Genomic DNA, 56,302 nt, shown 5'->3' with positions numbered 1-56,302 from the left:
TCCCAGCTGCCCGGCTGCGAAGACGCGACCATCGATACCGTGGAAGCGGTGCTGGAAGAAAACGCAAAATTCTGCGGCGAAGTCATCGCCCCGCTGAACCACCCGAGCGACAAGGAACCGAGCTTCTGGCACGACGGCCAGGTGACCACGTCCGCCGGCTTCAAGGTGGCTTTCCAGGCATTCGCCGAATCCGGCTGGCAGGGCGTGCAGCACCCGACCGAATTCGGCGGCCAGGGCTTGCCGAAGCTCGTCGCCACGCCGTGCACCGAAATGCTGAATGCGGCCTCGATCTCGTTCGCGCTGGTGGCCCTGCTGTCGGACGGCGCCATCGAGGCATTGCTCACCGCCGGCTCCGAAGAGCAGAAGGCGCGCTTCCTCGAGCCACTGGTCACCGGCAAGTGGACCGGCACCATGAACCTGACCGAGCCGCAGGCCGGTTCGGACCTGGCCGCCGTGCGCACCCGCGCCGTGCCCCAGGGCGACGGCACCTATAAAATCTTCGGCACCAAGATCTTCATCACCTACGGTGAGCACGACATGGCCGAGAACATCATCCATCTGGTCCTGGCGCGCACGCCGGACGCGCCACCGGGCGTGAAGGGGATTTCGCTGTTCATCGTGCCCAAGTTCATGATCAACGAAGACGGCAGCCTGGGCGAGCGCAACGACGCCCACTGCGTGTCGATCGAGCACAAGCTCGGCATCAAGGCCAGCCCGACCGCCGTGCTGCAGTTCGGCGACAACGGCGGCGCCATCGGCACCCTGGTCGGCGAGGAAAACCGCGGCCTGGAATACATGTTCATCATGATGAACGCGGCCCGCTTCGGCGTCGGCATGCAGGGCATCGGCCTGGCCGAGCGCGCCTACCAGCAGGCCGTGGCCTTTGCCAGGGAGCGTGTGCAGTCGCGCGACCTGGCTGGCTCCGCCGGCCCGGTGGCCATCATCCACCACCCGGATGTGCGCCGCATGCTGATGTCGATGCGCGCCCAGACCGAAGCCGCGCGTGCGCTGGCGTACGTGGGCGCCGGCATCTCGGACGTGGCCCACTACCACGCCGACGAGACCACGCGCCGCGCTAACCTGGCCGTCTACGAATACCTGGTCCCGATCATCAAGGGCTGGTCGACCGAGATGAGCGAGAACGTGGCGCGCGACGGCGTGCAGGTGCACGGCGGCATGGGCTTCATCGAGGAAACCGGCGCCGCCCAGCATTACCGCGACGCCAAGATCCTGACCATCTACGAGGGCACGACCGCGATCCAGGCCAACGACCTGGTCGGCCGCAAGACCGCGCGCGACGGTGGCGCCGTGGCCAAGGCCATCATCGACCAGGTGCGCGAAGTCGAGGCGGCGCTGGGCGAGGTGCAGGGCGAGGATTTCGCGGCCATCCGCAAGCAGCTCGGCCTGGGTGCGGCGGCACTGGAAGAGGTGGTCGACTTCGTGGTCGCCAACGTCAAACCGAACATCAAGGGCGTGTTCGCCGGTTCCGTGCTCTACCTGAAGCTGGCCGGCATCGTGCTGGGCGGCTGGCAGATGGCGCGTGCGGCGCTGGTTGCGCAGAAGAAGCTGGAGGCGGGCGAAGGCGATGCTGCTTTCCTGCGTGCCAAGATCGCCACGGCGCGCTTCTTTGCGGACCACATCCTGTCGGGTGCGCAGGGCCTGCGTTCGGCGATTGTCGAGGGTAGCGCCGGCGTGCTGGCGCTGGATGTCGAGCAGTTCTGACCGTTAGTATCAGTATGACCAGAAGCGGCCTGCGGGCCGCTTTTTTTATGACTTTGCAGGGTGGACCCCTCCCGCCGAGCTTGATCTGGCTTAAACGAAGCACTACAGCCGCGTCCGTACCATCGACTCATCCACCAACCACGCTCGCCATGTAGCGGGCTCATCTGGGAGCCGATATGCGATTCGCGACTGTCCGATCCGGCCTGTGCCTGGCACTGGCCTTGTTCTTCTCCCTGCTGTCCGCCTGTGGCGGCGGAGGCGGCCACGACGACCCGCCACCCACCACGACCCAGCCGCCACCGCCACCCGCGCCGCTGCCGCCGCCGGTGTCCCTGGCCGCCACCTACACCGACCTGGTGGCCGGCACCATCAACAGCCCGCAAGGCTGGCCCGCCTGGACCGGCACCGGCCAGCCGGTCGCCGGCGTCGGCTGCCTGGTCAACGAGGATTACCACATCCACGCGCTGGTCTCGATCTACAAGGATGGCGTGCGCCAGGGCCTGCCCGACAACATCGGCCGCAGCGGCTGCGCCTACGAACTGCATACCCACGACGTGACCGGCACCATCCATATCGAAACGGACGTACCGAAGAAGTTCACCCTGGGGCAATTGTTCGCGCTGTGGCGCCAGCCGCTGCTGGCGAGCGGCACGGCCGGGCTGGCGGGGCCGATCCGCTTCTATGTGATCGACAAGGAAGTGTTGACACCCTACACCGGAGACCCCGGCGCCATCGAGCTGACGGCGCACCGCGAAATCGTGATCGTCAGCGGCACGCCGCCGGCAACGTTGCCGAAGTACCGCTGGCCGAGCGGCATCTAGGAGAGTGGAGGGTGGTGCGGCTCAGCCGTAGGCGCCGCCGGTGTACATCAGGTCGAACAGGCGTGAAATCGTCGCGATCAGCACCGTCGCGCCGACCATCAGCGTCGCCACCAGCAAGACGGCGAGGATCCAGTTCGACTGCGTGCGCCGGCCCGCTTCGGCATTGAAGCGCGCATCCCATTTCTCGTCCGGGGTCAGTCCGATGGCCAAGGCCGCGATAAAGGCAACGATGTACGAGACCAGCAGCGGCAGCAGGGCATAGAACACATTGACGCCAGCGTCGGTCTGGCTGTACACCAGGCCGGCCACCGGCAGGCTGCAGGCATGCAGCAAGCCGAGCCGGTCGACGCCGCCGTGCAGGTAAAAGCGGTGCGCGCCCAGCCCGCCGAGGGCCAGCGCCAAAACAGTCGCCAGCGTCTTGTTCTTGTAAGGCATGCCATCGGAATTTGTTAAACGAAGGCACAAGTATGGTGCAAAAATGTTTTAAAAGCATCACATTTTATGTAAATGCCATGTATCGAGTCGTATATGTCACTACAACAAGAGAGTGGGGTGGGTAGCGGCCCGGCGCAAAATCAGCCATAATGCGCAATTCGGCCGGGACCGCGCGCCCTGTTGTTCAAAGTACTTGCCCATAAATAAATGTGTTTTTGGCTTATATAACCGGCGCGTTGCTGCGTTGGCTCCCGCTTGCAGTGCTCGCACTGCGGCGCACTCGCCGCCTTGCACCGCATCCGGTTCTGCGTGCCAAAATTCACATTGATTTATGGTCAAGTACTTAACGCTTGCCGCCGTGCGGCATTGCGCGCTATAATCGTCGGCTTTCTCCGTCCAGTACAACTTTTTGGAATTATTATGGTCGTTATCCGTTTGGCTCGTGGCGGCGCAAAAAAGCGCCCGTTCTTCAACATCGTTGCAACCGACTCGCGTAACCGTCGCGACGGTCGTTTCATCGAGCGCATCGGCTTCTACAACCCGATGGCTTCGGGCGCCGAAGTCGGCCTGAAGATCACCGCGGACCGTCTGGCCTACTGGCAAGGCGTTGGCGCACAACTGTCGCCAACCGTTGCTCGCCTGGTCGCTCAGCAGACCCCGGCTGCCTAAGTAAGGCAAGCCTGGTTTGACCGCTTCAGCAGCAAGCGGGGCGCAAGCCCCCGACGACCTGACCCAGGTCGGGTATGTTTCCGGCGCCTATGGCATTGCCGGCGCCATCCGCGTCACGCCGTTCTCGACGGACGCCGATGCGCTGCTGAGCGTGAAAACCTGGTGGCTCGACAAGTCGGCTGACAAGTCGGCCCCGCAGTCCGTTACCGTGCGGACCGCAAAGATGCATGGCGGCGACGTGGTCGCCACCCTGGTCGGGATGAGCGACCGCAACCTGGCGGAGGCGCTGAAAGGCGCAGCCGTCCATGTGTCGCGTAGCGCATTTCCCGAACTCGAGGAAGACGAGTATTACTGGTCCGACCTGATCGGCATGGATGCGGTCAACCTGCAGGGCGAAGCCCTCGGCAAGGTAACCGACATGATGAGCAACGGTGCGCAATCCATTTTGCGCATCGAGCCTGTGCAAGACCCGGCCAGCACCGAAAAAACGCCTGAACGCCTGGTGCCCTTCGTGGACCAGTTCGTGAAGACCGTCGACCTCAAGGCAAAGCAGATTACCCTGGACTGGGGTCTTGATTTCTGATCCCGCCAATTCGAAGCGAGGTCCCGATGCAATTTGACGTCGTGAGCTTGTTTCCCGAGATGTTTGCCGCATTGACGCAGTCGGGCGTGACCCGGCGCGCTTTCGAGCAGGAACGCTGGGGCCTGACCTTGTGGAATCCGCGCGATTTCACGACCGATCGCCACCGCACCGTGGATGACCGACCGTATGGCGGCGGCCCCGGGATGGTGATGCTGGCCAAGCCGCTCGAGGCAACGATCAATGCGGCCAAGGCGCGCCAGGTCGAACGTGGCCTGCCCCCGCCGCGCGTGGTGTTCATGTCGCCGCAAGGCAAACCGCTGACGCATGCGCGCGTGACGGCATTGAAGGACGAGCCCGGTCTCGTCATCCTGTGCGGCCGCTACGAAGCCGTGGACCAGCGTCTGCTGGACCGTGTCGTCGATGAGGAAATTTCTCTCGGCGACTTCGTGCTGTCGGGCGGCGAGTTGCCGGCGATGGCCTTGATGGATGCGGTGGTGCGGCTCTTGCCCGGCGTGCTGGGCGACGATGCCTCGGCGGTCGAAGACAGCTTCGTCAACGGCCTGCTCGATTCACCGCATTACACGCGTCCGGAAGTGTATGAAGACGTGGCCGTGCCGCCGGTACTGATGGGCGGCAACCATGCAGAGATCACCAAGTGGCGCCGCCAGCGCATGCTGGAAGCGACACGAAAAAAGCGGCCCGAATTGCTCGACGCCGCCAGGAAGGCAGGGCGCTTGACCCCCGCCGACGAAAAATTTTTGGCCACGCTTTCGCAAGAGGGCTAGGCTGGAAAAATGCACCGATACCGGTGCGCAGCACCCGGGCATGTTGCCCGTGTGTTCAACCCCATCCTCTACTGGGCAACAAGTACAGCGCCAGCAAGATGGTTTTTGGAGTCATAAGAATGAATCTGATTCAGCAACTCGAACAGGAAGAAATCGCGCGCCTCGGCCGTGCCATTCCTGATTTCGCACCTGGCGACACCGTGATCGTCAACGTCAACGTCGTCGAAGGCAACCGCAAGCGCGCCCAGGCATACGAAGGCGTCGTCATCTCGCGTCGTAACCGTGGCCTGAACTCGAACTTCATCGTTCGCAAGATCTCGTCGGGCGAAGGCGTGGAACGTACGTTCCAGCTGTACTCCCCACTGATCGCATCGATCGAAGTCAAGCGCCGCGGCGACGTTCGTCGTGCGAAGCTGTACTACCTGCGCGAGCGTTCGGGCAAATCGGCACGTATCAAAGAGAAACTGCCGCAGCGCCGCGTCGCTACCACCACCGCCGCTCAGTAATCGCGTCTGTGGAACGAAAAAGGCATCCTCCGGGATGCCTTTTTCTTTATCCGCCCCTCGTTTTGGCTGGAGGAAATCCTTTTGGTAAAGCTGCATCTCGATCCCACCTGCCTGCCGGTGGACGCCATCGCCGGCGAAGCGCCCGTCGATCCGGCACTGCTGACCGCCGCCCGCCTGCGTGCGCGCTTTGCCGAAACCCTGCGCGCCTGGGACCCCGAAACCGCCGAGGAAATGCCGTTCCAGCCCGGCTTCAAGCTGCGCCGCGCCTCGGTGCTGGTGCCCTTGGTCGACCGTCCCGACGGCTTGACGGTGCTGCTGACCCAGCGCACCGACCACCTCAGCAGCCATGCCGGCCAGATCAGCTTTCCCGGCGGCCGCGCCGAGGAATTCGATTCCTCTCCCATCGAAACGGCACTGCGCGAATCCGAGGAAGAAATCGGCCTGCATCGCCGCCACGTGCAGATCGTCGGCGTGCTGCCGGAATACATCACCGCCAGCGCCTACCGCGTGCGCCCGGTGGTGGCGCTGGTGACGCCGCCGTTCGAACTGACCGCCGATCCTGGCGAGGTGGCCGAGATCTTCGAAGTGCCGCTTGCCTTCCTGATGAACGGCGCCCACCACCAGCGCATGTCCTTCGAATTGCCGGAAGGGGCAGGGCGGCGCAGCTTCTATGCCATGCCCTACGAACGTTTCTTCATCTGGGGCGCCACGGCCGGCATGCTGCGCAATCTCTTTCATTTCCTGCGCGCCTGATGCGCCCGCCGGCTTAAGCCGGTATGAAAGCGGCATCCCCGGATTTGATTATGGCGGGCGTCTGCGCTATCGTAGCGGGCAGCGTGGTATTGCCATAACAAAAGAAGGATTTGCATGACATTTTTTTCCATCCTGTGCGCCCTGCTGATCGAGCAACTGAAGCCCCTGCGCGCGGATAACCAGGTCTACGGCGGCATCAAGACGCTTGCGATGCGCATCGAAGGCTGGTTCAACGCCGGCGAGCCGAAGAATGGCCGCATGGGATGGATCCTGATGATGCTGGTCCTGGTCGTGCCGGTCGCCATCGTCTACTGGGTGCTGGAATATTTTCACCTGACCTTCCTGGCCTTTGCCTGGAACGTGGCGATCGTCTACCTGACCCTGGGTTTCCGTCACTACAGCCATTACTTCACGTCGATCCAGCTGGCCCTGAACCAGGGCGACGAAGCCACGGCGCGCGTGCTGCTGGCCGAATGGGCGCGCATCGACACGGTCGGCATGGATGCCCAGGAAATCGCCCGCATCGCCGTCGAGAAATCGCTGATCACCACCCACCGCAGCGTATTCGGCGTGTTCTTCTGGTTCCTGATGCCGGGCGGGCCGGCCTGCGCCGTGCTGTACCGTGTCTCCGAATACCTGGCGCGTGCCTGGAACGAACCCGAGCACATGCGCAACGAAGCCTTCGGCCAGTTCGCCGCCAAGGCCTTCTACTGGATCGACTGGATTCCGGTGCGTCTGACGGCGATCGCCTTTGCCGTGGTCGGGAACTTCGAGGATGCCATCTATGCCTGGCGCAATTTTGCGAATCGCTGGGCCGACGAATCGCGCGGCATCATCCTGGCCGCCGGCGGCGGCGCCATGGGCGTGCGCCTGGGCACCCCTTACGAGAATGCCCCGCAGCTGCTGCCGGCCGATGCCGCCATGGTCGACCTGGGCGATGCCGAGAGCGACGTCCTGCCGGGCGAGGAGCCGAACCTGCGCGCACTGCAAAGCACGGTAGGCCTGGTCTGGCGCGCTCTGATACTATGGATGATCCTCTTGCTCCTGCTGTCCAGCGTGGTCTGGCTGGGATAAGGGAAGCGTAGTGAAGGACGGGGAAGGGCGCGACTTGTGCGCAGATCCTGTCTGATGGGCTGTATTTCCCGTGCTTTGCGGGCGAGGAGGCTAAAGTTGTCCAGACAAGACTCGTCCGCAGGTCTTCTATAAGATATAATACTGCCGTTGTCTCCTCCACGCAGTATTCTTGTATCAGCAAGCAGCACTATGGCAGAGTTACCGCATACCGGGAGCGAAGGCGCCAACGGCGAATTCTTCATCCTGGGACTTACGAACAAAGGCAAGCAGTTCCGCCCCAGCGACTGGGCGGAGCGCCTGTGCGGCGTGATGTCCTGCTTCCGTCCCGAAGGCAGCGGCGGCCGCCACGCCCACCTCCAGTTTTCCCCCTACGTCCACCCGACCGTGGTGAACGGCGTCAAGGCCGTTGTGGTCGACAACAAGCTCCAGAAAATCGAGCCGCTGGCTTACCACTTCGTCATCAATTTCGCCAAGGACAACGATTTGCAGGTGGTCGACGCCTGCTTCGTCGAGCTCCCAGGCGATCCAAAGTCCAAATAAGTTCCGCTGGCGGTTTGACCGAGATCAAACCGCGCCCACTCTCCTGCATTAGCGTGGACCGCAGAAGGAGGGCACAGTCATGAACATCGGCGAAATCTGCACCATCCAGACCGTCACCTGCACGCGCGACGAAACCGTACAAGGCGCGGCCATGTTGATGCGCAAGCACCACGTCGGCGACCTGATCGTTATCGACGGCGTCGACGGCGAGGCGGTGCCGGTCGGCATCGTCACCGACCGCGACATCGTCGTCTCCGTGATTGCCCTCGGCCTCGATCCGGCCGGGCTGCAGGTCGACGACATCATGAGCGACGACCTGCTCACCTGCCGCGAGGTCGACGACGTCTACGAAACCATCGAGCATATGCGCCTGCGCGGTATCCGCCGGGTGCCGGTGGTGAACGGCGCGGGCGGCCTGAGCGGCATCGTCAGCGCCGACGACCTGCTCGCGTTCCTGGCCGAGGAAATGGGCGACCTGTCGCGCATCAGCGCCAGCGGCCAGGCCCACGAGAAGCGGGCGCGGCACTGATCCATCCACGGGCAGGGCGCGCCGGGCGCCGCGTTCCAATGCTGTCTGCGCGCACTGCAATAGTGCGTGCAGGCATCTATTCATCCTGCCATCTGTTACCATCGTCGCAGGCGCGCCGCCGGGTGCGGCGCATGCGCGTTCGCGACGGACGCACCCATTTGACGGGACCACATGAATTTGACGAGTTACCAGCGCAGCTTGCCCGCGCACCTGATCGCCGGCGCCTTTGCCTTCCTCGCCGCCGGCGCGGCCTACGCTGCCCCTGCCAAGCCGCTGCCCAAGGGCATCACGCTCGGCCCCTCGGTCGAAGGCATTACCGAATACCGCCTGCCAAATGGCCTGAAGGTCCTGCTGTTCCCGGACGCCTCGCGTCCCACCGTCACCGTGAACGTCACTTACCTGGTCGGTTCGCGCCACGAAAACTACGGCGAGACCGGCATGGCCCACCTGCTCGAACACCTGATGTTCAAGGGTGCGCGCAAGAACAAGGACATCACGCGCCAGTTCGCCGACCGCGGCATGGAATTCAACGGCACCACCTCGCTCGACCGCACCAATTACTACGAAGTGTTCCAGGCCTCGAACGAGAACCTGGACTGGGCGCTGCAGATGGAAGCCGACCGCATGACCGGTTCCTTCATCGCGCAGAAGGACCTGGATTCGGAAATGACCGTGGTGCGCAACGAGTACGAGAGCGGCGAGAACTCGCCGGCCGGCGTGCTGATCAAGCGCCTGCAGAGCGTCGCCTACGACTGGCACAGCTATGGCCGCTCGACCATCGGCAACCGCAGCGACATCGAGAACGTGCGCATCGGCAACCTGCAAGCCTTCTACCGCACCTATTACCAGCCGGATAATGCCGTGCTGCTGGTGGCGGGCCGCTTCGATCCGGATGCGACCCTGGCCAAGATCGGCCGCCTGTTCGGCGCGATGCCGAAACCGAAGCGCACACTGCCGGCGTTCTGGACTGTCGAGCCCCAGCAGGACGGCGAGCGCAGCTTTGCCGTGCGGCGCCAGGGCGATGTCCAGCTGGTGGTGCTGGGCTACAAGGTGCCCTCGGCCCTGCACGACGACAGCGACGTGATGGCCTTTGCCTCCACCATCCTGGGCGACGTGCCGACCGGCCGCCTGCACAAGCAGCTGGTCGAGACCGGCAAGGCGAGCCAGGTGTTCAGCTTCGGCCAGACCGGCTACGCGCCCGGCCTGCAGATGATCGGCGCCGTGGTCAAGAAGGGCGAGCCGATCGAACCGGTGCGCGCCGCGCTGACCGAGGCGGTCGAAGGCTTCGCCGCCGCCCCGCCTACCGAAGAGGAAATGGCGCGCGTGCGCCGCGTCTACGAAAACCAGATGGAACGCAGCCTGAACGACCCGCAGCAGGTGGGCGTGGCCTTGTCGGAAACCATCGCGCTGGGCGACTGGCGCCTGTTCTTCACCGGACGCGAGCGCATCAAGACCATCAGCGCGCAAGAAGTGGCGGATGTGGCCGGGCGCTACTTCCGGCGCGACAACCGCGTGACCGGCACCTTCCTGCCCGAGGATGCGCCGCAGCGCGCCACCATCCCGCCGGCGCCGAGCGTGGAAAGCATCCTCGCGCAGTTCAAGCCGCGCACTTCGACGCTGGTGGCGGAGAACTTCGATCCGACCCAGGCCAACATCATGCAGCGTACAAAGCTGACCACCGCCGGCGGCGTCAAGCTGGCCCTGCTGCCGAAAAAGAACCGCGGCGAAACCGTCACCGTCGACCTGCGCCAGCATATCGGCGACGAAAAGAATTTGTTCGGCACCGGCGCGGTTCCCGAGCTGACCGGCGCCATGCTGATGCGCGGCACCACGCGCTTCACGCGCGAGCAGTTGTCCGACGAGTTCGACCGCCTGAAGATCTCCGGCAGCCTGAGCCACTTCCAGACCACGCGCGAGCACCTGCACGAAGCGCTGCGCCTGGTGGCCCATGTATTAAAAGAGCCGGCCTTCCCGAAAGCGGAATACGAACAATTGCAGCGCCAGGCCCTGGTCGGGCTGGAAGCGAGCCGCGGCGAGCCGCAGGCCGTGGCCAGCCGCGCCCTGTCCGCGCATTTCGACCTGTATCCGAAGGGCGACGTGCGCCACGCGAACACCTTCGACGAAGACATGGCCGAGCTGAAGGCGGCGCGCATCGAGGACCTGGCGGACTTCCACCGCCGCTACTACGGCAGCGTGCCGGCCGAGCTGGCGATCGTCGGCGACTTCGACGCCGGCGCCGTGGTGCCGCTGATTGACGAACTCTTCGGCAACTGGCGCGCCAGCGAAAACGTGGCGCCGGTGCTGCGCCGCCATGCCGACGTCGCGCCGCTGAAGACCACCCTGGATACGCCGGACAAGGAAAACGGCGTGTACCTGGCGCGCCTGAACCTGGACCTGAACATCGACGACCCGGACTACCCGGCCCTGATGCTGGCCAATTACATCTTCGGCGAAGGCGGCCTGCGCTCGCGCCTGATGGACCGCATCCGCCAGAAGGACGGCCTGTCCTACGGCGGCGGTTCCCAGCTCGATGCGGGCGACCTCGACCGTGCCGGCAGCTTCTCGATCAGCGCCATCGCCGCGCCGCAGAACCTGGTGAAACTCGACGCCGCCGTGCGCGAGGAGCTGGCGCGCGTGCTGAAAGATGGTTTCAGCGCGGCCGAACTGGCGGGCGCGCAATCCGGCCTGATGCAGCAGCGCATCCAGACCCGCGCCGACGACGGCGCCCTGGCCGCCGGCTGGACCTCCTACCTGTTCCGCGACCGCACCTACGCATGGTCGAAGCAGTTCGAGGACAAGCTGGCGGCGGTCACGCTGCCCCAGTTGAACGCCGCGTTCCGCAAGGCGGTCGACCCGGCGAAGCTGTCGGTGGTGCTGGCGGGCGACCAGCAGAAGGCAAAACCGGCGCCGTGATACCGGATGTTGTTGCTCCACATGCCACATGCATTGATGAATGTTCGCCTTTCGCTTATGATGTTGCCTCTAAGCATCATTTTAGTGTGACCAGGAGTCGATGTACATGAAGGGCAATAACAAGGCGATCCCGGCCGCCAACGCGTTCGCCGGCAAGGTGGTGCTGGTCACCGGCGGCGCGAGCGGGATCGGGCGGGCCGCGGCGCTCGCCTTTGGCCGTGCCGGCGCGTCGGTGGTGATCGCCGACGTCTCGGTCGACGGCGGCCACGCGACGGCGGCGATGATCGTGGAGAACGGCGGCAAGGCGCTGTTCGTGCAGGCCAACGTGACGCGCGCGCAGGATGTCGAGATCCTGCTCGACAAGACCATCTACCATTACGGGCGCCTCGACTGCGCGGTGAATTGCGCCGGCCAGCAGGGCGCGAATGCGCGCCTGGACGAGATCGCCGAAGACGATTTCGACCGCCTGATGGGCGTCAACGTCAAGGGCGTGTGGCTGTCGATGAAATACCAGCTGCGCCAAATGGCGAAGCAGGGCGGCGGCGCCATCGTCAACCTGTCGTCGAGCTTCGGCCTGGTCGGCGCGCCCTCGCAAGCGGCGTATGCGGCCAGCAAGCACGCGGTGGCAGGCCTGACCCGCAGCGCGGCGGCCGAGTATGCCAAGGATGGCATCCGTGTGAATGCCCTGTGCCCGGGCGCGGTGCGCACGCCGATGCTGGCGCGCGTACTCGAGGGCGAAGCTGCGCTGGAAAAGAAACTGCGCGCCGCGCACCCGATGAACCGCTTCGCCGAGCCGCAGGAAATCGCCAGCGCCATCCTGTGGCTGTGCTCGGATCAATCCTCCTTCGTCACCGGCCACCAGCTGACCGCCGACGGCGGCTTCACGGCGATTTGATCGTAGGGTGGGTACTCGTACCCACCACGACACCCGCCGCCCACCCGCGGCGCCTCTGCCTATGAGGCGCTTTCCAGCACCAGCCGCATCTGCTGCAGCATCAACGCCGAGCCGGCGCGCATCGGCACCGGCGCATTCACCGGCCTGAACCCGGCGCGCTCATACAGGCGCAGGGCCGAGGAGTTTCCCAGCGTGACGTCGAGCTCGACGAAGCGTACCTCGCGCTCGCGCGCCCAGTCCAGCGCCGTCTCGAGCAGGCCGCGGCCCACGCTGCTGCCGCGGCATTCCGGCGCCACCCACATCTGGAACACGTGCATCAGTTCCGGATTGACGCCATCCATTTTCGCCCAGACCAGGCCGGCGGGCTTGCCGTCGAGCTCGGCCACGAGCGGGCAATCCTTGCCGGACACGGCCGCCGTCGCCAGGCGCGCCGCCCAGTCTTCGGCCGTGCGTGCGCTTTCGGATTCGTAGGTGCTGTAGAAGGCATCCGGCGCATCGGCCAGCGAGCGCAGGCGCAGCTCGCGGTAGACCGCCCATTCGTCCGGATACAGCGGACGGATAATGGGCCTGCGGTTAGATGTATGCATGACAGGAAATAGTAGTTTTTGTATTGCAACAATACTACCATGTCCCCAGCGCATCTGTTGAATATGATGACGATCCGGCAAGCGTCGGCGATTTCGCCGGATCGGCTTCCTTATTTCGGGCGCGGGTCGCGCAGGCGGGCATCGGGCGGAATCACGCGGCCGGCGCGAATGTCCTGCACCGCCAGCGCCACGGCGCGCGCGACATTGCGCACTTCTTCCTGGAAGGCGGTGTCCTTGTCCAGTACATCGTGGCTTTCCGCATACGATTCGTAGTAGCCGATAAAACGGTCGAGCTGGCCAAAGCTGCCCGAATCCACCAGCCCCATCCAGTTGAGCCAGTCCGACAGCGAGCGGCGCGTGCCCTCGATGCCGGCGACGTCGCCGTGGACCACCAGGCCGAAGGCGCGCCCGGCCAGGTGCTTCGGATAATCCCAGCCGTCGAGTTCGATGCGCTTGGCGATCTCCGGGTCCTTGCCCTGGGTGGAACTCGGGTCGGGGTTGCCGCCGTCGGCGCAGACCAGGCGGTCGATCATCAGCTTCAGGGTCGAGGGCGTCTGGTACCAGTAGACCGGGGTCATGATGATGATGCCGTGCGCGGCCACCCAGCGCTCATAGATCTCGTTCATCCAGTCGCCGGTCTGGCGCTCCGAATGGTTCGGGTAGCAGCTGCAGGGCCAGTGGCACAGCGGCATCGCGGTCGAGACGCAGGCCTTGCAGGGGTGGATGTGGCGGTCGTAGTCGGAAGTCAGGCGACTCAGGTCGAGCAGGTCGGCCTCGATGCCCTGGGCGGCCAGGGTTTCCTTCGCCATGTTGCTCATGCGCCAAGTCTTCGAGATTTCGCTGGGGCAGGTGCCGTCGTTGCGGGCCGAGGCGTTGATGACCAGCACCCGGCTGGGCGTGCGCGCATCCTTCTGCTTCGCTTCGGCGGCCAGCAGGCTGTCGTGGGCGGCCTTCCATTCGATCGACAGGTCATAGTCGGGATCGGCGAAACCGGGGCCGGCTTTCACCGTGCGCGGCGCCTTGCGCTTGTCCTGGTAAGCCTGCCAGGCGATCTCTTCTACCTTGGCCAGTTCGCCCGCCACGGCGTCGAACGCCGGATCGAAGAACTGCCCGATGAACTTGCGATGAAACTCGTCCCGCTCCAGCCTTGCGGGTGCCTGGCCCTTGCGCACCGTTGTCATGCCGCCTCCTTGATGTTGAGTCCATTATCAAGGGGGCACGGCAGGGGGGATGTTCGTTGCCGCACGATCAGCCCAAGAAAAAAGCGGGCGGCGCCGCAGCGCTCGCCCGCTTTTGCGGTACCGACCGGATTGCTTACTGGCCGGCTGGGGCCGCAGCGGCCGTGGCGCCGGCGCCGGCAGGCTGCTTGATCAACAGTTCCCACAGGCGCGCTGCGTCGCCGAAGCCGCCGGAGGCTTTCACGCCTGCCAGGGTCTGGGTCGCTTCGTCCTTGCGGCCGGCCTTGTACTGGGCAATGCCCAGGCGCAGCTTGGCTTCGTCAGGAGCCTTCAGGCCGCCCTTGGCGATGCCTTGCTGGATGAAGCCGATGGCCTTGTCGTGCTGGCCCATGGTGCTGTAGGCCCAGCCCAGGTTGACCAGGCCGGCGCCGGTCTTGGCCTTGGCGGCCGAGGCTTCGGTCGAGGCGATGTTCTTGGCATCGTCGGCGGCCTGCTTGTTGGCGCGGTCGCGCAGGGTGTTGTGGGCCTTGGCATTGCCGCCCTTGCCCAGCACGCCGGCGGCGTAGCCCGCGTCCATCACGACTTTCGCTTCGGTCGGGAAACCTTCGCGCAGCGCGGTCTCGGCGTAGTCGATGTAGTCTTCCTCGCGCATGACCTTGGTGGCGGCGAACTCGAGGCGCAGCACGGTCATGTAGTTGTCCTGGTTGAAGCCTGGTTTCTTGATGACGCCAACACGGATCAGCTCGTTCCAGTACTCGTCGCTCGGATAGTACATGACCATCTTCTCGACCGAGGTGTTGTAGGCGGCCGTGTCCTTCGACTCGAAGGCCGCGCTGCGCAGCAGCTTCAGGTCTTCCTGGGTCGGGGTCTTGCCGGCCTTTTCGGATTCGGCAACGCTCTGCAGCAGCAGGGCCTGGGCGCCGGCGTAGTCCTTGTTCAGGTACATGGCGCGCAGCAGCAGCGGACGGGCGGTGCTCATGTCGCCGCCCAGCGCCTCGTAGCGCTTGAGCTGCTCGACGGTGGCGCCGTAGTTCTTGGCCTTGTATTGCAGGTCGGCCACGGCCAGCGTCAGCTTGGCCTGGGTTTCCTTCGGCTCGAAGCCGGACGCGTTCACGGCCTCGACGGCGGCGATCACGGCCGCGTCGTTGCCGCTGGCCGAACCGTAGACCAGCTTGGTACGGTTCAGGACATAGGTTTCGTACGGCGTCTTGTTCGGGATGGCTTCCGCCTGGGTGATGCGGTTTTGCAGTTCAGGGAAGTTCTTGGCAGCGACGAGCTGCTGGACCTGGGCCGAATCGATCAGTTTGAACAGTTCCGGGCGCACCGTGTTGGCCTGGGCCGCTGCGGGCGCATCGGCTTTCTGGGCGTGGGCGCTCGTCATCAGGGCAGGCGCGGTGTTCAGGCCGACGGCAGCCAGCAGCAGGCAGAGGCGAGCGAGGCGGAAATGGGACATGAATGATCCTTCTAAAAAGATGAGCGGTACAAAAATCCGCGGCAAGATGGCGATTTTGCCAAGCTTGAGCAAACGCGCATTGTCCCATAAAACGGCCGGGGACCCTGCGGCGCAATTGTGCCGCAGGGCGCTGCGCCCTGGTGCGGACGTTACATTGCGTTACCGTCGGTGCAAGACGGATACCTGCGCGTGTCAGAAACCGGGTACCGGGCAATGCCCGCCGGCCTCGATGCGGCCCGCCAGCCAGGCGTTGACGGCGTCCAGCGCCGGCGGCGCGAAGCCATAGGTCATCAGGGCCGGGGCCGCGAAGTCGAGCGCCTGGTAGGGGTTCCACAGCGCCAGGTGCAGGTCGGGGCGCCAGCCGTCGCGCGCGCGCGGGCCGTAGCGGCGGCGCGAGGTCGAGGCCAGGATGGTGAAGCGACCGTCGTCGGGCAGCGTGCTCCAGTCGAAGGCTTCGGCGTCGCCGAAGGTCACCAGCTCGACCTCGAACAATTGCCCGAGCGAGGCGGCGATGCTGGCCGCCGGCACGCCGGCTTCCGACACGCCGTCGCTGACCACGTCCTGGCGCGCCACCAGGCGCACCTTGCTGCCCGGCGCCGGACGGCGCACGTGACCGCGCGCGCTCAGGCCGCGCGCCCAGGCGCGTGCCATCAGGGCGCGGTCGGCGGCGTCGGTATCCTGCAGCGCCGCGCCGCCCGGGTTCGCCGTACCGGCCGGATGCGCGGCCGCCAGGGCCGCCAGGCGCGCCAGCTTCTGTTCGACCTGTGCCATCGGCAATTCGCCCGATGCAATCGCCGCGGCAATCGCGGCCACCGTTTCTTCCTGGGTTGCGCGCGCGCCGATCGCCATCACCATGTCGGCGCCCGCCACCAGGGCGCGCACGGCGGCCTGGCCGGCGCCGTAGCGGTGGGCAATCGCGTGCATGTCCATGCCGTCGGTGATCACCACGCCCTGGTAGTGCCATTGCTCGCGCAGGATGCCGGTGAGGATGGTGTGCGACATCGTGGCCGGGTATTCGGGGTCGAGCGCCGGGTAGACGATGTGGGCGGTCATCATGGCCGGCGCCGCCGTTGTTTTTCCCTTTTCGCCTTGCGCCGCCATCCTGAACGGCGCGAACTCGAAGCGTTCCAGCTCGGCCACCGACTTGTCGACGGTGGGCAGGGCCCGGTGCGAGTCGACATGGGTGTCGCCATGGCCGGGGAAGTGCTTGACGCAGCAGGCCACGCCCTCGGATTCGCTGCCCGCCATCCAGGCCAGGGCGATGCGCGTGGCGGTGACCGGGTCGGCGCCGAAGGAACGCTCGGCGATGACCGGATTGTGCGGGTTGTTGTTCAGGTCCAGCACCGGCGCGAAGTTCCAGTTGAAGCCGAGCCCGCGCACCGCGCGCGCCACCGCCGCGCCGACCTCGAACGCCAGTTCCGGATCGTTGGCGGCGCCGAGGGCCATCGCCGACGGCGGCGCCGGCACCCAGGTCGAGCGCACCACGGCGCCGCCTTCCTGGTCGAGGGCGATCAGGGCCTGTTCACCCATGACGTCCTGCAGGGCGCCAGTGAAGCGCGTCAATTGCGTGGCATCGACCATGTTCTGGCGGAACAGGCAGGCGCCGCGGATGCGGTTCGCGCGCAGGAAGGCGGCGGTGTCCTCGTCCAGCTCGGTGCCGAACAGGCGCACCATGATCAATTGGCCGGCGATGCGCCGCAGTTCGCTCAGTTCGTTCATGGTCTGCTTGGTTGGCTTGGTTGGCTTGGTTGGCTTGGTTGGCTTAGTTGGTCTTGGTGACTTTGCTCAGGTGGCGCGGCCGGTCCGGGTCGAGGCCGCGTGCCTTCGACAGCTGGGCCGCCATCACATAAAAGGCCTGGATCGCGACGATCGGGTCGAGGTCCGGGGTGGCCGCCACCGGCAGGGTCAGGTCGCGTTCGGCCACGTCTTCCGGCGCCGCCAGCAATACCCGTGCGCCGCGGCCGCGCATTTCGCTTGCCAGGGCCAGCAGGCCGGCCTGGGCAGGGCCGCGGGTGGCGAAGATCAGCAGCGGATAGCCTTCCTCGATCAGCGCCATCGGGCCGTGCTTGATCTCGGCGCCGGAGAAGGCTTCGGCCTGCAAGGCCGAGGTTTCCTTGAATTTCAGGGCCGCTTCCAGGGCGATCGGGAAGCTGATGCCGCGTCCGACCACCATGATGTTGCGCGCCGGCGCCAAGACCTCGATGGCGGCCGACCAGTCCAGCTGGCCTGCCTTGCGCAAATCGTCGGGAAGGGCGGCCAGGCCGGCCTTCAGCTCGGCATCGTCCTGCCACTCGGCCACCAGGCGCGCACCGGCAACCAGGCTGGTGATGAAGCTCTTGGTGGCGGCCACGCTTTGTTCCTTGCCGGCGTGCAGGGGCATGGTCCAGTCGGCGCTCTGCGCCAGCGGCGATGCGGCATCGTTGACCAGGGCCACGGTGGTGGCGCCGCCGTCGCGGAAGTAGCGGATCGGCTCGACCACGTCCGGGCTCTGGCCCGATTGCGAGATGGCGATCGCCAGCGTGTCGCGCGTCACCAGCGGCGACTTGTACAGGGTAATCAGGGACATCGGCAGCGAGGTCACCAGGCGGCCCAGGCGCGACATGATCAGGTAGGCGACATAGCTCGAGGCGTGATCGGAACTGCCGCGCGCCACCGTGACGGCGCTATGGAAATTGGTCGAACGCAGGGTGCGCCCGAGTTCGGCATAGCGCTCCACGTCCTGGCTCAGCTGCAGGGCAACGCAATCCCCGGCCGACAGGGCTTCCTGCAGCATCAACGAGGTCGTGGTCATACTTGTTCTCCTTCGATATAAACGGCTTTGATGTGCAGGTCGCGGTCCAGCACGACGATGTCGGCGTGGCAGCCGGGCGCCAGGCGGCCACGGCGCGTTTCGCCCAGGTAGTCGGCGGCATTCGTCGAGACGCGGCGCGAGGCTTCGGCCAGCGGCAGGCCGATCTGCACCAGGTTGCGCAGGGCGCCATCCATGGTCAGCGTGGAGCCGGCCAGGGTGCCGTCGGCCAGGCGCACGCCGCCCATGCATTTATGGACGACCTGGCGCCCCAGCATGTATTCGCCATCGGGCATGCCGGCCGCGGCCGTGGAATCGGTCACGCAGAACAGATGCGGGATCGAGCGCAGCGCCACCTTGATTGCGCCCGGATGCACGTGCAGCAAGTCGGGGATGATCTCGGCATATTGCGCATGTGCCAGGGCGGCCCCGACCATGCCGGGTTCGCGGTGGTGCAGGCCGGGCATGGCGTTGAACAGGTGGGTGAAGCCGGCCGCGCCGTGCTCCAGGGCGGCCACGCCATCCTCGTAGGAACCGCTGGTGTGGCCGATCTGGACCCGGATGCCGGCGTCGGCCAGTAGCCGCACCAGTTCCAGGTGGCCATGGATTTCCGGCGCCACCGTGATCAGGCGCATCGGCGCCTGGCGGCCATAGGCCTCGACTTCGGCCAGCGAGGCTTCTTTCGCAAACGGCGGCTGGGCGCCGAGCTTGCTCGAATTGATGTACGGGCCTTCCAGGTGCACGCCGAGGATGCGCGCCTCGCCCTTGCCGCGTTCCTTGCAGGCGGCGCCGATGGCGACCAGCGCCCGTTCGATGTCTTCCGGCGGGGCGGTCATGGTGGTGGCCAGCAAACTCGTGGTGCCGTGTTTCGCGTGCAGGGCGGCGATCACGTGCGGGGCGTCGCCGCCTTCCATCATGTCGCGCCCGGCGCCGCCATGGACGTGGACGTCGATGAAGCCGGGCAGGATGTAGTCGTCGCCGTTGTCCTGCGGATCGGCCGGGACGCCGTCGATGGCGTCGATGGTGGCGCCGGCATGCAGCTCGCCGTGGACCCAGCCGTTCGGCGTGAGGATATTGCCCTTCATTGGGGTGCTCCCTGGCCGTGGCCTTTCACGTACAGATCGATCATGCGCAGCGCGCCCTTGGCCGAGTCGCCTTCGGGCGGCGTCACGCGGGCGCGCGTGTCCTCGGGCAGCCAGGCCAGCAGCACCTCGCCGAGGCCGCCGCACAGCGACAGCGGCAGCGTGCCGCTCTTGTCGAGGGCGCGGGCGATGCCGGCCACTTCGCGTCCGGCGTGTTCGAGGATGGCGCGCGCTACCGGGTCGGTCTCGCCGTGCGCGACGACGAAGCGGGCCAGGCTGGCATAGGCGGTCTGGTTGGCGCGGCCGAGCCAGATCTGCACGGCATCGCGGGTGCCGCCGCAGTGTTCGATGACGTCGCGCGCAAAGGCGGCGCCCTCGACGCGGCCATCGAGCACCTGCTCGATGTGGTTCAGCGCGCGCAGGCCCATCCAGGCGCCGCTGGCTTCGTCGCCGGCCGGGAAGCCCCAGCCGCCGACCTCGACCTTGGCGCCGTCTTCCAGCATCGCTTCGCCGACGCTGCCGGTGCCGATCGCGACGATGGCGCCGGGCTTACCGCCGTGGGCGCCCATCAGGGTACTGAAGCCGTCGGTATCGAGCACGAGGGCGGCAAAGCCGGGATTCGCAGCGGTAAATTGCGCCGCCCATTCCTTGTTGTGCACGCCGGCCAGGCCAAGGCCGATGCCCATCTTCGCCAGGGGCGGGTCGCCGATGTCGGCCGCCGCGCAGGCTTCGCCGACGGCGGCAAGAATGGTGGTCCAGGCCTTGTCAATGCCTTGCGAAAGGGCGGACGGACCGCCCGTGGCCTGGGCCAGCTCGGTGCCGTCCAGCGAGGCCAGACGAACGCGGGTGCCGGTGCCGCCGCCATCGACGCCGATGAGGTATGCGATCATGAGAATAGAGTGCCGGAGAAGGTCAGGGCACTATAGGGAGGCGGGTTCGGCTTGTCAACAGGTATTTAAGTGGTATGTAATTCCCTGCGGAACTGGTATGAAAATTGGTATTGTTTGAAACGGCCTGCGCCCCGTAGGGTGGGCACCCCGTGCCCACGCGGAACGATGAGCAGGTAGGGTGGGCACCCCGTGCCCACGCGGAACGATGAGCATAGTTAGCCGTTCAAAAGCACATACGCGACGTAGTTAGAACTTTAGCTTGTAGGGCGGACGGGTTCCCCGTCCACGCCACATCACCCCCCATTCCGCCGCCCATTCCGCTCCACCACCACCAGCTCGCTACGCCCATCACGCACCTCGCTCACCTTCGCACTCCCCGGCCCGCGCACCTCGATGTCACTGCGGCGCACATTCAACCTGCGCCCCTCCAGGCTGCCCGACCCGCGCAACGCCGCCCGCAGCTCGTCGGCGCTGCCGCTCAGGGTGGCATTGCCCGGCCCATCCATGCGCAGCACGGCGCGGCCCGCCTGCAAGCCGCGTGCTTCCAGGTCGCCCGAACCATGCACCTCGCCCTCGAACTGGCGGATCGTACCCGCCACGCACACATCGCCCGGCCCGCTCTGGACCGTGCTGACGCGCTCCGCATCGAGCTTGCAGCCTTCGAAGTCGCCCGGACCCCGGACATCGACGCGCAGCTCGCGCGTGCTGCCGCTCAGGCGCACATCGCCCGGCCCGGTGAGGCGCGCCACCGCCCGCTCCAGGCGCAGCGCATCGGCCTCGAGGTCGCCCGGGCCGCTCACCTGGGCCGACAATGCCTTGCCAATGTGTGCCACCTGCACGTCGCCGGGGCCGGACATGGTGAGTTCGAGCGTGTCCGCGCGCACCCGGCGCAAGTCGAGGTCGCCGCTGCCGTTGCTGTCGACCACGAAATCGCGCACCTCGCCGCGCGCACGTACGTCGCCCGGCCCGCTCGAGCGCAGGTTGAAGCGTGGGCCGGCGATGCGTTCGAGTTCGACATCGCCGCTGCCGCTGGTTTCCAGGCTGCGCAGGTCGGCGGCGCCGATGCGCACGGTGACGCCTTCTTCCTTCTTGCCGAAACTGAACTGGATATTCCAGCGCGACTTTTGCCGCACGACCAATCTGCCGTTGCGCACCGTGGTCTCGATGTCGGCCAGGCGCGCCGGATCGCCCGACAGTTCCAGGCTGGGCGGGCCGTCGCTGACGATCACGCGAAACGGGCCGGCCAGTTCGATGGCATCGAAGGCGGAAACGGTGCGCCGCTCGGTGGTGGACGCGCCGTGCTTGTCCTGGGCGCCGGCGGGTGGCAAGAGGGTGAAGCCGGCGCACAGGGCGGCGGCGGCAAAAACGGTGTGCTTGCGTTGGCTATTCATGGCTTCCTTGTTGTTTTTGTGACGAATACTGCCTCCACGATAGGGCAATTTGAACGAACATACCCGCTGCAGCCGACGAACGAACGAATCGAAGGGTTCAGTGGTCGAAGAAGGGAACTGAGCCGCACTTGTCTTCCCGTTTGTTCGCCTGCATGTAGGATGCACGCATTGATGAGGAGTTCGCATGTCCACGCTGACTGTCCGCAAGATCGACGTTGACCTGTCCCAAGGTTTCGGGCGCCACTGGAATGGCGGCGACGCCTACCGCACCCAGTTGTTCAACGCCTTGTCGATGAGCTTCCCGCGCGGTGAGCAATTGTTCATCGACGCGGTGCGCGACGTACCCCAGGCATGCCTGACGGATCCGGTCTTGCGCGCCGAGGTCAGGGATTTCATCGGCCAGGAAGCCACCCACCGCCACCTGCACACGCAGTACAACAAGGGGCTGGAACAGCACGGCTTGCCTTACACGCGCGAAGAAAAACTCAAGAAAAGGCTCGCGCGTGTCGATAAGCTGGGAGTGCTCGACCGCCTGGCGATCACGTGTGCGCTGGAACACTACACGGCGGTGCTGGCCGACGGCGTGCTGCGCCGCCCCGATTGGCTCGATGGCGCCGAGCCGCACATGAAAACCCTGTGGTACTGGCATGCGGTCGAGGAAACCGAGCACAAGGGTGTTGCGTTCGACGCCTATGTGGCGGCCGGCGGCGGCTACTGGCGCCGGGTGGCCTGGTACCTGCACGCAAGCATGGTGTTTGCGTACGACAGCTTCATGCAAACCATGCACAACCTGCGCAACGACGGCCAGTTGTTCCGCCTGCGTACCTGGGGCAGCGCCGTCAACACCTGGTTCGGGCGCAGCGGGCTGGCCTGGCACCTGGCGAAACCGGTGCTGGCATATTTGTCGCCACGCTTTCATCCGTGGCGGCACGATAACCGCAAGCTGATCGAAGATTGGCTGCAAGACAACAGTGCGTCCTGGCGCCCGGTGCGGGCGAAGAGCGCATGAGGCAGCTGCCGTCCTGTCGATCGCGGGGCGGAGCTGTCATAATGTGCGTTCCGCAGCGAACGCCGAGTGAGAGGAAGAACAAGTGATTCGTTACATGGGCACGCGCAAGAACGGCACCGGCGCCATTGTCTACGTGTTTATCGTAAACGGCCTCGAAAAAGAGGTGCGCGAGCACGCCCTGAAGCAGCATCCGGGCTGCTACGAAGCCTTGCCGGCCGCGGCCAAGGCACAGATCGCCGCCAACCGTCACTGGTTGTCGAAGGCGTGATGCTGCGCCGAGCGGCATGCCTGGTGCGCGCTGGCGCAGGCGCCGTGCTGGCCCTGGCCTGCGTTACCGCAGCGGCATTGCCGTCGACTTTCGAGCCGACCGTCGGCAGCGCCTTGCTCTGCCGTAGCCAGCTCGACAACGCCTATTTCCATTCCTATCTGACCACCGCCTTCGGCCCGGCCTACAAGCATGAGGCGGGCGCCTACTGGTTCAAGCTCGACGGCACCCTGTGGGGCAAGCCGGTCAAGGAAATCATGGTCAGCGACGACACCAGCGAACTGGTGTTCGTGGCCGCCGTCACCGACAGCAAGCCGGAAGAGCTGGCCGAAGCGATCCGCAGCAGCGCCGGCATCCGCCACCGCGCCGTCGACGCCTCGCCCTATCCCTTACGCGTATCAAACCCCGGCAGCGTCATCGCTTATCAGAACGACAAATCCAAAATATACTGCGCAAGATACAAACCCTTGCCGCCGGCACCTTAGCTTTTCATGTACAACCATTACTTCAGCCTGAAGGGCGCGCCATTCTCGATCGCGCCCGACCCGCGCTACCTGTTCATGAGCGAGCGCCACCGCGAGGCGCTGGCCCACCTGCTGTACGGCATCGGCAGCGGCGGCGGCTTCGTGCTGCTGACCGGCGAAATCGGCGCCGGCAAGACCACGGTCTGCCGCTGCTTCATCGAGCAGGTGCCGGATAATTGCAGCCTGGCCTACATCTTCAATCCCAAGCTGACCGTGGCCGAGCTGCTGCAGTCGGTCTGCGAGGAATTCCGCATCGCCGTGCCGGCGGGGCAGGGCGGCGTGAAGGCCTATGTCGACGCCATCAACGACCACCTGCTGGCCTCGCACGCCCAGGGGCGCAACAATGTGCTCGTCATCGACGAAGCCCAGAATTTGTCGCCCGAGGTACTGGAGCAATTGCGCCTGCTGACCAATCTGGAAACCAGCGAACGCAAGCTGCTGCAGATCATCCTGATCGGCCAGCCGGAACTGCGCACCATGCTGGCGCGTCCCGAGCTGGAACAACTGGCCCAGCGCGTGATCGCGCGCTACCACCTGGGGCCGCTGTCCGAACCGGAAACCGGCGCCTACATCGCGCACCGGATGGCGGTGGCCGGTTTCCAGGGCGCGCCGGTGTTCCCGCAGTCCGTGGTGCCGCTGGTGCACCGCATCACCCACGGCGTGCCGCGCCGTATCAATTTGTTGTGCGACCGCGCCTTGCTGGGCGCCTATGTCGAGAACAGCCGCGAGGTCACGCGCAAGATCCTGCGCACGGCGGCGGCCGAGGTGTTCGCCGGCGAAGCCCTTGCCGGCGCGGGTGCCCGGCCCGCACTGCGCTGGCCGCTGGTGGCGGGCGGCGTGCTGGCCGGCGCCGTCCTCAGCGCGGCGGCGGCCTGGCAGGTCTTGCCGCATGGGGCGCCGGTGCAGGCGGCATCCGCGCCTGCCCCGATGCAGAAGATCAAGCCGGTCCAGGCGGCGGCCCCTGTCGCCAGGGCCGGCTCGCTGCCGGGGCAGTCGGATGAAGCGGCGGCGCTGCGCGCCCTGGCCAGCCTGTGGGGCGAAACGCTGCCGTCGGGTGAACCCTGCCAGGCGGCGCTGCGCCTGAACCTGCGCTGCCACCAGGGCAAGGGCGGGCTGTTCGAACTGCGCCAGCTCGACCGGCCGGCCGTGCTCACCCTGCGCGACGGCGCCAGGACCACTTACGCCGTGCTGGTCGGCATGGACGAGCAGGCCGCCACCTTCGACGCAAACGGCAAGCGCGAGCGCATGGAACTGGCCGCGCTGGCGCTGCGCTTCACCGGCGAATTCACCACCTACTGGAAGGTCGCGCGCAGTTTCCGCGACCAGCTCGCCGTCGGCGACCAGGGGCCGGACGTCGACTGGCTGGCCAGCCAGCTGGCGCGCCTTGCCGGCGCCGCGCCGCCCCCGGCGCAGCAGCCTTTCAGCGCGCGCACCCAGGAATGGCTGCGCGCCTTCCAGACCAAACAGAACCTGAAGGCCGACGGCGTGGCCGGACCGCGCACCTTCATGCGCCTGAACCAGCTGGGCGGCGTGACTGAGCCGCGCCTGCTTGCCGCCGCCAGGACGGGACAATAAATGTCGTACATTCTCGAAGCACTCAAGAAGGCGCAGGCCGAACGCCAGCTGGGCAGCGCGCCCGATATCCACGCGCCGGCGCCCACCCACGTGCCGGCGGCGGCAACGCGCGCCAGCCGCACGCCGCTCCTGGTCGGCCTGTCGGCCGGGATCGCGATCGCCGGCATCGCGGGCATACTGGCCTGGCGTGCGCAGGCGCCGGCATCCGCACCGGCGGCCGTGCTGGCGGCGAATGCGCCGGCGCCGGGCCGGGAGGCGCCCGCTGCGGCTGCGCCGGTTCCTGCCTCGGAACAGTCGCCTTCCAGCCTGCCGGCCGCGCCTGCGCCCGCACCTGCGCCCACGCTTGCACCGGGCGTGCCGCCGCCGGCCTCCGCTGGCGCAGGGCTTGCCGTGGCGCCAGCCAGCGATGCGCCGGCGCCTGTGGCGGACTCGCGCGAGGTACGCCGCGCGGCGCCCCCAGCGGAAACGCTGGCGGCAACGCGTCCGCCTGCCGCCCGGCCTGCCGCCGAGCCAGCTGTCGGGCCAGCGACAGCGTCGCGCAAGCCGGCGCCGCCCGAGCGCACGCTGGTGGCCGCTTCGCGCAACGCGCCCGCGCCCGCGGCTGCCGGCAACAGCCCGGAAGCCGTCTACCTGCCGGCGCCAACGCCTGCCCGTGCGCCCGATCCGGCCCCGGCGGCCCGCCCGCCCGAGCCGGTCGAGGACAACCTGCGCACCTTGCAGCAATTGCCCGAGGCGATACAGCGTGAAGTGCCGCGGGTGAGTGTCGGCGGTTATATTTATTCGCCGAATCCGGCCGACCGCCTGCTGCTGGTCGACAAGATGCTGCGCCGCGAGGGCGAAGAACTGGCGCCCGGCCTGGTGCTGGAGCGCCTGATGCCGAAATATGCCGTGATGAATTACCGGGGTACCCGCTATCGTGTCGCTTATTGATTGCGGCGTTGCGCGCGACGATGGGCGCGGACCGGTGCTGGCCGTGGTCGGCTGGTCCGGCAGCGGCAAGACGACCCTGCTCGAATTCCTGGTCGGCGCCCTGGCGCAGCGCGGCCTGCGCGTGAACGTCCTCAAGCACAGCCACCACGACATCGTGCTCGAACCGCCGCAAAAGGACAGCGCACGTCTGCGCATGGCCGGCGCGGCCGAGGTGATGATCGCGTCGCCCTACCGCTACGCCATCATGCGCGAGTTGCGCGGGGAGGGCGAACCGAGCCTGCGGGAGCAGCTATTACGCCTGAGTCCGGCCGACCTGACGCTGGTGGAAGGTTATAAATGGGAAGCGCTGCCGAAGCTGGAAGTGTTCCGGCCCGGGCTGGGACGGCCGCCTTTGTATCCCGACGATCCGCTGGTGGTGGCCGTGGCCTCGGATGTACCGGCACCCGGCAAGCTGGCGCCTGGCACGGCCTGGCTGGACCTGAATGCGCACGACAGCGTCTTGGCTTGGCTCAGCAACTGGATGATGCCAAACCCTAAAGTTTCCGGTGGTTAAGCCGTTAAGAAAGGATACCCCTCACCAGGAGATTGAAATGGACGTCCTCGCCATCGCCAAGCTGTCCACCACCATGGCAGAAACCGGTAACAAGGAAGAAGTTGCGATGACCATGCTGAAGAAGCAGCAAGACATCCAGCGTAACCACGCCACCCAGCTGCTCGATGCGATCCAGCCGCCGCAGCCGGCGCAAAACCTGCCGGCGCATTTGGGCAATACCATCAATACCACCGCCTGAACGACAAACGCCGCGTCATGACGCGGCGTTTTTACATGGGTTTAGTGGAAGGCGCGCAGGATGCGCGCTTCGCCGGAAGCGTCGGCGTAGCGCTCGTTGGCCTGGCGCGTGGCTTCCATCATGCGGGTCAGTTGCGCGTCTTCGAAGCGTTCGAGTTCTTCGTTGGCGGCATTCAGCGCCATGGCCAGCTTGGCGCGCGCGTTCTGGTACAGCACGCTGGTGTACTGGTCGGTGTTCTTCAGCAGCTCTTCCGCGTTCTCGATCACGAGACGCAGGTCGCCGATCAGCCGCTCCTGCGTTTGCGGGTGGTTGTCGTCCGGAGTTTCCATTGCTTTCACCCTAAGCCGGTTAGTCACGTCTTAAAATATAAACAAGGACTTCCGGTCGCGTTTGTCTGATCGCAAACGCACGAAGCTCAGCCCGGCAGCCCCATTTACGCCACAGTAATCTGCACGTCGCCCACGGTCACGCGCTGGCCGGCGCGGATCTTGGCGGTCTTGCGCAGTTCCTGCTTGCCATCGACCGACACCACGCCGCTGGCCACGATGTTCTTGCCGGCGCCGCCGCTGTCGCACAAACCCACCAGTTTCAGCAGCTGGTTGAGTTCAACGAACTCGGATGTCAGTTCGAAAGTTGTCTTTTGCATTCTATCCTCGGGAAAAATTGTGGGGCGTACGGTTGAGAACGCCACTTCGGTTCATGCGCATCGCCCCACATAGCCTCATGCCGGGTCCGGCCGCGTCATGTCGATCGGAACAATCCACTGATTAAACTGTTCCGCGCTGACGTGGCCCGATTGCAGGGCCGCCTCGCGCAGCGTGATGCCTTCGTGCTGGGCGTGCTTGGCGATTTGCGCGGCGCGATCATACCCGATGTGCGGCGCCAGTGCGGTCACCAGCATCAGCGATTGCTCCATGAGCTCGCCGATGCGGGCACGGTTCGGTGCGATGCCCTGGGCGCAATGCTCGTCGAAGGAGCGCATGCCGTCGGCCAGCAGGCGCGCACTTTGCAGGAAATTGTGCGCAATCATGGGCTTGAACACGTTCAGCTCGAAGTTGCCCTGCGAACCGCCGATGGTGATCGCGACGTCGTTGCCGAATACCTGGCAGCACAGCATCGTCATCGCTTCGCACTGGGTCGGATTCACCTTGCCCGGCATGATGGAGCTGCCCGGTTCGTTTTCCGGAATCGTGATTTCGCCCAGGCCCGAGCGCGGGCCGGAAGCCATCCAGCGGATATCGTTGGCGATCTTCATGAGCGCGGCGGCCAGGGTCTTGAAGGCGCCATGGGTGGCGACCAGGGCGTCGTGCCCGGCCAGGGCCGCGAACTTGTTCGCCGCCGACTTGAACGACAGCCCGGTGCGCGAGCCGAGCTCGGCGGCGATGCGCGGCGCGAACTCGGGATGGGCGTTCAGGCCGGTGCCGACAGCGGTGCCGCCGGCGGCCAGGGCCAGCAAGCCGGGCAGGGAAGCGCGGATCGCGGACTCGGAGAATTCGAGCTGGGCGACGTAGCCGGAAAACTCCTGGCCCAGGGTCAGCGGCGTGGCGTCCTGCAGGTGGGTACGGCCGATCTTGACGATGTCGGCGAAGTCGCGCGACTTCACCGTCAGGGTCGCGCGCAGACGCGCCAGCGACGGCAAGACCTCCTTGGACACGGCGATCGCCGCCGCCACGTGCATGGCGGTGGGGAAGATGTCGTTCGACGACTGCCCCATGTTGACATGGTCGTTCGGGTGCAGCAGGCGCGCCTCGCCGCGCTCGCCGCCCATCAGCTCGGAGCCGCGGTTGGCCAGCACCTCGTTCATGTTCATGTTGCTCTGGGTGCCGGATCCGGTCTGCCACACGGCCAGCGGAAATTCCTCGGGATGCTTGCCGTCCAGGACTTCGTCGGCGGCGGCCATGATGGCGTCGGCCTTGTCCTTCGGCAGCTTGCCGAGCGAGCGGTTGACGGCGGCCGCGGCGCGCTTGACCTGGGCCAGCGCGGCCACCAGTTCCGGCGCCATCTTTTCGCTGGAAATGTGGAAGTGGTGCAGGGAGCGCTGGGTCTGGGCGCCCCACAAATGACCTGAAGGTACGTCGATCGGGCCAAAGCTGTCTTTTTCGATGCGGTTTTCCATTGGCGGTCCTGTTATTTCGTAGGCGGGAGCTAAAGAGTGTAGCGCAACACCCGTTAATTACGCTGAAGCTACAAACTCACCTCTGCCATGGCGATTCGCCCCCATCACATCCTGCCCGGCCTGCTGCTCACCTGCGCGGTCCTGGCCCCCGCCCACGCTGCCGAACTCGGCGATGCACGCGTGCTGTCGCATATCGGCCAGCCGCTTTCCGCCCTGGTCGAATTGACCCTGGTCGAGGACGCGTCGAAACCGGTCATGGCGCAGCTGGCGCGGCCCGACGTCTACCGCGGCGCCAACATCGCCATGCCGCCGGTACTCTCCGGCCTCGACATTGCTGTGATCCGCCAGGGCGGCAAACAGTTCCTGCGTCTGGCTTCGGTCAAACCGGTTGAGAGCAAGCACTTGCACGTGTACCTGGAACTGGTCGACGGCGGCCAGCGCACGGTGCGCCTGGTGACGCTGTGGCTGACGCCGGATCCGGATCCGGCTCCGCCGCCGGCACCGGTCCCGGCCCCGGCCCCGCCTGCACCTGCGATTGCCGCTGCGCCGGCCGCGCCTGCGCCGGTGGCGGCGCCTGAAGCGACGGAGCCACCGAAGCCCGTGACGCAACCGGTGCGCAAGCCTGCGCCGCCGAAGCGCCCGCCGGCCCAGCCCGAACCCGACGCGCACGCGGCGGCAAGCGGGCACGATGCGCCCGCGCCGAAGCCGTCCGCGCCGGCCATCAAGCCCATCAAGCCCATCAAGCCCATCAACATCGAGCAGCACGGGAAGAAGCCCGCCGCCGACCTTGCCAGGCCCGCCGCCGCCGCGGCGCCGTCTTGCGCGCCGACGCCGAGCGCGACCGCGCTGGATGCCTGCACGGTGCTGGGCGCGAAGAACGAAGCCCTGCGCCAGGAGCTCGGCAGGCTCGAGGACAAGGTCAAGGTGCTGCAAGTGGCCAGCGGCGTGAAGGCGGCAGGCCCAGCGCCGGCGGAGGCCGGAGCCGGGCCCGACTCCACGCCGGAAGCCAAGACCGAAGCAACACCGGAAGCCAAGACCGAAGCAACACCGGAAGCCAAGACCGAATCCAGGCCCGAAGCCAGGCCGGACGACAAGCCGAAGTCGGCGCCGCGCATCCACCGCAAGCCGAAGCCGGCGCCGCCGCCCGAGGAGCCGCTGCCCTGGCTGGCCATCGGCGGCGCCATTGCCGGCTTGCTGGCGCTGGCCGCAGGGATGCTGCTGTTGCGCCGCCGCCGCGCCGCCGCCGGCAAGGTATTGAAAACCGCACGCGAGCCGGAAGTCGTGGTGCTGCCGCAGGACGGCGGCGCCGATGGCCTGGCCAAGCCCAGCTTCATGTCGGCCGTGAAGGCGCGCCTGATGGCGTTGCGGCTCGGCAAACGCCCGGCACAGGCCGCGCGCGTCGAGCCGGACACCCCCGAAACAGCGCCGGCCACCCAGCCCGAATAAGCGCGAAAAGGGCGCGCACGAATTGGTCTACACAAGCTGGGAAATTCGGTTATACTGAATTCGCTGGTTAATAAAACCACAAAAAACGGCCCCTGGGTCCGGCGCAGCCACCACCGATAGCGTGGCGCGGGAACCGGATGCACGTCGCAAGACGCCTGGGTACGGAAGCGGTCGAGTGCCAACAGCGGCAGTCGTCGCCGGATGCAACCGGCAAAGAGGCGGCACCAGGACTAGCCTGGTGTTCGCTCTCCGAATTCATGCACACGGTCGTTCCGGGTGCAGCAAAAGCAAAGGCGCCCGCGGGCGCCTTTTTTGTTTTATCCGGTCGCATTGCTTGCGCCAGCCTTGCCGGCAGCGCAACAAAAAAGCGCCCGCAGGCGCTTTCGATGCGAGGCTGGCGCCGCTCAGTGCGCGCACATCGCGCGGTCGAGCTGGCCCATCCAGGGTTCGGTGATGTCGCGAATGGCGCGGTCGTTGGCCATGATCTGCTTCAGCAGGTCGATCTTGCGCAGGCGGCGCGCGCCTTCCAGGGCAGGGACGCCGCTAGCGGCGGCGCTCGCTTGCATGGCGCATTGCCCCTGCAGTTGCTCGAAGCCGTTCCAGTCGCCCGATTGCGCGGCGCTGGCCATCTGGCCCGTCAGACCGGCAATATGTTCGTACATGGCGAGGACGTCGTTCTGGTTCATGTTGGCACCGAGGCAATATTCTTCCGGACGGATGACCGGTTGTCCCCCCTTTTACGGCAGCGCTTTTGGAAACTTTAGGGCTTTTGCTAAAAAAATTTGAAATTTTTTTTGCCAAGACTGTCCCGTGTGTCCGCCACTACCTCTGATCCGCCTCATAGCGATATCATGGGAAATATGCAGCCGAGAACTTCGGCCCGGATGCCCGGGTCGAAGCTCAAGGCATGCAGGACGTCCCGACCACGATAAGGAACACCATGACACCTCGCTGGACCCCAACCAGGACCGCCATCGTCCTGGCCTTCGCCGGCGCCGCCCTCGGCGCTTCAGGCTTCGCCTCCGCCCAGGCCAGCGGCGCGACCGCCGCCCCTGCCGCCGGCAAAAGCGCCGGCAAAGGCGCCGACAAGCCGGCCGGCATGACCGTGCTGCCGGGCGACGATTTCTTCGCCTATGCCAACGGCGACTGGCTGGCGAAGACCGAGATCCCGGCCGACCGCGGTTCCTGGAGCGCCATGGGCGCGCTGGCCGAAGACACCAACGCCCGCATCGCGAAGATGATCGAGGAACTCGGCGCCGCCAGGGGCACGTCGGGCGAAGCGCGCAAGGTGGCCGACTTCTACGCCGCCTACATGGACGACGCCGCGATCGAGAAGCGCGGCCTGGCGCCGGTCAAGCCGATGCTGGCGGACATTGCCGCGATCAAGGACAAGGCCGCGCTGGTACGGGCGCTGGGCGCCTCGGTGCGCGCCGACGTCGACCCATTGAATTCCACCGATTTCTTTACCGAGAACCTGTTCGGCGTCTGGGTCGCGCAAGGCCTGGCCGATTCCGCGCGCAACCTGCCTTACCTGCTGCAGGGCGGCCTGGGCATGCCCGACCGCGCCTACTACCTCGAGAACAATACGCGCATGGCCGAGCTGCGTACCAAGTACCAGCAGCACATCGCAGCCATGCTGAAGCTGGCCGGCTACGACAAGAGCGACGAGCGCGCCGCCCGCGTGTTCGAACTCGAGCTGGCGCTGGCGCAGACCCATGCCAGCCGCGAGGAGTCGAGCGATATCCAGAAGTCGAACCATGTCTGGACCCTGAAGGACTTCGCCGCCAGGGCGCCGGGCATCGACTGGAACGCTTTCTTCAAGGCCGCGCGGCTGTCCGGCCAGGAGCGCTTCCAGGTCTATCACCCGGGCGCGGTCAGCGGTGCGGCGCGCCTGCTGGCGAAGCCCGACCTGGCGGTCTGGCGCGACTACCTGGCCTTCCACAAGCTGAACCAGTATGCCAGCCTGCTGCCGAAAGCGGTTGCCGACCAGCGCTTCGAATTCAACGGCAAGGCCCTGACCGGCACGCCGCAGCAATCGGTGCGCTGGAAGCGCGCCCTGGCCGCCACCAACGAGGCCATGGATGAGGCCGTTGGCAAGATTTATGTGGGGCGCTATTTCCCGGCCGCAGACAAGGCGCGCGTGCAAAAGATGGTTGCCAACATCATCGAGGCCTTCAGTGCGCGCATCGACAAGCTCGACTGGATGGCGCCGGCCACCCGCGCCCAGGCCCAGGCGAAAGTGACATCGCTTTACGTCGGCGTCGGCTACCCGGATGCGTGGAAATCCTACGATGGCCTGGTCGTGAAGCGCGACGACGCCTTCGGCAACGCCGTGCGCGCCGAGCAATTCCATTACGAGCAGGAATTGGCCAAGCTCGGCAAGAAACCGCAGCGCACCGACTGGGCGATGCCGCCGCAGCTGGTGAACGCCGTCAATCTGCCGCTGCAGAACGCATTGAACTTCCCGGCCGCCATCCTGCAGCCGCCGTTCTTCGACCCGAAGGCGTCCGACGCCGTGAACTATGGCGCGATCGGCGCCATCATCGGCCACGAGATCAGCCACAGCTTCGACGACCAGGGCGCCCAGTTCGACGCCCAGGGCCGCTTGCGCGACTGGTGGACGACGGAAGACCTGGCCCACTTCAAGGCGGCGTCCGCCAAGCTGGTGGCGCAGTACAACACCTACCAGCCCTTCCCGGACCTGGCGGTGAACGGCCAGCTGACCCTGAGCGAAAACCAGGCCGACCTGGCGGGCCTGCAAGCCGCGTTCGACGCCTACAAAGCCTCGCCGGCAGGCAAGGCAGCCGGCGCCGACGGCGAGCGCCAGTTCTTTACCGGCTTTGCCCAGGGCTGGCGCACCAAGATGCGCGAAGCATCGCTGCGCCGCGCCGTCCTCACCGACGGCCATGCGCCGGCCCAGTACCGCACCTACATCGTGCGCAACCTGGACGGCTGGTACAAGGCCTTCGATGTCAAGCCCGGCCAGTCGCTGTACCTGGCGCCACAGGACAGGGTGCGTATCTGGTGATGGCCGGCGATCCGCATTCCAACGCACAGCTGGACGATATCGCGCGCCGGACGCTCGACCATTACGAGCGCAATGCCCGGCAATTCTTTGCCGGGACGATCGGCCACGACGTCAGCCAGAACATCGCGGCGCTGCTCGATGCGATCGCGGCGCCGGCGCCGTTCACGCTGCTCGACCTCGGCTGCGGGCCGGGCCGCGACCTGAAAACCTTCAGCGCGCTCGGGCACCGCGCCATCGGGCTCGACGGTTCGGCGGAGTTCGTGGCCATGGCGCGCGACCACAGCGGCTGCGAGGTCTGGCACCAGGACTTCCTGCACCTGGATCTGCCGAACGGGATGTTCGACGGCGTGTATGCCAATGCCTCGCTGTTCCATGTGCCGAGTGCGGCCTTGCCCGGCGTACTGGAGCGGTTACATGGCGCCCTGAAGCCGGGCGGTGTGCTGTTCAGCTCGAACCCGCGCGGGCAGAACGAGGAAGGGTGGAACGGACCGCGCTACGGCAGCTATTACGACTACTCGACCTGGGAGCGCTACCTGGTGGCGGCGGGTTTCCTGCCGCTTCGGCATTACTACCGCCCGGAAGGCTTGCCGCGCGAACAGCAGCCCTGGCTGGCCAGCGTCTGGCGCAAGCCTTAGGTGGACCTTAATGCGCATCCCTAATGTTAACGAACGTACAGAGTTGCCCAACTATCGGGCTTAAGGTGGGCCTTCGTTTCACTACACCGAAGAGGTACTGACATGAACGAAGACCAGATCAAGGGCAAGGCCAAGGACATCGGCGGCAAGATCCAGCAAAAGGTCGGCGAAGCCGTCGGCAGCCGCCAGCAACAGTCCGAAGGGCTGTCGAACCAGGCCGAAGGCAAGGTCCAGGAGAAAGTGGGCGACGCCAAGGATATCGTCAAGGGCAACCGCTGATCCCGGGCTTGCAGATCAACAGCAGCCGCGCTCGTCGCGGCTGTTTTCTTATGTGCGGCTGTTTTCTTATGCACGGCTGTGTTGTGTTGCAAGGGCGCAGCCCGCGTCCCTGTTCCCGCCTACGACTTGTCGTCTTCCTCGATCTTGTCGCCCAGCGCATCCTCCACATACAGCATCTGCACCAGCACCTTGAGCGCCGCCGTCATGGGCGTCGCCAGCGCCACGCCGGCAAAGCCGAACAGGGTTCCGAACACCAGCTGCATGGCGATGATCAGGGCCGGCGGCAGGTCGACGGCGCGCGACTCGATCATCGGCTGCAACACGTAGCCCTGGACCAGCTGGATGCCGGCGAACAGCAGGACCACGTACAGCGCCATGTCGGGACTGATCGAAAATGCGATCAGCACGGCCGGCACGCCCGCCATGATGGGCCCGACATAGGGCACGAAATCCAGCAGACCGGCAATGATGCCGAGGATCAGCGCCAGCGGCACGCCGAGCAGGCTCAGGCCGACCGAGGTGACCACGCCGACGATCAGCATCGACACCGAGGTGCCCAGCAGCCAGCTGGACAGGTTGTCGCCCATCTTCTGCATGACCTGGCGCGCGCGCGGGCGTTTCGGCTGCGGGATCAGCTTGATGAAGCCGCCTGTATACAAATGCGGCGAGGCGGCGAAATAGATGCCGACCACCATGATGATCGCCACGTTGCCGATCGCCCCGAAGATCCCGGTAAAGAACAGGCCGGCGTTCGGCATGATCGACGACATCTGCTTGACGGCGTCTTCCGGCGCCGGCAATTCCGAGGCCACGCGTTGCAGCAAGGGATGTTCCTTGACGAATTCCTGCAGCTTTTCGATCGACTTCGGCACGGCCTCGGCCAGCTTGGTCGACTGCTCGGAAATCTGGGGCGCCATGGCCCACCCGCCCAGGCCGATCACGGCAAACAGCAGCAATACCACGAGCGCGAGGGCGATCTGGCGTTTCATGCCGGTGCGCTGCGCCAGCAGGGCGCTCAGTTTATACAGCAGCACCGCGAACAGGATGCAGGCAAAGATCAGCAGCAGGGCATCGACGGCGAACCAGGCGGCGGCCAGGCCGAGGATGAAGAGGACGGCGATGCCGTCGATGAGGGCGACGCGCTTCATCAGCTTGCGCTTGGGCATGCCCTCGGTGTCGCGCGGGTGGACTGCGGGGGAGGTGTGTTCGTTCATCTGGTGCTCGATTATCAAAAGGATAACTGAACAGTATCACCACGCCGGGGCGCCTGGCGCATGGCTGGGCATCCATGTGGCTTTGAAGAATATGGACGAGCTGTGTGCGTGGCCGTACAGATGGGTGTTTTGCAAGGGCGTATTCTGGACCCATCGCGCGGCACATCGACCGCGCCTACTACGCAAGGAGAACGACCATGAATGAAGATCAAGTCAAAGGCAAACTGAAAGACATCGGCGGCAAAATCCAGGAAGAAGCCGGCAAGCTGGTCGACAGCCCTGAAACCCAGGCGAAGGGCCTGAAGAACCAGGTCGAAGGCAAGACCCAGGAAAAATACGGCGATGCCAAGGAAACGCTGAAAGACGGTATCGACCGCGTCTAAGCGGCAACCAGGCCCTTGCGGGCCTGAATGAACAACGGCCCCCGGCGTCGATGACGCCAGGGGCCGTTTTATTTATCCGGTTGGTCCCGACGCGTGCGGGATTACTGGACTTCGTAAGCGCCGATGTCGATCGTGCCCAGGGTCGGACGCGACGAGTACGAAGCGGTGTGCTTGTAGCTTGCGGTCGGCTTCAGTGCCAGGCCACCGGCCGAGCTGCCCGGGTTCGAGCCGGCGTTCAGGATCTGCGACGCCGCCGAGGTCAGGCGCAGGTCATAGGCTGCGCGGTTGACGAAGGCCGGGGCCAGCGACTGGTAGTTGGTCTTCTTCACCGCCGAAGCCTGGCCGGTGATGGTGCCGGTGCCGCTGAAGATGTTGTTGATCAGTTTCGCCGGAGTAGTCACGCTCGAGCCGATCTGGACGAAGGTGCCGCGGCCGCTGTCTTCGTTCAGGAAGGTATTGTTGATGACATACAGGTCTTGCTTGCGGCCGGCGCCGGTCGCGCCTTCCATGCCATACGCCACCAGGGCCGGATTGTTGTGCGAGGCCGGCTGCATGATCACGTTGCCGATCACATAGGTGGTGCCGCCGTTCGGCACGTCGATCTCGTAGCTCGGCTTGCCGGCTGCGGTGCTGCCGGTTTCGCCCGCGCGCAGGCTCGAGAAGCGGTTGTACGCGATCATGTTGTAGATGCCGCGGGTCTTCAGGTTGTGGCCGACGTTGGCATCGTGCGAGAAGTTGTAGCGGAAGTAGAGCTTCGCGATCTTGCCGATGTAGATGTTGTGGCTGTAGCCATCGCCGTAGCCGTTGTGGCCGAACTCGTTGTACTCCATGGTCACGGTGCTGGCGGTGTTTTCGCCGCTCAGGACCCCGTTCTCGTTGTCGTGCAAGAACGAATTACGCAGCGTGAAGTTGGTACCTTCCAGGCGCAGGGCGGCGCCGTTCTTGTCGGCGACTTTCGCGCCCGACATTTCAACGTTGTCGACGGTGATGTCGTTGCCGCGCACGACCCAGATCGCCTTGCCGCCGGAGCTCTTGCCGCCGGCCTGGATCTTTGGACGGCCGTTCACGCCGCGGATGGTGAGCTTGTTGGCAGTAATCGCGCAGACGTCGCCCGAGTAGGTGGCGGCCTGGATTTCGACGGTGTCGCCGGCCTTGGCAACTGCAAAGGCCTTGCATGGCGTGGTGTAGGTCTTGCCTGCGCCGACGCTCAGGGTGGCAGCCGAAGCCGGGGCTGCGATGGCGGCGTCAAGCACGAGAGCGGAGGTGGCGAAAGCGATGCGGGTGGTGTTGATACGGATCGATTGCATGGTATTCCTCGTGTAGTGCGCGCTCCGGAAAAGAGCGTCTGTGAGATCAGGAACATGCAGAATACCGTGAGGAATTAATTCCGTGTGGAATGAATTTGTTACAGGAAAGCTAAACAGCCGAGTTCAATTCGTCACATTCTCATAGGAAAGAACGAGATTTCAGGCATGCAAATCGGGTGCAAAAAAATGTTGAACAACGTCGCGCGAACGCCACAAACAGTGTTGACTTTTTGCGTAATTACGGAATAATTAATTCCTCTTCGGAAAGACTTTTTTTCCACAAGGAAAAAATAAAGGCCGGAATCACCACTCTTTGAGCGGCTTTCCGGCCTTTTTGGCAAGCTGGGCAGGGGCCTGGGCCCCGGCTTTGACAAGCTGAAAACTTACTGCGGTGCGGTGCCGCCCAGGTTCTTCTTGAAGAAGGCTTCGATCAGGCCATACACGTGGCGCTGGCTGGTGCGGCCCGAGATGCCGTGCTTGGCGCCCGGGTAGGTCATCAGGTCGAACTGGACGTTACGCTTGACGAGCTCGTCGATCAGGCGCGTGCTGTTGGTGAACAGCACGTTGTCGTCGGCCATGCCGTGGATCAGCAGCAGCGGCGACTTCAGGCCATCCAGGTGGGCGAACACGCCGCTGCGCGCGTAGGCGTCCGGGTCCGACTTCGGCGTGGCGCCGACGAACTGCTCGGTGTAGTGGGTGTCGTAGAGCGACCAGTCGGTGACCGGCGCCACCGACACGCCCATCGCGATCTTGTCCGATGCAGCCGCCAGCAGGCGCAGGGTCATGAAGCCGCCATAGCTCCAGCCGAACACGCCCACGCGCTTCGGGTCGACAAAGCTCTGCTGGGCCAGCCAATCGATGCCGGTCACCTGGTCTTCGACTTCGTTCTTGCCCAGGTTGTTATAGATGACGTCGGTGAACTGGCGCTCGCGGCGGCTCGAGCCGCGGTTATCCAGACGGAACACCACGAAGCCTTGCTGGGCCATGTATTGGTCAAAGTAATTGCCCCAGGTACGGGTCACGCGCTGCGAATGCGGGCCGCCATAGGTGAACAGGAAGACCGGATACTTTTTCGTGGCATCGAAATTGGCCGGCTTGATCATCGAGTAGTGCAGGGTCTGGCCATCGTGCGCCTTGATGGTGCCGAATTCGGTAGGCAGCAGGTCGGGCAGGTACTTGGCGAACGGGTGGTTCGCGTTCAGCTCGTTGTGCTGCAGCCACTCGACCATGGCGCCGTCGGCGCGGCGGATCGACACTTGCGGCGGCGTGGTCGGGTTCGAGTAGGTGTCGACGAAGATCTTGCCGTTGCCGGCAAAGGCAGCCTCATGCCAGCCGTCGCCCTTCGTGATGCGGGCCGGCTTGCCGGCGCTGCTGCCGTCCAGGGCCAGGGCATAGGTCTGCTTGTCGATCACGGCGTCGCGGTTCGACGATACGTAGACCTTGCCGGCCTTTTCGTCGACGGCCAGCACGTTGTCGACACCCCATTCACCGCTGGAAATCGGGTTGATCAGCTTGCCGTTCAGGTCGTACAAATACAGGTGGTTCCGGCCGCTGCGCTCGGAGGCCCAGATGAAAGCCGGACGGTTCTTCAGGAAACGCAGGTCGTTGTGGATGCTGACCCAGGTCGGCGAGGTTTCGGTCAGCAGGGTGCGCTGGGCCAGGCTGGCGGCATCGACCGCCACCAGGTCGAGGCGCTTCTGGTCGCGCGTCTGGCGCTGGTAGGCCAGGGTCTTGCCGTCGGCGCTCCAGTCGGCGCGCACCAGGTAGATATCCTTGTCGGCGCCCAGGTCGATCTTGCGCGACACGCCGGTTTCCGGCGACACGACGAACAGGTCCACCAGCACGTTCGGGTCGCCCGCGGCAGGGTAGTGCTGGTCGATCACTTCGGTGCGGTCGGCAAAGATCTCGAAGCGGCGCGCCACCGGCACCGGCGCTTCGTCGTAGCGCTTATAGGCGATGGCGGAGTCGTCCGGCGCCCAGTAGTAGCCGGTGGTCTGGTCCATCTCTTCCTGCGCGATGAACTCGGCTTCGCCGTTGTGCACGGTGCCCTTGCCGTCCTGGGTCAGCTGGCGCTCGGCGCCGGTCTTCAGGTCGATGACGACCAGGTTCTGGTTGCGCACGAAGGAAACGTAGCGGCCCTTCGGCGAGATTTTTGGGTCAAGCACATTCCCCGAGGCCACCTTGCGCGCCACATCCGGCTTGGCGACATCGACCAGGTAGAGGTCGCCGGCGATCGGCACCAGCAACTGCTTGCCATCGGGCGACCAGCTATAGCTGATGATGCCCGACAGGCTGGCGGTGCGCGCGCGTTCGCGGCGCGCCTTTTCCTCGAGCGACAATTCCTCGTTCGGGACCAGCTTCTTGGAGTCGACCAGGCGGCGCGTGGTCTTGTCCTTCATGTTGTATTCCCACAGGTCTTGCTGGAACTGGTTGTCGTCGCGGCCGCGCAGGAAGGTCACGCGCTCGCCGTCGGGCGAGACCTTCAGGGTTTTCACGCCGGGACCGGCAAGCGAAGGCTCGCCGTGGATACGGTCGAGGGTCAGGCGTTCCGCGGAAGCGGGCGCGGCCGCGAGTGCGGCCAGGAGGCAAAGGAGGAGGCGCATTGTGTGTCTCGTTAAAATTAGCTAAATGCAACGGACGAGACAATAACAGAGTAGGCCTCCAAAAGCAGTATGTATCGCCCCTTTCACGGCTGAGTTTGCAACTATACTGTTTGTAATTTTATAAGGAGAACCATGAAGACACGCATCATTACCCAGTCCGCCGCGGCCCTGGCCGCACTGTGCATGAGCGCAGCGGCGATGGCCTTGCCCCTGGCACAGTTCGAGGGCCAGTACAAGCTGGTGTCCTCGACCACCGAACCCGATTCCAACTGGCGCTTTACCAAGGGGCGCATCGCGATCAAGAGGCTCGACGCGCGCCATGTGTCTATCCTGCACGCCTGCGAGTGGAAAGGCAGTCCGAAGGAAGTATGCAGCGAGCGCTATGTGGCGCAGGAACGCCAGGGCGCGTTCTACCTGCAGGACCGGAACACCTCGCACGAGCGCATGGCCTTCGACCCGGCGGCGCGGCGCTTGACCGTCGTCACCCATGGCGTCGACGGATCGGTGCGCCGCGATATCTATGAAGCGACCACGGCGCCGCTGACGGACAAGGCGCTGGTGCACCGCATGAAGCGCGAACAGGATGCGGTCGACGACCTGGTCGACGAACCGACCTTTGGCGAGTTCGGCAAGTGGGAATACCGCAACAACCGCATCGAGCTCGGAAGCGTGCGCTGACTGCGGCCTGTTCTCAGATGGCGTGGACGGCGGCCCGCACCTTCTGGCGCGACAGGCGGTCGAACGACCAGGTCAGCAGCACGGCGGCGATCGTCAAGCCCAGCACCAGGCCGATCCAGAAGCCGGTGGTTTCCATCGGCGCCGCCGGCGACAAACCGAACCAGGCCGGCGCAATACCCAGGATATAACCCAACGGCAGCGAAAAGCCCCAGAAGGCGACCAGCTGGATGATCATCGGCGGACGCGTCACCTGGTAGCCGCGGATGGCCGAAGCAGTGGCGACCTGGGTCGCATCCGACAGCTGGAACAGCGCCGCGAACAGCAGCAGATGGACGCAGGCTTCCTGCACCGCCGGGTCCGAGGTATAGGCGCGTGCGATTTCCCAGCGGAAGATTGCGATAAAGGCCGCCGACAGCACGCCGAAGGCCACCGACATGCCGACACCGACCCAGGCCACGAAGCGCGCCCGTACCGGATTGCCTTCGCCCATGGCCTGGCCGACGCGGGTCAGCAGGCCGATGCCGAAGCTCAGGGGCACCATGAACACGAGCGAGGCGAAGTTCAGCGCGACCTGGTGCGCCGACACCTGCACCACGCCGAAGCGCGCTACCAGCAGGCTGATCAGGCCGAAGGCGCTGACCTCGGCAAAGTAGGTGACGCCGATCGGCAGGCCGAGGCGGAACATTTCCCTGATTTCGGCCCAGTCCGGGCCTTCCATCTTCGTGAACGGGTAGGTCATGCGGTAGACGGGCGAGACCTTGATCCACAACAGCATGGCAACCAGCATCAGCCACATGCCCACCGCCGTCGACACCGCGCAGCCGACCGCACCCAGCCTTGGTGCGCCCCAGTTGCCGAATACCAGCAGCCAATTGCTGGCAATGTTGAACAGCAGGCCGAGGATGGCGATGACCATGATCGGCTTGGTCTGGTTGATGCTGGTCGTGTAGCCGTACAGCGCGCGGTAGCAGGCAAAGGCCGGCATGCCGACGCTGGTCACGTGCAGGAAGAGGGCGGCGCGGTCGGCCACGTGCTGGTCGAGGCCGATGTGGTCGAACAGCAGGGTGGCGAGGTTGGCGGCGAGGCAGGCGACCAGGCCGACGATCAGGCCCTTCCACAGCGACTGCCGTACCGAATGCGGAATCTTGTCATAGCGCCCGCCGCCGACTTCGTGGGCGACGACGGTGTTAATCGCCATCATCGTGCCCATCACGGTCACCAGCACGATCGACCACACCGAGGCGCCGAGCGACACGGCGGCCAGCTCCTCGGCGCTGACGTGGCCGGTCATCGCCACGTCGGCCACGCCCATGCCCACCGTTGCCAATTGCCCGACCAGCATCGGCCACGACAGCTTCCAGAGCGTGGCGATTTCGGCGCGGACCGGGGAGGGGGAATTGCTGAGCGTGGCGCTGGTGGTCATGGGGCGGATTCTTGTTCTTGGAAACCCTCGATTTTACTGTCTAAGCACTAACTTTGTGAGGGCCGGTGTCTGGCGTGCGCCGCAATGGTGCGGGAGACGAGCGCACCGCGCCATCTTTAATTTTGTACGTACGCCCCCATCTGGGAGCCATTCGTGAACACCGCTTTTTGGGAGTGCACCGTGGAATACAAGGATTATTACCAGACCCTTGGCGTCGGCAGGACAGCGTCCGCGGACGACATCAAGAAGGCGTACCGCAAGCAGGTGCGCAAGTACCACCCCGACGTCAGCAAGCACAAGGACGCCGACGCGAAAACCAAGGAAATCAACGAGGCCTACGACGTGCTGGGCGACGCCGACAAGCGCGCCGCCTACGACGCGCGCGGCCGCGCCTATGCGGGTGGACAATTCGCGGGCGAACAGTTCGACTCGTCATCGGACTGGAACGGCCACTTCGACTTCGGCGGCGCCGGGGCCGACGAGTTCTTCGCCGACTTGTTCGCCAAGGCCGGCGGCGGGCGCCGTGGCGGCTTCCAGATGCGCGGCGACGATATTCACGCGGCCATCACCATCGACCTGGCGGACGCCTACCACGGCGCCACGCGCACGGTGAGCCTGCGCGTGCCGCGCCATGCCGGCCCCGGCCGCACCGCGATGGCGGAAAAGACCCTGAACGTGACGATCCCGCGCGGCGTGACGCCGGGGCAGCAACTGCGCCTGGCGGGCCAGGGGCACGAGGCACATGGCGGCGCGGGGGCGGGCGACCTGTACCTGGAAATCCAGTTTTCGCCGGATGCGCGCTACCGCGTCGACGGTGCGCACGTGTACGAGACGGTGCCGGTGACCCCATGGGAAGCGGCGCTGGGCGGCAAGGTGGCGGTGCAGACGCCGTCGGGTACGGTCGAAGTTGCCGTGCCGGCCGGCTCGCAGAGCGGACGCAAGCTGCGGCTGAAGGGCAAGGGCATTCCCGCCGCGACGCCGGGTGACCTGTTCCTGGTGCTGGAAGTGGTGCTGCCGCCGGCCGACAACGACAAGGCGCGGGCCTTTTACCAGGCGATGGCGCGCGATCTGGCGTTCAATCCGCGTGCCGCATAGCGCGCAGCTTAGCAGAGGCCATAGCGCGCGCCGTGTGTCCATGCGGCCTCCTACAATCGGTGGCAAATGATTCACTGCTAATTCATCGAGGAGGTTGTATGGAACAGAACATTGATCAGGGCGCCGGCATGCCGCGCAACCTGCAGGGAAAGCGCGTTGCCGTGCTGATGACGGATGGTGTCGAGCAGGTCGAATACACGGGGCCGCGCCGCTTTCTCGAGCAGCACGGTGTGACGGTGATCCTGATCTCGCCGAAGGGTGTGGGCGAGGAAGTGCAGGGCATGAACCACGACCAGGCGGGCGACAAGTTCAAGGTCGAGATGCATGTGAAGGACGCTGTTCCAGCCGACTTCGATGCGCTGGTGCTGCCGGGCGGGGAAGAGAATCCGAAGGCCCTGCGCAAGGATGCAGATTCGGTGGCCTTCGTGCGCGAATTCTATGCGCAGGACAAGCCGCTCGCCGCAATCTGCCACGGGCCATGGGTGCTGATCGATGCCGGGATTGCGGAGTCGAAGAACCTGACCAGCTATCCCGAGATCCAGGACGACATGCGTAAGGCGGGCGCCGAGTGGATCGACCAGGAGGTGGTCATCGACGGCAAGCTGATCACGAGCCGCAAGCCGGACGATATCCCCGCGTTTAACGAGGCGCTGCTGAAAGAGCTGAGGGTGGATCCGCAGGCGGCGGATGTGGGTCCGAGTTCGTGAAAGGAGGGCAGGCGAGGCCTGCCTGCTGTTCTCGTCAACCCATGAAATTCGACGGGCCCTGCCGGCATATACCGGCAGGGCCCGCTTTGCTTGTTGCTGCCCCGGTGGAGGATAAAAATGTTCCTACTCTAATGCAGCGTGTGTTAAAGGATTTCCTTGCCGTTGACTGTTAGCGTCTTGATTTCACCGGTCGATATCACGCCGGCGCAGGTAGCGGACATTTTCTCGCGTGCGCCGAAGCCGTTGGTAAATTCGAACGAGCCGCGCGGCCAGACGAAGCGGAACGTGTCGCCATTGCCGACGTTGGCGACATAAGGCGGCGTGTCGTAGCCGCCGAATTTTGCCAGGGACCGGATGGCGGTCTGGCATTTCAGGCGTACTTTGCCTACCTGCTTATCATGAATCTGGGATTCGGACGGTACGATATTGCGGTACACGGCCACGCCGATGAACAAGATAAACATGCCAATACCTGCCAGGCCCAGCCATTCGCGCCAGCCCAGCTTCACTTTCGGAATGACGACTGGAACTGCTGGCGAAGTCTTGACGGTTTTCCTTGGCGATCCATCGATGGGATTTCGCAGACTGGGCAGTCGACGAAACCGGCTGGTAGATAGACGTTACAAGCCTTGCATCGAGTGGACATGGTTGACTGTCTTGATTTTTGGAAAGCGGTCATTATAGGCATGCTGACCTGTGCCAAATCTCACCAATTGTTTCAACGGATAACGTGCTTTGCTCTGCGGAGTGACGGGCGAGGGTCGTATGAGCGGCGCAAAAACAAAGCCCCACCGGCTTGCGCCGGCAGGGCTTTGTTTCGGAATACTGGTGGAGGCGGAGGGAATCGAACCCTCGTCCGCAAGCACTCTACAGACAGTTCTACATACTTAGCACTATCAATTAATTTAACCTGGACAACGGGGATGTGCACCCTTTGTACAAGCGAGTTACCTTAAATTTCGGAAGCACCCAAGTAACCCGAGTGATTCCTAGCCTCTGTAAATGACTCTACTTGCCTTGCGGCCCACCCCAGAGGCGAGGTAGTGTAGAGCTAGCAGCAATTAAGCTGCGAGTGCGTACGAGTTATCGTTTGCAGTTATTGATTTCTGGGTGTATTTACGAGGTAACCAGCCCTCGGTATGCCCTGCGCTGCTTTGCAACCCACGTCGAAACCAGGTCGCCCCCCAACGAAAGAACTTTCATTGTACTCCAAAGCGGGTGTATGTGCACTGTTGTTGCCTTGATGTGTGAGGCTAACTGTGCTCATCGTTCCGCGTGGGCAGTGGGGCTGGCTAAATGCCGGCACCACACAGTGCCCACCCTACGGTTGCTGCTAGCGATGGAACCGCTGCGATGGACTGCTGCGGTTTCGTACCACATTCCTTAGCGGTTGCCGGCGTTGCGCTGGGCGATCTCATTGCCCAAGTAGCCGCCGCCGATCACACCGGCCAGCGTTGCCAGCTTCTTGCCGTTGCCGCCGCCGACCTGGTTGCCGATCAGGCCGCCGATGACGGCGCCAGTGGCGACGCCCACATAGCTCGGGCCTTGCTGGACCGGTGCCGGAGCCGGCGCTGGCTGATAGGTCGGCTCGGCGTAGCGGACCGGCTGCGGAGCAGGGCGATGCTCGACGACGCGCGGCTTTTGCACGACGGTTTGCTTGACCACGGTGTGCTTCACGACTGGTGCAGGCTCCTGCTTGACCACGATGACCGGGGCGTTGGCGCTCGTCGGCTGCACATACGTGGTCGTGCCTGGGGCTGCGGTAACCACGACCGGGGCCGGGGCGGCTGCGAGCTGGGTTGGCAGCGCGGCCGGTTGCAGCTGGGCTGCGGCAGGTACTGGCTGGGTAGCAGCGAGCGGGACGGCTTGCGCTTCCGGAGCGCTGCGCGACGATGGCAGCAGGCCGGTGATGGCGGCGGCGCCGGTCAGGCTGACGATGATCACCGAGGCGGCAGCGGCGGCCATCAGGGGATGGATACGGGTGGTGGCTTGGGTGGTGGTCATGTTCTCTGCTCCATGTGGTGTTGCGTTGTTCGATGGATGCAGATTAAGGAAATGGACGGTTACACGGTAGACCTGAGGCTGTATCAGTCGTAATCAGATGTAAGGACGAGGTAGGGTGGACCGGGCCGAGAAAGGCGGGTTTCCCGTCCATGCGTTCAGGCAGCGGTGAGGAGCCGCAGCGTGGTTCTAATGGAATGGCTGAACGCGTGGACGGCGGAGCCGTCCACCCTACGGGCTGTGCAACGCGTGGGCACAGGAGCGCCGACCCTACATTACGCGACCGATACGGCTGGGGCGGAAGTCACTGAAAGCGAACGCAGCAGTTCGAGCAGATCGAGCGGCGTGGCGCACAGGTAGTCGGCGCCCCAGGTCGACGGTTCGACCGAGCCGCAGTAACCCCAGGCGCAGGCCACCGTCACCATGTTGGCGGCGCGGCCGGCTTCGATGTCGCGCAGGTCGTCGCCGACGTACCAGCAGTGCTCGGGGGCGATGCCGAGACGGCGCGCGCCTTCCAGCAAGGGAGCCGGATGCGGCTTCGAAAACGGCATCGTATCGCCTGACACGATACAGCCAGCGTGGTCAAGCTTAATTTGCGGAATCAGCGGATCGGTGAAGCGCGCGGGCTTGTTGGTGACCACGCCCCAGGCCATGCCGGCGTCCTCGATGCCCTGCAACAGTGCATCGATGCCCTCGAACAGGGTGCTCTCGATGGCCATGTGGTCCTGGTAGCGGTCGAACCATTGCAGGCGCAGTGTCTCGTAGCCTTCGTCGCCCGGCGCCAGGCCGAAGGCGGCGCCGATCATGCCGCGTGCGCCGGCCGAGGCGGTCGGGCGCAGGATGGCGTAGGGCGTCGGGGCGAGGCCGCGCTCGGTGCGCAGCCAGTTGACCGCGGCGGCGAGGTCGGGCGCGGTGTCGGCCAGGGTGCCGTCGAGGTCGAACAGGACGGCGCGCGGCGCGGGCGTGGCAGGGGAGGTCATCGTTCTCGAAGGCTTCTTACAGGGGTTTGCTGCACGCCACCATGTAATTCACATCGGTGTCGTTGTTGAGCGAATAGATCTTGGTGAGCGGGTTGTAGCTCAGGCCCTTCATGCCGTCCACCTGCAGGCCCGCCAGGCGCAGGTATTGCGACAGTTCAGCCGGGGTGATGAACTTGCCGTAGTCATGGGTGCCGCGCGGCAGCATGCGCAGCACGTACTCGGCGCCGATCACGGCCAGCAGATAGGCCTTCGGGTTGCGGTTGATGGTCGAGAAGAACAGCTTGCCGCCCGGCTTCACCAGCGCAGCGGCGGCGCGTACGATGGAGGCCGGATCGGGCACGTGCTCGAGCATTTCCATGCAGGTGACGACGTCGTACTGGCCTGGCTCTTCCGCCGCCATGTCCTCGGCGGCGATCAGCTTGTAGCGCACTTCCACGCCCGATTCCAGGCTGTGCAGGTCGGCCACTTTCAGCGCCTTCTTCGACAGGTCGATGCCGGTGACTTTCGCACCCTTGCGCGCCATCGATTCCGACAGCACGCCGCCGCCGCAACCGATGTCGATCACGTTCTTGCCGGCCAGCGGTGCGCGCGCATTGATCCATTCCAGGCGCAGCGGATTGATTTCGTGGAGCGGACGGAATTCCGAGGTCGGGTCCCACCAGCGGTGGGCCAGTTCACTGAATTTCGAGATTTCGAGGGGGTCGGCGTTCGTAGTCATAGGACGGAATAATAACGGGAAAGTTTGTGGAGCGAAGTACAAAATGCGCGGGACGAAAAAAACCCCGCCGCAGCGGGGTTTGATCACAGCCTCCGGCGAACCGGATTACTGCTGGCGGGTGCGGGTGCCGACCACTTCGATCTCGACGCGGCGGTTCTTCGCACGGCCTTCCGAGCTCTTGTTGTCTGCAACCGGCTGGCCTTCGCCCTTGCCTTCGGTGTAGATGCGGTTCGAATCGACGCCCTTGCCTTGCAGGTAGGCCTTGACGGCTTCGGCGCGGCGGATCGACAGCTTCTGGTTGTAGGCATCGGTGCCGATCGAGTCGGTGTGGCCGACGGCGATGATGACTTCCAGGTTCATGTCGCCCAGCTTCGAGGTCAGTTCGTCGAGCGATGCCTTGCCTTCAGGCTTCAGGACGGCCTTGTCGAAATCGAAGAAGGCGTCAGCCGAGTAGCTCACTTTTTCCGAGGTTGGAACTGGAGCCGGTGCCGGGGTCGGCGCCGGCGGAGCGGCTTCGACCGGCGGCGGCGGCGGAGCGACGCACTTGCCGTTTTCCAGTTTCTCAGGCGGGACGCACAGCGGTGCGTCGCAGCCAGGGACCGCGTCGGCCGGGGTCCAGTAGCCGGTACGCCAGCACAGGCCGAAAGGATCGCGCGCGATCACGCCGCGGCTGTCCTGGACGTAGGCGCTGTACGGCTTGTTCGCCTGGATGTCGGTGGTCAGCGGCGCGTAGGGCGGTGCGCTTTGAGCAAACGCACTGCCAGCCAGCACGGCCGAAGCTGCGAGCATGAGGGTTGCAATTTTCTTCATATTTTTCTTCCTTTCGGTTTTAAATCTATCCGTCACTGGATGGCAGGTCATTCGCATTAACGTAAGCAGAATATTAACATTCCTGCAGCCGTGTACGGTTCGCATTGCGAAATAAGCAATTAACTTCTCATCCATTTTGCCATATGCGCCACGACCGCACGACCGCGGGATGCCCATTTGCGGTGCATCACATTTTGACACGTTGTTTCTGCGCAACAATGTATTGCCAGAGCACGCTAGCTTGACGAAGGTTTATGACAAGCATGTGTCAAAACTTCAATTGTGCGTACTTGGCAAGTGTCTTGTGAACATGGGCTATTGCCTCCGAATTACGCTGCGGAGGGGGCTCCCATGGTAAAATCGTTCGCTTGTAATTCATAAATCCACAGCCTGAAAGCAGTCGACACGCCCAATGGATCAATTCGCAAAAGAAACAGTCCCGATTTCCCTCGAAGAAGAGATGCGCAAGAGCTACCTCGATTACGCGATGAGCGTGATCGTGGGCCGTGCGCTGCCGGATGTGCGCGATGGCCTGAAGCCGGTGCACCGCCGCGTGCTCTATTCGATGCACGAAAGTAATTACAATTACAACCGTCCGTACGTGAAGTGCGCGCGCGTGGTCGGCGACACCATGGGTAAGTACCACCCCCACGGCGACTTGTCGATCTACGACACGCTGGTGCGTATGGCCCAGGACTTTTCGCTGCGCTACACCCTGGTCGACGGCCAGGGCAACTTCGGCTCGATCGACGGCGACAGCGCGGCGGCGATGCGTTATACCGAGTGCCGTCTCGACAAGATCGCCAGCGAACTGCTGGCCGACATCGACAAGGACACCGTCGACTTCCAGCCGAACTATGACGGCAAAGAGAAGGAACCGACGGTCCTCCCGACCAAGATCCCGAACCTGCTGATCAACGGCTCCTCGGGCATCGCGGTCGGCATGGCCACGAATATCCCGCCGCACAATCTGTCGGAAGTCATCAACGGCGCCCAGCACCTGCTGCGCAACCCGGACTGCACCATCGACGAACTGATCGAACTGATCCCGGCGCCGGACTTCCCGACCGCCGGCATCATCTACGGCGTCTCGGGCGTGCGCGACGGTTACCGCACCGGCCGCGGCCGCGTGGTGATGCGCGCCAAGACCCACTTCGAAGAGTACGGCAAGGATGGCGGCCGCGTGGCCATCATCATCGACGAGCTGCCGTACCAGGTAAATAAAAAGTCGTTGCTCGAGCGTATCGCCGACAACGTCCGCGAGAAGAAGCTCGAAGGCATTTCCGACATCCGCGACGAGTCCGACAAATCGGGCATGCGCGTAGTCATCGAGCTGAAACGCGGCGAAGTGCCGGAAGTGGTGCTGAACAACCTGTACAAGCAGACCCAGCTGCAAGACACCTTCGGCATGAACATGGTGGCGCTGGTGAACGGCCAGCCGAAGCTGCTGAACCTGAAGCAGATGCTGGAGTGCTTCCTGTCGCACCGCCGCGAAGTGGTCACGCGCCGCACCGTGTTCGAGCTGCGCAAGGCACGCGAGCGCGGGCACATGCTCGAAGGCCTGGCCGTGGCACTGGCGAATATCGACGACTTCATCGCCATCATCAAGGCCGCGCCGACGCCGCCGGTGGCGAAAGTCGAGCTGATGCAGAAGGCCTGGGATTCGTCGCTGGTCCGTGAAATGCTCAGCCGTACCGAGACCGGCGCCGCCGGCGGCATCGAGGCCTTCCGCCCCGAGCACCTGCCGAAGCACTACGGCATGCAGCAGGACGGCCTGTATAAACTGTCGGACGAGCAGGCCCAGGAAATCCTGCAGATGCGCCTGCAGCGCCTGACCGGCCTGGAGCAGGACAAGATCGTCAACGAGTACAAGGAAGTGATGGCCCACATCGCCGACCTGCTCGACATCCTGGCCCGCCCGGAACGCGTGACCACCATCATCAGCGACGAGATGGTGCAGATCAAGAGCGACTACGCCGAGAACGGCAAGGACGGCCGCCGTTCGGCCATCGAGCACAACGCCAGCGACCTCGATACCGAAGACCTGATCACGCCGCAGGACATGGTGGTCACGCTCTCGCACACCGGCTACATGAAGTCGCAGCCGATCGCCGAGTACCGCGCCCAGAAGCGCGGCGGCCGCGGCAAGCAGGCGATGGCGACCAAGGACGAGGACTGGATCGACCAGCTGTTCATCGCCAACACCCACGACTACATGCTGTGCTTCAGCAACCGCGGCCGCATGTACTGGCTGAAGGTGTGGGAAGTGCCGCAGGGTTCGCGCAATTCGCGCGGCAAGCCGATCGTGAACATGTTCCCGCTGCAGGACAACGAGAAGATCACCGTCATCCTGCCGCTGTCGGGCGAAAACCGCACCTTCCCGGAAGACCATTACGTGTTCATGTCGACCTCGCTGGGCACCGTCAAGAAGACGCCTTTGCGCGACTTCAGCAACCCGCGCAAGGCCGGCATCATCGCGGTCGACCTCGACGAGGGCGACTTCCTGATCGGCGCCGCGCTGACCGACGGCGAGCACGACGTGATGCTGTTCTCGGACGGCGGCAAGGCGGTGCGCTTCGACGAGAACGACGTGCGCCCGATGGGCCGTACCGCGCGCGGCGTGCGCGGCATGAACCTGGAAGAGGGCCAGCAAGTCATCGCCCTGCTGGTGGCCGAGAACGAGCAGCAGTCGGTGCTCACGGCCACCGAGAACGGCTTCGGCAAGCGTACCCCGATCACGGAGTACACCCGCCACGGCCGCGGCACCAAGGGCATGATCGCGATCCAGCAGTCCGAACGCAACGGCAAAGTGGTGGCCGCGACCCTGGTCGACGCCAACGACGAGATCATGCTGATCACCACCGGTGGCGTGCTGATCCGCACCCGCGTGGCCGAGATCCGCGAGATGGGCCGCGCGACCCAGGGCGTGACGCTGATCGCGGTGGAAGACGGCACCAAGCTGTCGGGCCTGCAGCGCGTGGTCGAGACCGATCTCGAAGAGGTCGAACTCGAAACGCCGCCGGAATAAGGCGGGGCCGGGCATGATGCGAGCGACGTGTTGCGCACATCGATCTGTCCCGGCCGTGTTGTGTGTTGTGTGTTTCAAAGACCGCCTGTGCGCTTCCCCTTCCGGGGTCGCGGCAGGCGGTTTTTTATCGACCGGCCGTTAGAGCCGTTACCTGAAGGAGAAGAACAATGAAGAAATTCCTCGTCGCCTTTGCCAGCGTCATCGCCTTGTCCGGCGCCGCGCCTGCCGTTCTTGCAGCACCCGCAGCACCTGCGGCACCGGCTGCCGCCGGCGCCGTCGATCCGCAGATCAGCGCCGCTGTCCGCGCGATGTTCGAGGCGATGAAGTACCGCGACATCATGAAGGCCACCTTCGCCCAGATGGAAGTGAGCCTGCCGCAGAACATGCGCGCCGGGGCCATCGCTGCCGTCAATGCCGATCCGAAGCTCGATGCCAAGGCGAAGCAGGCCAAGCTGGCCGAGATGGAAAAGGCGGTTCCGCAAATCGGCGCGGCCCTGCACACGCTGTTCAGCGATCCGGGCCTGATGGAAGAGATGCTCGACGCCCTGGTGCCGATCTACGCCCGCACCTACACCCTCGACGAAGTGCGCCAGATGAGCGCCTTCTACCAGAGCCCGGTCGGCCAGAAGATGCTGGCCACCACGCCGCAGCTGATGGGCGAAGGCATGGCGATCAGTAACCAGATCATGGCGCCGCGCATCAACAAGCTGATGCAATCGCTGACCAAGGACGCCAAGAAATAAAACGGAAAGGACCACGATGACCCAGGTATTCAATTTCTCCGCCGGACCGGCTGTCTTGCCGAAGGCCGTGTTGCAGCAGGCCGCCAGCGAAATGCTCGACTGGCAGGGCAGCGGCATGTCGGTGATGGAGATGTCGCACCGTGGTCCCGAATTCATCTCGATCTACAGGCAGGCCGAGGCCGACCTGCGCGAGCTGCTGGCGGTGCCGGCCAACTACCGCATCCTGTTCATGCAGGGCGGGGGACTCGGCCAGAACGCCATCATCCCGATGAACCTGCTGGGGCGCGTGCGCGAGCCGGCGGTGATCGACTTCGTGCATACGGGGTCGTGGTCGGGCAAGTCGATCAAGGAAGCGGCGCGCTATGCGCAGGTGAATGTGGCGGCCTCGAGCCAGGCCGGCGGCTTCACCTCGGTGCCGGATCAGGCGTCGTGGCAGCTGACCGAGGGCGCGGCCTACCTGCATGTGTGCACCAACGAAACCATCGACGGCGTCGAATACAACTTCGTGCCGCAGGTGCCGGGCGACGTGCCGCAGGTGCCGGGCGACGTGCCGCTGGTGGCGGACATGTCCTCGCACATCCTGTCGCGGAGAATCGACGTGTCGCAGTACGGCGTGATCTTTGCCGGCGCCCAGAAGAACATCGGGCCGGCCGGGCTGACGCTGGTGATCGTGCGCGAGGATTTATTGGAGCACGCGCTGCCGATTTGCCCGTCGGCTTTCAACTGGAAGAACGTCGCCGAGCACGAATCGATGTTCAATACGCCGCCGACCTACGCGATCTATATCGCCGGCCTGGTGTTTGCGCACCTGAAGGCGCAAGGTGGCGTGGCGGCAATGGAAGCGCGTAATATCGAGAAGGCGCGCCTGCTGTACGAGGCGCTGGACCGGGATGATTTCTACGCCAACCGCGTCGACCAATCATGTCGCTCGCGCATGAATATCCCGTTCTATTTGCGCGATGAATGGTTGAATGAGCAATTCCTGGCCGGCGCCAAGGCGCGCGGGCTGCTGCAGCTGAAGGGCCACAAGTCCGTCGGCGGTATGCGGGCATCGATCTACAACGCGATGCCGATCGAAGGTGTGCAGGCACTGGTCGATTATTTGAACGAGTTTGCGGGGCGGTGAGTGTCGGCCTGCGGCCGATAATGGATGCGCGGCCTGCGGCCTCGAATGTGGCCTGCGGCCGATGGTGGATGCGCGGCCTGCGGCCATGAATGCGGCCTGCGGCCGGAACCGTAGGGTGGGCACTCCGTGCCCACGCGGAAGCCGGCACAGCGCGAACCTTGTTCAAGCCGCGAGCCGATGCGAAGCCGCGGAGGCATCCCGGGATATGGCGCAACATGATAGGAGCGCTGCGATAACCGGGCCAACACGACGCATGCATTCGCGTGGGCACGGGGTGCCCACCGTACGGTCACCGTCAACGCAAATAACGATAAGCCAACAGTTAGCACAACAATGAACGACAAACTTCTCCCCCTGCGCCAGCAGATCGACGCCATCGACGCGCAAATCCTCGACCTGCTGAGCCAGCGCGGCCGGCTGGCCCAGGAAGTCGGCCACGTGAAGGCCGAAACCGACGCCCCGGTGTTCCGCCCCGAGCGCGAAGCCCAGGTGCTGCGCGGCGTGGCCGAGCGCAATGGCGGTCCGCTCAAGGACCACGACCTGCAGACCATCTTCCGCGAAGTGATGTCCGCCTGCCGCGCGCTCGAAAAGCGCGTCACCGTCGCCTATCTCGGCCCGGCCGGCACCTTCAGCGAGCAGGCCGTGTATCAACAGTTCGGCAGTGCCGTCGAAGGCCTGCCGTGCGCCTCGATCGACGAAGTCTTCCGCGCCACCGAGGCCGGCACCGCCGACTTCGGCGTGGTCCCGGTCGAGAACTCGTCGGAAGGCGCGGTCAACCGCACGCTCGATTTGATGCTGGCCACGACCACCATCATCAGCGGCGAAGTGTCGATCCCGGTCCACCACAGCCTGATGAGCAAGAGCGGCAGCATGGACGGCATCACGACCATCTGCGCCCACTCGCAGGCCCTGGCCCAGTGCCAGGTGTGGCTGAACCTGCACCACCCCGGCATCGAGCGCCGCGCCGTGGCCTCGAACGCGGAAGCGGCCGTGATGGCCAGTCGCGACCCGTCGGTGGCGGCAATCGCCAGCGAAATGGCAGGCGAACAGTACGCGCTTGGCGTGGTCCAGGCCCACATCCAGGACGACCCGCACAACCGCACGCGCTTCGTGGTCATCGGCCAGCATGCCACCACGCCTTCGGGCAAGGACCGCACCTCGCTGGTGCTGGCGGTGCCGAACCGGGCCGGCGCGGTCTACAATTTGCTGGCGCCGCTGGCCACGCACGGCGTGTCGATGAGCCGTTTCGAATCGCGCCCGGCGCGCACCGGCAACTGGGAATACTACTTCTACGTCGACGTCGAAGGCCACCGCGTGGACGAACCCGTCGCGCGCGCCCTGCACGACCTGCAGGACAATGCCGCCTTCTTCAAGCTGCTGGGTTCCTACCCGGTCGGCCTCTAATTTCTACTTTCTTGAGACAAACCATGACGCAATTCGGTCCAGAGTACGTTCGTGCCATCGCCCCTTACCAGGCCGGCAAACCCATCGCTGAAGTCGCCCGCGAATTCGGCCTCGACGAAGCGGCCATCGTCAAACTCGCATCGAACGAGAACCCCTTCGGCATCCCCGAGTCGAGCAAGGCCGCGATGGCGAAAGCCGCCGCCGAACTGGGCCGCTACCCGGACGCCAACGGCTTCGAACTGAAGGCCGCCCTGGCCGAGCGCTACGACGTGCCGGCCGACTGGATCACCCTCGGCAACGGCAGCAACGACATCCTGGAAATCGCCGCCCACGCATTCGTGCAAAAGGGTGAGGCGGTGGTGTTCTCGCAGTACTCGTTCGCCGTGTACGCGCTGGCCACGCAAGGCGTAGGCGCACGCGCCATCGTGGTGCCGGCCGTGAAGTACGGCCACGACCTCGACGCCATGGCCGCCGCCATCGACGCCGACACGCGTCTGGTGTTCGTCGCCAACCCGAACAACCCGACCGGCACCTTCATCGGCGCGCAAGAGATCGAAGCCTTCCTGAACAAGGTTCCGTCGAACGTGGTCGTCGTGCTGGACGAGGCCTACAACGAATACCTGGCCCCTGAAAACCAGTTCGAGTCGGCCGACTGGGTGCGCAAGTACCCCAACCTGGTTGTCTCGCGCACCTTCTCCAAGGCCTACGGCCTGGCCGGCCTGCGCGTCGGTTTCGCGATTGCCCAGCCGGCGGTCACCGACCTGATGAACCGCATCCGCCAGCCCTTCAACGTGAATTCGCTGGCCCAGGCGGCGGCGATTGCGGCGCTGAACGACAAGGCATTCTTGGCCAAGGGCGCCGAGAACAACGCGGCAGGCTACAAGCAGCTGACCGCCACCTTCGACGAACTGGGCCTGGAGTATGTGCCGTCGTTCGGCAACTTCGTGCTGGTGCGTGTGGGTGAGGACGAAGGGGCCGGCGCGCGCGTCAACCTGGCGCTGCTGAAGCAGGGTGTGATCGTGCGTCCGGTGGGCGCCTACGGCCTGCCGCAGTGGCTGCGCATCTCGATCGGCCTGCCGCAGGAAAACGCGGCCTTCATCGACGCGCTGAAGAAGACGCTCGCGTAAATGCTGGGCAAAGTCGTCATCGTCGGCGTTGGGCTGATCGGCGGGTCGTTCGCGCTGGCGCTGAAGGCCGCCGGCGCGGTGCGTGAAGTGGTGGGCCTGGAGCGTTCGCCGCAAGCGCTGGCGCGTGCGCTGGAGCTGGGCATCGTCGACGTGGCGACCACGTCGCCGCAAGAGGCGATGAGCGGCGCCGACCTGGTGCTGCTAGCCGCTCCCGTGGCGCAGACGGCGCGGATATTGGAAACGCTGCTGCCATATCTGGAGTCGGGCACCGTGATCACCGACGCCGGCAGCACCAAGTCCGACGTCACCGCCACCGCGCGCGCCGTGATGGGCGAGCGTGCCAGGCAGTTCGTGCCGGGCCACCCGATCGCCGGCCGCGAATCGAACGGCCCGGATGCCGCGCTGCCCGACCTCTACCAGGGCAAGAAGACGGTGATCACGCCGCTGCCGGAAAACGCCCCGGGCGACGTCGGCCTGGTCGCCGCCGCCTGGCGCCTGTGCGGTGCGCTCATCCACACCCTCACGCCCGAGCAGCACGACAGCGTGTTCGCCGCGGTCAGCCATCTGCCGCACCTGCTGGCCTATGCGCTGGTGGACGACATCGCGCATAAACCGCACGCGGACCTGCTGTTCCAGTACGCCGCCAGCGGCTTCCGCGACTTCACGCGCATCGCCGGCTCCTCGCCCGAAATGTGGCGCGACATCAGCCTGGCCAACCGCGATGCGCTTCTTACCGAGCTGGATGCATATCTGGCACAATTGA

The 56,302-nt window shown here is 65.0% G+C and carries 55 protein-coding genes and 1 other RNA gene (2 of these 56 only partly in view); 33 read left to right on the top strand and 23 right to left on the bottom strand.

Going from position 1 to position 56,302, the window contains the following annotated elements:
• On the top strand, positions 1 to 1,722 hold the 3' portion of the coding sequence (locus tag QPK31_RS14600; RefSeq protein ID WP_290423656.1) for an acyl-CoA dehydrogenase. It extends 69 nt beyond the left edge of the window; the window shows 1,722 of its 1,791 coding nt (coding positions 70-1,791); the start codon falls outside the window, past its left edge; its stop codon occupies positions 1,720 to 1,722.
• A 176-nt stretch (positions 1,723 to 1,898) separates the two neighbouring features.
• Positions 1,899 to 2,543 (top strand): hypothetical protein, encoded by a 645-nt coding sequence (locus QPK31_RS14595; RefSeq protein ID WP_290423655.1) that lies wholly within the window; start codon positions 1,899 to 1,901, stop codon positions 2,541 to 2,543.
• 21 nt (positions 2,544 to 2,564) lie between these two features.
• Here the strand turns inward: QPK31_RS14595 and QPK31_RS14590 are convergent, their stop codons facing one another.
• Entirely contained in the window at positions 2,565 to 2,978 is a 414-nt protein-coding gene (locus QPK31_RS14590; protein ID WP_290423654.1) for an NINE protein, read from the bottom strand.
• A 420-nt stretch (positions 2,979 to 3,398) separates the two neighbouring features.
• Here QPK31_RS14590 and rpsP point away from each other — a divergent pair, with 420 nt between their 5' ends.
• The 10 genes from rpsP to QPK31_RS14540 all read left to right on the top strand — a co-directional run bounded on the left by rpsP (position 3,399) and on the right by QPK31_RS14540 (position 12,225).
• Positions 3,399 to 3,647: a 30S ribosomal protein S16 gene (gene rpsP / locus QPK31_RS14585; protein WP_182991427.1), complete on the top strand. Its 249-nt coding sequence runs from the start codon at positions 3,399 to 3,401 to the stop codon at positions 3,645 to 3,647.
• Between the two features lie 16 nt (positions 3,648 to 3,663).
• Positions 3,664 to 4,230: a ribosome maturation factor RimM gene (gene rimM / locus QPK31_RS14580; protein WP_290423653.1), complete on the top strand. Its 567-nt coding sequence runs from the start codon at positions 3,664 to 3,666 to the stop codon at positions 4,228 to 4,230.
• A 26-nt stretch (positions 4,231 to 4,256) separates the two neighbouring features.
• Positions 4,257 to 5,015 carry a tRNA (guanosine(37)-N1)-methyltransferase TrmD gene (trmD, locus tag QPK31_RS14575; protein WP_290423652.1) on the top strand — a complete coding sequence of 253 codons (759 nt, stop codon included), beginning with the start codon at positions 4,257 to 4,259 and terminating at the stop codon, positions 5,013 to 5,015.
• A gap of 119 nt (positions 5,016 to 5,134) precedes the next feature.
• Complete coding sequence (gene rplS / locus QPK31_RS14570; RefSeq protein WP_290423651.1) at positions 5,135 to 5,521, top strand: 50S ribosomal protein L19; 387 nt, start codon at positions 5,135 to 5,137, stop codon at positions 5,519 to 5,521.
• 81 nt (positions 5,522 to 5,602) lie between these two features.
• Positions 5,603 to 6,274, top strand: coding sequence for a CoA pyrophosphatase (locus QPK31_RS14565; RefSeq protein ID WP_290423650.1), 672 nt, complete (start codon positions 5,603 to 5,605; stop codon positions 6,272 to 6,274).
• 114 nt (positions 6,275 to 6,388) lie between these two features.
• A complete protein-coding gene (locus QPK31_RS14560; RefSeq protein ID WP_290423649.1) occupies positions 6,389 to 7,348 on the top strand; it encodes a CobD/CbiB family protein in 960 nt (319 codons plus the stop codon).
• Positions 7,349 to 7,537: 189 nt separating this feature from the next.
• Positions 7,538 to 7,888: a DUF3579 domain-containing protein gene (locus tag QPK31_RS14555; RefSeq protein WP_290423648.1), complete on the top strand. Its 351-nt coding sequence runs from the start codon at positions 7,538 to 7,540 to the stop codon at positions 7,886 to 7,888.
• Between the two features lie 79 nt (positions 7,889 to 7,967).
• Positions 7,968 to 8,417 (top strand): CBS domain-containing protein, encoded by a 450-nt coding sequence (locus QPK31_RS14550; protein ID WP_290423647.1) that lies wholly within the window; start codon positions 7,968 to 7,970, stop codon positions 8,415 to 8,417.
• 171 nt (positions 8,418 to 8,588) lie between these two features.
• Positions 8,589 to 11,330 (top strand): pitrilysin family protein, encoded by a 2,742-nt coding sequence (locus QPK31_RS14545; protein WP_290423646.1) that lies wholly within the window; start codon positions 8,589 to 8,591, stop codon positions 11,328 to 11,330.
• Positions 11,331 to 11,436: 106 nt separating this feature from the next.
• Positions 11,437 to 12,225, top strand: a complete 789-nt coding sequence (locus QPK31_RS14540) for an SDR family oxidoreductase (protein ID WP_290423645.1) — start codon at positions 11,437 to 11,439, stop codon at positions 12,223 to 12,225.
• 59 nt (positions 12,226 to 12,284) lie between these two features.
• On the opposite strand, the gene QPK31_RS14535 is transcribed toward QPK31_RS14540, so the two are convergent.
• The 8 genes from QPK31_RS14535 to QPK31_RS14500 all read right to left on the bottom strand — a co-directional run bounded on the left by QPK31_RS14535 (position 12,285) and on the right by QPK31_RS14500 (position 21,594).
• Entirely contained in the window at positions 12,285 to 12,812 is a 528-nt protein-coding gene (locus tag QPK31_RS14535; RefSeq protein WP_290423644.1) for a GNAT family N-acetyltransferase, read from the bottom strand.
• 110 nt (positions 12,813 to 12,922) lie between these two features.
• A complete protein-coding gene (locus QPK31_RS14530; RefSeq protein ID WP_290423643.1) occupies positions 12,923 to 13,993 on the bottom strand; it encodes a flavodoxin family protein in 1,071 nt (356 codons plus the stop codon).
• Between the two features lie 133 nt (positions 13,994 to 14,126).
• Positions 14,127 to 15,443 carry a hypothetical protein gene (locus tag QPK31_RS14525; protein WP_290423642.1) on the bottom strand — a complete coding sequence of 439 codons (1,317 nt, stop codon included), beginning with the start codon at positions 15,441 to 15,443 and terminating at the stop codon, positions 14,127 to 14,129.
• Positions 15,444 to 15,635: 192 nt separating this feature from the next.
• Positions 15,636 to 17,162: a glycoside hydrolase family 3 protein gene (locus tag QPK31_RS14520; protein ID WP_290423641.1), complete on the bottom strand. Its 1,527-nt coding sequence runs from the start codon at positions 17,160 to 17,162 to the stop codon at positions 15,636 to 15,638.
• 43 nt (positions 17,163 to 17,205) lie between these two features.
• Entirely contained in the window at positions 17,206 to 18,234 is a 1,029-nt protein-coding gene (locus QPK31_RS14515) for an SIS domain-containing protein (RefSeq protein WP_290423640.1), read from the bottom strand.
• Positions 18,231 to 19,316, bottom strand: coding sequence for an N-acetylglucosamine-6-phosphate deacetylase (gene nagA, locus QPK31_RS14510; protein WP_290423639.1), 1,086 nt, complete (start codon positions 19,314 to 19,316; stop codon positions 18,231 to 18,233). The genes QPK31_RS14515 and nagA overlap by 4 nt, the downstream gene beginning before the upstream one ends.
• The gene (locus QPK31_RS14505) at positions 19,313 to 20,203 is read right to left on the bottom strand and encodes a BadF/BadG/BcrA/BcrD ATPase family protein (RefSeq protein ID WP_290423638.1); all 891 of its coding nucleotides are present in this window, start codon (positions 20,201 to 20,203) and stop codon (positions 19,313 to 19,315) included. Before QPK31_RS14505 ends, nagA begins: the two co-directional genes overlap by 4 nt.
• A 293-nt stretch (positions 20,204 to 20,496) precedes the next feature.
• Entirely contained in the window at positions 20,497 to 21,594 is a 1,098-nt protein-coding gene (locus QPK31_RS14500) for a head GIN domain-containing protein (RefSeq protein ID WP_290423637.1), read from the bottom strand.
• 184 nt (positions 21,595 to 21,778) lie between these two features.
• Here QPK31_RS14500 and QPK31_RS14495 point away from each other — a divergent pair, with 184 nt between their 5' ends.
• The 7 genes from QPK31_RS14495 (at position 21,779) to QPK31_RS14465 (ending at position 26,688) form a co-directional block, all read left to right on the top strand.
• Positions 21,779 to 22,603, top strand: coding sequence for a metal-dependent hydrolase (locus QPK31_RS14495; RefSeq protein WP_290423636.1), 825 nt, complete (start codon positions 21,779 to 21,781; stop codon positions 22,601 to 22,603).
• Between the two features lie 82 nt (positions 22,604 to 22,685).
• Positions 22,686 to 22,871, top strand: coding sequence for a hypothetical protein (locus QPK31_RS14490; RefSeq protein ID WP_290423635.1), 186 nt, complete (start codon positions 22,686 to 22,688; stop codon positions 22,869 to 22,871).
• A 23-nt stretch (positions 22,872 to 22,894) separates the two neighbouring features.
• Entirely contained in the window at positions 22,895 to 23,353 is a 459-nt protein-coding gene (locus QPK31_RS14485; RefSeq protein ID WP_290423634.1) for a hypothetical protein, read from the top strand.
• A gap of 6 nt (positions 23,354 to 23,359) precedes the next feature.
• Complete coding sequence (locus tag QPK31_RS14480) at positions 23,360 to 24,967, top strand: ExeA family protein (RefSeq protein ID WP_290423633.1); 1,608 nt, start codon at positions 23,360 to 23,362, stop codon at positions 24,965 to 24,967.
• Entirely contained in the window at positions 24,968 to 25,897 is a 930-nt protein-coding gene (locus QPK31_RS14475) for a general secretion pathway protein GspB (protein WP_290423632.1), read from the top strand.
• Complete coding sequence (gene mobB / locus QPK31_RS14470; RefSeq protein WP_290423631.1) at positions 25,884 to 26,450, top strand: molybdopterin-guanine dinucleotide biosynthesis protein B; 567 nt, start codon at positions 25,884 to 25,886, stop codon at positions 26,448 to 26,450. The genes QPK31_RS14475 and mobB overlap by 14 nt, the downstream gene beginning before the upstream one ends.
• A 37-nt stretch (positions 26,451 to 26,487) precedes the next feature.
• Positions 26,488 to 26,688, top strand: a complete 201-nt coding sequence (locus tag QPK31_RS14465; protein WP_290423630.1) for a YjfB family protein — start codon at positions 26,488 to 26,490, stop codon at positions 26,686 to 26,688.
• A gap of 41 nt (positions 26,689 to 26,729) precedes the next feature.
• Here the strand turns inward: QPK31_RS14465 and QPK31_RS14460 are convergent, their stop codons facing one another.
• The 3 genes from QPK31_RS14460 to fumC all read right to left on the bottom strand — a co-directional run bounded on the left by QPK31_RS14460 (position 26,730) and on the right by fumC (position 28,804).
• On the bottom strand, positions 26,730 to 27,017 hold the full coding sequence (locus tag QPK31_RS14460; RefSeq protein WP_290423629.1) for a DUF883 domain-containing protein: 288 nt from the start codon (positions 27,015 to 27,017) through the stop codon (positions 26,730 to 26,732).
• A gap of 104 nt (positions 27,018 to 27,121) precedes the next feature.
• A complete protein-coding gene (locus tag QPK31_RS14455; protein ID WP_290423628.1) occupies positions 27,122 to 27,334 on the bottom strand; it encodes an RNA-binding S4 domain-containing protein in 213 nt (70 codons plus the stop codon).
• A 75-nt stretch (positions 27,335 to 27,409) separates the two neighbouring features.
• Entirely contained in the window at positions 27,410 to 28,804 is a 1,395-nt protein-coding gene (gene fumC / locus QPK31_RS14450) for a class II fumarate hydratase (protein ID WP_290423627.1), read from the bottom strand.
• Positions 28,805 to 28,891: 87 nt separating this feature from the next.
• Here fumC and QPK31_RS14445 point away from each other — a divergent pair, with 87 nt between their 5' ends.
• Positions 28,892 to 30,250 carry a hypothetical protein gene (locus tag QPK31_RS14445; RefSeq protein ID WP_290423626.1) on the top strand — a complete coding sequence of 453 codons (1,359 nt, stop codon included), beginning with the start codon at positions 28,892 to 28,894 and terminating at the stop codon, positions 30,248 to 30,250.
• Between the two features lie 404 nt (positions 30,251 to 30,654).
• Here the strand turns inward: QPK31_RS14445 and QPK31_RS14440 are convergent, their stop codons facing one another.
• Complete coding sequence (locus tag QPK31_RS14440; RefSeq protein WP_290423625.1) at positions 30,655 to 30,936, bottom strand: flagellar protein FliT; 282 nt, start codon at positions 30,934 to 30,936, stop codon at positions 30,655 to 30,657.
• Positions 30,937 to 31,190: 254 nt separating this feature from the next.
• Between QPK31_RS14440 and QPK31_RS14435 the strand changes: the two genes are divergently transcribed.
• The 3 genes from QPK31_RS14435 (at position 31,191) to QPK31_RS14425 (ending at position 34,192) form a co-directional block, all read left to right on the top strand.
• A complete protein-coding gene (locus QPK31_RS14435; RefSeq protein WP_290423624.1) occupies positions 31,191 to 33,278 on the top strand; it encodes a M13 family metallopeptidase in 2,088 nt (695 codons plus the stop codon).
• Positions 33,278 to 33,913, top strand: a complete 636-nt coding sequence (locus tag QPK31_RS14430; protein WP_290423623.1) for a bifunctional 2-polyprenyl-6-hydroxyphenol methylase/3-demethylubiquinol 3-O-methyltransferase UbiG — start codon at positions 33,278 to 33,280, stop codon at positions 33,911 to 33,913. The genes QPK31_RS14435 and QPK31_RS14430 overlap by 1 nt, the downstream gene beginning before the upstream one ends.
• Before the next feature lie 102 nt (positions 33,914 to 34,015).
• Complete coding sequence (locus QPK31_RS14425; protein ID WP_290423622.1) at positions 34,016 to 34,192, top strand: CsbD family protein; 177 nt, start codon at positions 34,016 to 34,018, stop codon at positions 34,190 to 34,192.
• Between the two features lie 119 nt (positions 34,193 to 34,311).
• Here the strand turns inward: QPK31_RS14425 and QPK31_RS14420 are convergent, their stop codons facing one another.
• Entirely contained in the window at positions 34,312 to 35,406 is a 1,095-nt protein-coding gene (locus tag QPK31_RS14420; RefSeq protein ID WP_290423621.1) for an AI-2E family transporter, read from the bottom strand.
• A 197-nt stretch (positions 35,407 to 35,603) separates the two neighbouring features.
• Between QPK31_RS14420 and QPK31_RS14415 the strand changes: the two genes are divergently transcribed.
• Complete coding sequence (locus QPK31_RS14415; RefSeq protein WP_290423620.1) at positions 35,604 to 35,789, top strand: CsbD family protein; 186 nt, start codon at positions 35,604 to 35,606, stop codon at positions 35,787 to 35,789.
• Positions 35,790 to 35,890: 101 nt separating this feature from the next.
• On the opposite strand, the gene QPK31_RS14410 is transcribed toward QPK31_RS14415, so the two are convergent.
• The gene (locus QPK31_RS14410) at positions 35,891 to 37,096 is read right to left on the bottom strand and encodes a hypothetical protein (RefSeq protein WP_290423619.1); all 1,206 of its coding nucleotides are present in this window, start codon (positions 37,094 to 37,096) and stop codon (positions 35,891 to 35,893) included.
• 383 nt (positions 37,097 to 37,479) lie between these two features.
• Positions 37,480 to 39,699: a S9 family peptidase gene (locus QPK31_RS14405; RefSeq protein WP_290423618.1), complete on the bottom strand. Its 2,220-nt coding sequence runs from the start codon at positions 39,697 to 39,699 to the stop codon at positions 37,480 to 37,482.
• A 132-nt stretch (positions 39,700 to 39,831) separates the two neighbouring features.
• Between QPK31_RS14405 and QPK31_RS14400 the strand changes: the two genes are divergently transcribed.
• Entirely contained in the window at positions 39,832 to 40,377 is a 546-nt protein-coding gene (locus QPK31_RS14400; RefSeq protein ID WP_290423617.1) for a hypothetical protein, read from the top strand.
• 13 nt (positions 40,378 to 40,390) lie between these two features.
• Here the strand turns inward: QPK31_RS14400 and QPK31_RS14395 are convergent, their stop codons facing one another.
• Complete coding sequence (locus QPK31_RS14395) at positions 40,391 to 41,800, bottom strand: MATE family efflux transporter (RefSeq protein WP_290423616.1); 1,410 nt, start codon at positions 41,798 to 41,800, stop codon at positions 40,391 to 40,393.
• 180 nt (positions 41,801 to 41,980) lie between these two features.
• On the opposite strand from QPK31_RS14395, the gene QPK31_RS14390 reads away from it, so the two are divergent.
• A complete protein-coding gene (locus QPK31_RS14390; RefSeq protein ID WP_290423781.1) occupies positions 41,981 to 42,895 on the top strand; it encodes a DnaJ C-terminal domain-containing protein in 915 nt (304 codons plus the stop codon).
• A 98-nt stretch (positions 42,896 to 42,993) separates the two neighbouring features.
• Positions 42,994 to 43,602, top strand: coding sequence for a type 1 glutamine amidotransferase domain-containing protein (locus QPK31_RS14385; RefSeq protein ID WP_290423615.1), 609 nt, complete (start codon positions 42,994 to 42,996; stop codon positions 43,600 to 43,602).
• Between the two features lie 143 nt (positions 43,603 to 43,745).
• On the opposite strand, the gene QPK31_RS14380 is transcribed toward QPK31_RS14385, so the two are convergent.
• From QPK31_RS14380 to ompA, 6 genes are all read right to left on the bottom strand, one after another.
• On the bottom strand, positions 43,746 to 44,111 hold the full coding sequence (locus QPK31_RS14380; protein WP_290423614.1) for a hypothetical protein: 366 nt from the start codon (positions 44,109 to 44,111) through the stop codon (positions 43,746 to 43,748).
• A 317-nt stretch (positions 44,112 to 44,428) separates the two neighbouring features.
• Positions 44,429 to 44,787: a transfer-messenger RNA gene (gene ssrA / locus QPK31_RS14375) on the bottom strand.
• 198 nt (positions 44,788 to 44,985) lie between these two features.
• Entirely contained in the window at positions 44,986 to 45,606 is a 621-nt protein-coding gene (locus QPK31_RS14370; RefSeq protein ID WP_290423613.1) for a glycine zipper 2TM domain-containing protein, read from the bottom strand.
• A gap of 272 nt (positions 45,607 to 45,878) precedes the next feature.
• Positions 45,879 to 46,583, bottom strand: coding sequence for an HAD family hydrolase (locus tag QPK31_RS14365; RefSeq protein ID WP_290423612.1), 705 nt, complete (start codon positions 46,581 to 46,583; stop codon positions 45,879 to 45,881).
• Between the two features lie 16 nt (positions 46,584 to 46,599).
• Positions 46,600 to 47,301, bottom strand: a complete 702-nt coding sequence (gene ubiG / locus QPK31_RS14360; RefSeq protein ID WP_290423611.1) for a bifunctional 2-polyprenyl-6-hydroxyphenol methylase/3-demethylubiquinol 3-O-methyltransferase UbiG — start codon at positions 47,299 to 47,301, stop codon at positions 46,600 to 46,602.
• 105 nt (positions 47,302 to 47,406) lie between these two features.
• Positions 47,407 to 48,111 (bottom strand): outer membrane protein OmpA, encoded by a 705-nt coding sequence (gene ompA, locus QPK31_RS14355; protein ID WP_290423610.1) that lies wholly within the window; start codon positions 48,109 to 48,111, stop codon positions 47,407 to 47,409.
• A 412-nt stretch (positions 48,112 to 48,523) separates the two neighbouring features.
• Here ompA and gyrA point away from each other — a divergent pair, with 412 nt between their 5' ends.
• The 6 genes from gyrA to QPK31_RS14325 all read left to right on the top strand — a co-directional run.
• On the top strand, positions 48,524 to 51,139 hold the full coding sequence (gene gyrA / locus QPK31_RS14350; protein ID WP_290423609.1) for a DNA gyrase subunit A: 2,616 nt from the start codon (positions 48,524 to 48,526) through the stop codon (positions 51,137 to 51,139).
• 167 nt (positions 51,140 to 51,306) lie between these two features.
• A complete protein-coding gene (locus QPK31_RS14345) occupies positions 51,307 to 51,882 on the top strand; it encodes a DUF2059 domain-containing protein (protein WP_290423608.1) in 576 nt (191 codons plus the stop codon).
• 16 nt (positions 51,883 to 51,898) lie between these two features.
• Complete coding sequence (serC, locus tag QPK31_RS14340) at positions 51,899 to 53,008, top strand: 3-phosphoserine/phosphohydroxythreonine transaminase (RefSeq protein WP_290423607.1); 1,110 nt, start codon at positions 51,899 to 51,901, stop codon at positions 53,006 to 53,008.
• Positions 53,009 to 53,341: 333 nt separating this feature from the next.
• Positions 53,342 to 54,412, top strand: a complete 1,071-nt coding sequence (gene pheA / locus QPK31_RS14335; RefSeq protein WP_290423606.1) for a prephenate dehydratase — start codon at positions 53,342 to 53,344, stop codon at positions 54,410 to 54,412.
• A gap of 23 nt (positions 54,413 to 54,435) precedes the next feature.
• A complete protein-coding gene (hisC, locus tag QPK31_RS14330) occupies positions 54,436 to 55,539 on the top strand; it encodes a histidinol-phosphate transaminase (protein ID WP_290423605.1) in 1,104 nt (367 codons plus the stop codon).
• On the top strand, positions 55,540 to 56,302 hold the 5' portion of the coding sequence (locus tag QPK31_RS14325; protein WP_290423604.1) for a prephenate dehydrogenase/arogenate dehydrogenase family protein. The gene runs 152 nt beyond the window's last position; 763 of the gene's 915 nt are visible here — the first part of the coding sequence; the start codon lies at positions 55,540 to 55,542; its stop codon lies beyond the right edge, outside the window.

The organism is Massilia sp. YIM B02769 (assembly GCF_030411995.1).
In the GTDB taxonomy this organism is placed as follows: domain Bacteria; phylum Pseudomonadota; class Gammaproteobacteria; order Burkholderiales; family Burkholderiaceae_D; genus Telluria.
The sequence above is the reverse complement of the archived record's forward strand: the minus strand, read 5'-3'. Positions and strand labels throughout refer to the sequence as shown.

Coding starts and splice junctions, on each gene's coding strand:
- QPK31_RS14595 (WP_290423655.1), top strand. CDS start 1,899: ATGCGATTCGCGACTGTCCGATCCGGCCTGTGCCTGGCACTGGCCTTG.
- QPK31_RS14590 (WP_290423654.1), bottom strand. CDS start 2,978: ATGCCTTACAAGAACAAGACGCTGGCGACTGTTTTGGCGCTGGCCCTC.
- rpsP (WP_182991427.1), top strand. CDS start 3,399: ATGGTCGTTATCCGTTTGGCTCGTGGCGGCGCAAAAAAGCGCCCGTTC.
- trmD (WP_290423652.1), top strand. CDS start 4,257: ATGCAATTTGACGTCGTGAGCTTGTTTCCCGAGATGTTTGCCGCATTG.
- rplS (WP_290423651.1), top strand. CDS start 5,135: ATGAATCTGATTCAGCAACTCGAACAGGAAGAAATCGCGCGCCTCGGC.
- QPK31_RS14560 (WP_290423649.1), top strand. CDS start 6,389: ATGACATTTTTTTCCATCCTGTGCGCCCTGCTGATCGAGCAACTGAAG.
- QPK31_RS14555 (WP_290423648.1), top strand. CDS start 7,538: ATGGCAGAGTTACCGCATACCGGGAGCGAAGGCGCCAACGGCGAATTC.
- QPK31_RS14550 (WP_290423647.1), top strand. CDS start 7,968: ATGAACATCGGCGAAATCTGCACCATCCAGACCGTCACCTGCACGCGC.
- QPK31_RS14545 (WP_290423646.1), top strand. CDS start 8,589: ATGAATTTGACGAGTTACCAGCGCAGCTTGCCCGCGCACCTGATCGCC.
- QPK31_RS14540 (WP_290423645.1), top strand. CDS start 11,437: ATGAAGGGCAATAACAAGGCGATCCCGGCCGCCAACGCGTTCGCCGGC.
- QPK31_RS14535 (WP_290423644.1), bottom strand. CDS start 12,812: ATGCATACATCTAACCGCAGGCCCATTATCCGTCCGCTGTATCCGGAC.
- QPK31_RS14530 (WP_290423643.1), bottom strand. CDS start 13,993: ATGACAACGGTGCGCAAGGGCCAGGCACCCGCAAGGCTGGAGCGGGAC.
- QPK31_RS14525 (WP_290423642.1), bottom strand. CDS start 15,443: ATGTCCCATTTCCGCCTCGCTCGCCTCTGCCTGCTGCTGGCTGCCGTC.
- QPK31_RS14520 (WP_290423641.1), bottom strand. CDS start 17,162: ATGAACGAACTGAGCGAACTGCGGCGCATCGCCGGCCAATTGATCATG.
- QPK31_RS14515 (WP_290423640.1), bottom strand. CDS start 18,234: ATGACCACGACCTCGTTGATGCTGCAGGAAGCCCTGTCGGCCGGGGAT.
- nagA (WP_290423639.1), bottom strand. CDS start 19,316: ATGAAGGGCAATATCCTCACGCCGAACGGCTGGGTCCACGGCGAGCTG.
- QPK31_RS14505 (WP_290423638.1), bottom strand. CDS start 20,203: ATGATCGCATACCTCATCGGCGTCGATGGCGGCGGCACCGGCACCCGC.
- QPK31_RS14500 (WP_290423637.1), bottom strand. CDS start 21,594: ATGAATAGCCAACGCAAGCACACCGTTTTTGCCGCCGCCGCCCTGTGC.
- QPK31_RS14495 (WP_290423636.1), top strand. CDS start 21,779: ATGTCCACGCTGACTGTCCGCAAGATCGACGTTGACCTGTCCCAAGGT.
- QPK31_RS14480 (WP_290423633.1), top strand. CDS start 23,360: ATGTACAACCATTACTTCAGCCTGAAGGGCGCGCCATTCTCGATCGCG.
- QPK31_RS14475 (WP_290423632.1), top strand. CDS start 24,968: ATGTCGTACATTCTCGAAGCACTCAAGAAGGCGCAGGCCGAACGCCAG.
- QPK31_RS14465 (WP_290423630.1), top strand. CDS start 26,488: ATGGACGTCCTCGCCATCGCCAAGCTGTCCACCACCATGGCAGAAACC.
- QPK31_RS14460 (WP_290423629.1), bottom strand. CDS start 27,017: ATGGAAACTCCGGACGACAACCACCCGCAAACGCAGGAGCGGCTGATC.
- QPK31_RS14455 (WP_290423628.1), bottom strand. CDS start 27,334: ATGCAAAAGACAACTTTCGAACTGACATCCGAGTTCGTTGAACTCAAC.
- fumC (WP_290423627.1), bottom strand. CDS start 28,804: ATGGAAAACCGCATCGAAAAAGACAGCTTTGGCCCGATCGACGTACCT.
- QPK31_RS14445 (WP_290423626.1), top strand. CDS start 28,892: ATGGCGATTCGCCCCCATCACATCCTGCCCGGCCTGCTGCTCACCTGC.
- QPK31_RS14440 (WP_290423625.1), bottom strand. CDS start 30,936: ATGAACCAGAACGACGTCCTCGCCATGTACGAACATATTGCCGGTCTG.
- QPK31_RS14435 (WP_290423624.1), top strand. CDS start 31,191: ATGACACCTCGCTGGACCCCAACCAGGACCGCCATCGTCCTGGCCTTC.
- QPK31_RS14430 (WP_290423623.1), top strand. CDS start 33,278: ATGGCCGGCGATCCGCATTCCAACGCACAGCTGGACGATATCGCGCGC.
- QPK31_RS14425 (WP_290423622.1), top strand. CDS start 34,016: ATGAACGAAGACCAGATCAAGGGCAAGGCCAAGGACATCGGCGGCAAG.
- QPK31_RS14420 (WP_290423621.1), bottom strand. CDS start 35,406: ATGAACGAACACACCTCCCCCGCAGTCCACCCGCGCGACACCGAGGGC.
- QPK31_RS14415 (WP_290423620.1), top strand. CDS start 35,604: ATGAATGAAGATCAAGTCAAAGGCAAACTGAAAGACATCGGCGGCAAA.
- QPK31_RS14410 (WP_290423619.1), bottom strand. CDS start 37,096: ATGCAATCGATCCGTATCAACACCACCCGCATCGCTTTCGCCACCTCC.
- QPK31_RS14405 (WP_290423618.1), bottom strand. CDS start 39,699: ATGCGCCTCCTCCTTTGCCTCCTGGCCGCACTCGCGGCCGCGCCCGCT.
- QPK31_RS14400 (WP_290423617.1), top strand. CDS start 39,832: ATGAAGACACGCATCATTACCCAGTCCGCCGCGGCCCTGGCCGCACTG.
- QPK31_RS14395 (WP_290423616.1), bottom strand. CDS start 41,800: ATGACCACCAGCGCCACGCTCAGCAATTCCCCCTCCCCGGTCCGCGCC.
- QPK31_RS14385 (WP_290423615.1), top strand. CDS start 42,994: ATGGAACAGAACATTGATCAGGGCGCCGGCATGCCGCGCAACCTGCAG.
- QPK31_RS14370 (WP_290423613.1), bottom strand. CDS start 45,606: ATGACCACCACCCAAGCCACCACCCGTATCCATCCCCTGATGGCCGCC.
- QPK31_RS14365 (WP_290423612.1), bottom strand. CDS start 46,583: ATGACCTCCCCTGCCACGCCCGCGCCGCGCGCCGTCCTGTTCGACCTC.
- ubiG (WP_290423611.1), bottom strand. CDS start 47,301: ATGACTACGAACGCCGACCCCCTCGAAATCTCGAAATTCAGTGAACTG.
- ompA (WP_290423610.1), bottom strand. CDS start 48,111: ATGAAGAAAATTGCAACCCTCATGCTCGCAGCTTCGGCCGTGCTGGCT.
- gyrA (WP_290423609.1), top strand. CDS start 48,524: ATGGATCAATTCGCAAAAGAAACAGTCCCGATTTCCCTCGAAGAAGAG.
- QPK31_RS14345 (WP_290423608.1), top strand. CDS start 51,307: ATGAAGAAATTCCTCGTCGCCTTTGCCAGCGTCATCGCCTTGTCCGGC.
- serC (WP_290423607.1), top strand. CDS start 51,899: ATGACCCAGGTATTCAATTTCTCCGCCGGACCGGCTGTCTTGCCGAAG.
- pheA (WP_290423606.1), top strand. CDS start 53,342: ATGAACGACAAACTTCTCCCCCTGCGCCAGCAGATCGACGCCATCGAC.
- hisC (WP_290423605.1), top strand. CDS start 54,436: ATGACGCAATTCGGTCCAGAGTACGTTCGTGCCATCGCCCCTTACCAG.